The organism is Sulfitobacter sp. SK025 (genome assembly GCF_003352105.1).
Taxonomy (GTDB): domain Bacteria; phylum Pseudomonadota; class Alphaproteobacteria; order Rhodobacterales; family Rhodobacteraceae; genus Sulfitobacter; species Sulfitobacter pontiacus.
On record NZ_CP025808.1, the window covers coordinates 30,001 to 87,671 of the forward strand.

The 57,671-nt window shown below is 61.1% G+C and carries 49 protein-coding genes and 1 tRNA gene (1 of these 50 running past the window's edge); 17 read left to right on the forward strand and 33 right to left on the reverse strand.

Features of this window, described 5'->3' with window-relative positions; all coding sequences use genetic code 11:
* Positions 1–426: 426 nt before the first annotated feature.
* The 3 genes from msrQ to clpB form a co-directional block, all read right to left on the reverse strand.
* A complete protein-coding gene (gene msrQ, locus C1J04_RS00145; RefSeq protein ID WP_009825428.1) occupies positions 427–1,011 on the reverse strand; it encodes a protein-methionine-sulfoxide reductase heme-binding subunit MsrQ in 585 nt (194 codons plus the stop codon).
* Positions 1,012–1,044: 33 nt separating this feature from the next.
* Positions 1,045–1,953 carry a protein-methionine-sulfoxide reductase catalytic subunit MsrP gene (gene msrP, locus C1J04_RS00150; protein ID WP_009825429.1) on the reverse strand — a complete coding sequence of 303 codons (909 nt, stop codon included), beginning with the start codon at positions 1,951–1,953 and terminating at the stop codon, positions 1,045–1,047.
* Between the two features lie 174 nt (positions 1,954–2,127).
* Positions 2,128–4,743, reverse strand: coding sequence for an ATP-dependent chaperone ClpB (clpB, locus tag C1J04_RS00155; RefSeq protein ID WP_009825430.1), 2,616 nt, complete (start codon positions 4,741–4,743; stop codon positions 2,128–2,130).
* A gap of 416 nt (positions 4,744–5,159) precedes the next feature.
* Between clpB and C1J04_RS00160 the strand changes: the two genes are divergently transcribed.
* The 3 genes from C1J04_RS00160 (at position 5,160) to C1J04_RS00170 (ending at position 7,957) form a co-directional block, all read left to right on the forward strand.
* Entirely contained in the window at positions 5,160–5,474 is a 315-nt protein-coding gene (locus tag C1J04_RS00160) for a hypothetical protein (protein ID WP_005850153.1), read from the forward strand.
* 218 nt (positions 5,475–5,692) lie between these two features.
* A complete protein-coding gene (pyrF, locus tag C1J04_RS00165) occupies positions 5,693–6,382 on the forward strand; it encodes an orotidine-5'-phosphate decarboxylase (protein ID WP_009825431.1) in 690 nt (229 codons plus the stop codon).
* 321 nt (positions 6,383–6,703) lie between these two features.
* Positions 6,704–7,957 carry a DNA polymerase IV gene (locus C1J04_RS00170; protein WP_037953952.1) on the forward strand — a complete coding sequence of 418 codons (1,254 nt, stop codon included), beginning with the start codon at positions 6,704–6,706 and terminating at the stop codon, positions 7,955–7,957.
* Here the strand turns inward: C1J04_RS00170 and C1J04_RS00175 are convergent, their stop codons facing one another.
* Positions 7,958–8,818, reverse strand: a complete 861-nt coding sequence (locus C1J04_RS00175; protein ID WP_005850159.1) for an N-formylglutamate amidohydrolase — start codon at positions 8,816–8,818, stop codon at positions 7,958–7,960. It lies immediately after the preceding gene.
* A 150-nt stretch (positions 8,819–8,968) separates the two neighbouring features.
* On the opposite strand from C1J04_RS00175, the gene C1J04_RS00180 reads away from it, so the two are divergent.
* The 4 genes from C1J04_RS00180 to C1J04_RS00195 all read left to right on the forward strand — a co-directional run bounded on the left by C1J04_RS00180 (position 8,969) and on the right by C1J04_RS00195 (position 11,432).
* Positions 8,969–9,043: transfer RNA gene (locus C1J04_RS00180), tRNA-Val, on the forward strand.
* Between the two features lie 76 nt (positions 9,044–9,119).
* Positions 9,120–9,245, forward strand: coding sequence for a type B 50S ribosomal protein L36 (gene ykgO, locus C1J04_RS00185; protein ID WP_005850168.1), 126 nt, complete (start codon positions 9,120–9,122; stop codon positions 9,243–9,245).
* Between the two features lie 173 nt (positions 9,246–9,418).
* Positions 9,419–10,285 carry a glutathione-dependent disulfide-bond oxidoreductase gene (yghU, locus tag C1J04_RS00190; protein ID WP_009825435.1) on the forward strand — a complete coding sequence of 289 codons (867 nt, stop codon included), beginning with the start codon at positions 9,419–9,421 and terminating at the stop codon, positions 10,283–10,285.
* Between the two features lie 130 nt (positions 10,286–10,415).
* Positions 10,416–11,432, forward strand: a complete 1,017-nt coding sequence (locus C1J04_RS00195; RefSeq protein WP_009825436.1) for a Fe(3+) ABC transporter substrate-binding protein — start codon at positions 10,416–10,418, stop codon at positions 11,430–11,432.
* An 84-nt stretch (positions 11,433–11,516) separates the two neighbouring features.
* Here the strand turns inward: C1J04_RS00195 and C1J04_RS00200 are convergent, their stop codons facing one another.
* The 8 genes from C1J04_RS00200 to C1J04_RS00235 form a co-directional block, all read right to left on the reverse strand.
* Entirely contained in the window at positions 11,517–13,187 is a 1,671-nt protein-coding gene (locus C1J04_RS00200) for an ABC transporter permease (RefSeq protein WP_005850174.1), read from the reverse strand.
* A 136-nt stretch (positions 13,188–13,323) separates the two neighbouring features.
* Positions 13,324–14,550: a phenylacetate--CoA ligase family protein gene (locus tag C1J04_RS00205; RefSeq protein ID WP_009825437.1), complete on the reverse strand. Its 1,227-nt coding sequence runs from the start codon at positions 14,548–14,550 to the stop codon at positions 13,324–13,326.
* A gap of 63 nt (positions 14,551–14,613) precedes the next feature.
* A complete protein-coding gene (locus tag C1J04_RS00210; RefSeq protein ID WP_009825438.1) occupies positions 14,614–15,450 on the reverse strand; it encodes an ABC transporter ATP-binding protein in 837 nt (278 codons plus the stop codon).
* A 76-nt stretch (positions 15,451–15,526) separates the two neighbouring features.
* On the reverse strand, positions 15,527–16,807 hold the full coding sequence (locus tag C1J04_RS00215; RefSeq protein ID WP_009825439.1) for an ABC transporter substrate-binding protein: 1,281 nt from the start codon (positions 16,805–16,807) through the stop codon (positions 15,527–15,529).
* 97 nt (positions 16,808–16,904) lie between these two features.
* The gene (locus C1J04_RS00220) at positions 16,905–17,981 is read right to left on the reverse strand and encodes a branched-chain amino acid ABC transporter permease (RefSeq protein WP_009825440.1); all 1,077 of its coding nucleotides are present in this window, start codon (positions 17,979–17,981) and stop codon (positions 16,905–16,907) included.
* Positions 17,982–18,056: 75 nt separating this feature from the next.
* Positions 18,057–19,046 carry a branched-chain amino acid ABC transporter permease gene (locus C1J04_RS00225; RefSeq protein ID WP_005850184.1) on the reverse strand — a complete coding sequence of 330 codons (990 nt, stop codon included), beginning with the start codon at positions 19,044–19,046 and terminating at the stop codon, positions 18,057–18,059.
* A 35-nt stretch (positions 19,047–19,081) separates the two neighbouring features.
* Positions 19,082–19,891, reverse strand: a complete 810-nt coding sequence (locus tag C1J04_RS00230; RefSeq protein ID WP_174226616.1) for an ABC transporter ATP-binding protein — start codon at positions 19,889–19,891, stop codon at positions 19,082–19,084.
* An 85-nt stretch (positions 19,892–19,976) separates the two neighbouring features.
* Entirely contained in the window at positions 19,977–21,947 is a 1,971-nt protein-coding gene (locus C1J04_RS00235; RefSeq protein WP_037953955.1) for an AMP-binding protein, read from the reverse strand.
* 205 nt (positions 21,948–22,152) lie between these two features.
* Between C1J04_RS00235 and C1J04_RS00240 the strand changes: the two genes are divergently transcribed.
* From C1J04_RS00240 to C1J04_RS00255, 4 genes are all read left to right on the forward strand, one after another.
* Positions 22,153–24,063 (forward strand): PAS-domain containing protein, encoded by a 1,911-nt coding sequence (locus C1J04_RS00240; protein WP_009825442.1) that lies wholly within the window; start codon positions 22,153–22,155, stop codon positions 24,061–24,063.
* The gene (locus C1J04_RS00245) at positions 24,060–24,761 is read left to right on the forward strand and encodes a response regulator transcription factor (RefSeq protein ID WP_114865223.1); all 702 of its coding nucleotides are present in this window, start codon (positions 24,060–24,062) and stop codon (positions 24,759–24,761) included. Before C1J04_RS00240 ends, C1J04_RS00245 begins: the two co-directional genes overlap by 4 nt.
* A complete protein-coding gene (locus C1J04_RS00250; RefSeq protein ID WP_114865224.1) occupies positions 24,752–25,222 on the forward strand; it encodes a GNAT family N-acetyltransferase in 471 nt (156 codons plus the stop codon). Before C1J04_RS00245 ends, C1J04_RS00250 begins: the two co-directional genes overlap by 10 nt.
* A 106-nt stretch (positions 25,223–25,328) precedes the next feature.
* Complete coding sequence (locus C1J04_RS00255; RefSeq protein ID WP_009825445.1) at positions 25,329–25,556, forward strand: WGR domain-containing protein; 228 nt, start codon at positions 25,329–25,331, stop codon at positions 25,554–25,556.
* On the opposite strand, the gene C1J04_RS00260 is transcribed toward C1J04_RS00255, so the two are convergent.
* On the reverse strand, positions 25,545–26,750 hold the full coding sequence (locus tag C1J04_RS00260; RefSeq protein ID WP_009825446.1) for a Zn-dependent hydrolase: 1,206 nt from the start codon (positions 26,748–26,750) through the stop codon (positions 25,545–25,547). The two genes, C1J04_RS00255 and C1J04_RS00260, sit on opposite strands and share 12 nt — an antisense overlap.
* 2 nt (positions 26,751–26,752) lie before the next feature.
* Positions 26,753–29,521: a formate dehydrogenase subunit alpha gene (fdhF, locus tag C1J04_RS00265; RefSeq protein WP_009825447.1), complete on the reverse strand. Its 2,769-nt coding sequence runs from the start codon at positions 29,519–29,521 to the stop codon at positions 26,753–26,755.
* Positions 29,522–29,731: 210 nt separating this feature from the next.
* Between fdhF and C1J04_RS00270 the strand changes: the two genes are divergently transcribed.
* The 3 genes from C1J04_RS00270 to C1J04_RS00280 are packed head-to-tail and all read left to right on the forward strand — an operon-like array spanning position 29,732 to position 32,068.
* Complete coding sequence (locus C1J04_RS00270; RefSeq protein ID WP_005850200.1) at positions 29,732–30,385, forward strand: histidine phosphatase family protein; 654 nt, start codon at positions 29,732–29,734, stop codon at positions 30,383–30,385.
* 10 nt (positions 30,386–30,395) lie between these two features.
* On the forward strand, positions 30,396–31,016 hold the full coding sequence (locus C1J04_RS00275; protein ID WP_009825448.1) for a glutathione S-transferase family protein: 621 nt from the start codon (positions 30,396–30,398) through the stop codon (positions 31,014–31,016).
* Positions 31,013–32,068 carry a saccharopine dehydrogenase gene (locus C1J04_RS00280; RefSeq protein WP_009825449.1) on the forward strand — a complete coding sequence of 352 codons (1,056 nt, stop codon included), beginning with the start codon at positions 31,013–31,015 and terminating at the stop codon, positions 32,066–32,068. The genes C1J04_RS00275 and C1J04_RS00280 overlap by 4 nt, the downstream gene beginning before the upstream one ends.
* Positions 32,069–32,104: 36 nt before the next feature.
* On the opposite strand, the gene C1J04_RS00285 is transcribed toward C1J04_RS00280, so the two are convergent.
* From C1J04_RS00285 to puuE, 12 genes are all read right to left on the reverse strand, one after another.
* Positions 32,105–32,836: an SDR family NAD(P)-dependent oxidoreductase gene (locus C1J04_RS00285; protein WP_009825450.1), complete on the reverse strand. Its 732-nt coding sequence runs from the start codon at positions 32,834–32,836 to the stop codon at positions 32,105–32,107.
* Positions 32,833–33,396: a DUF3833 family protein gene (locus C1J04_RS00290; RefSeq protein WP_005850210.1), complete on the reverse strand. Its 564-nt coding sequence runs from the start codon at positions 33,394–33,396 to the stop codon at positions 32,833–32,835. The genes C1J04_RS00285 and C1J04_RS00290 overlap by 4 nt, the downstream gene beginning before the upstream one ends.
* A complete protein-coding gene (locus tag C1J04_RS00295) occupies positions 33,393–34,634 on the reverse strand; it encodes an MFS transporter (protein ID WP_009825451.1) in 1,242 nt (413 codons plus the stop codon). The genes C1J04_RS00290 and C1J04_RS00295 overlap by 4 nt, the downstream gene beginning before the upstream one ends.
* Positions 34,631–35,392, reverse strand: coding sequence for a DUF1365 domain-containing protein (locus tag C1J04_RS00300; RefSeq protein ID WP_009825452.1), 762 nt, complete (start codon positions 35,390–35,392; stop codon positions 34,631–34,633). Before C1J04_RS00300 ends, C1J04_RS00295 begins: the two co-directional genes overlap by 4 nt.
* The gene (locus C1J04_RS00305) at positions 35,389–36,708 is read right to left on the reverse strand and encodes an NAD(P)/FAD-dependent oxidoreductase (RefSeq protein ID WP_009825453.1); all 1,320 of its coding nucleotides are present in this window, start codon (positions 36,706–36,708) and stop codon (positions 35,389–35,391) included. Before C1J04_RS00305 ends, C1J04_RS00300 begins: the two co-directional genes overlap by 4 nt.
* Positions 36,709–36,851: 143 nt before the next feature.
* Positions 36,852–38,093 carry a DNA recombination protein RmuC gene (locus C1J04_RS00310; RefSeq protein ID WP_009825454.1) on the reverse strand — a complete coding sequence of 414 codons (1,242 nt, stop codon included), beginning with the start codon at positions 38,091–38,093 and terminating at the stop codon, positions 36,852–36,854.
* Positions 38,090–39,997, reverse strand: a complete 1,908-nt coding sequence (gene mutL, locus C1J04_RS00315) for a DNA mismatch repair endonuclease MutL (protein WP_009825455.1) — start codon at positions 39,995–39,997, stop codon at positions 38,090–38,092. The genes C1J04_RS00310 and mutL overlap by 4 nt, the downstream gene beginning before the upstream one ends.
* Before the next feature lie 73 nt (positions 39,998–40,070).
* Entirely contained in the window at positions 40,071–41,294 is a 1,224-nt protein-coding gene (locus C1J04_RS00320; RefSeq protein WP_005850221.1) for a urate hydroxylase PuuD, read from the reverse strand.
* An 11-nt stretch (positions 41,295–41,305) separates the two neighbouring features.
* A complete protein-coding gene (locus C1J04_RS00325) occupies positions 41,306–42,748 on the reverse strand; it encodes a uracil-xanthine permease family protein (RefSeq protein ID WP_005850223.1) in 1,443 nt (480 codons plus the stop codon).
* A gap of 59 nt (positions 42,749–42,807) precedes the next feature.
* Complete coding sequence (locus C1J04_RS00330) at positions 42,808–43,299, reverse strand: ureidoglycolate lyase (protein ID WP_009825456.1); 492 nt, start codon at positions 43,297–43,299, stop codon at positions 42,808–42,810.
* A complete protein-coding gene (locus C1J04_RS00335; protein ID WP_009825457.1) occupies positions 43,296–44,111 on the reverse strand; it encodes a bifunctional allantoicase/(S)-ureidoglycine aminohydrolase in 816 nt (271 codons plus the stop codon). The genes C1J04_RS00330 and C1J04_RS00335 overlap by 4 nt, the downstream gene beginning before the upstream one ends.
* Complete coding sequence (gene puuE / locus C1J04_RS00340; protein WP_009825458.1) at positions 44,108–45,520, reverse strand: allantoinase PuuE; 1,413 nt, start codon at positions 45,518–45,520, stop codon at positions 44,108–44,110. Before puuE ends, C1J04_RS00335 begins: the two co-directional genes overlap by 4 nt.
* 603 nt (positions 45,521–46,123) lie before the next feature.
* Here puuE and uraH point away from each other — a divergent pair.
* The 3 genes from uraH to C1J04_RS00355 all read left to right on the forward strand — a co-directional run bounded on the left by uraH (position 46,124) and on the right by C1J04_RS00355 (position 49,967).
* The gene (gene uraH / locus C1J04_RS00345; RefSeq protein WP_005850231.1) at positions 46,124–46,483 is read left to right on the forward strand and encodes a hydroxyisourate hydrolase; all 360 of its coding nucleotides are present in this window, start codon (positions 46,124–46,126) and stop codon (positions 46,481–46,483) included.
* Between the two features lie 93 nt (positions 46,484–46,576).
* The gene (gene deoC, locus C1J04_RS00350) at positions 46,577–47,578 is read left to right on the forward strand and encodes a deoxyribose-phosphate aldolase (RefSeq protein WP_005850232.1); all 1,002 of its coding nucleotides are present in this window, start codon (positions 46,577–46,579) and stop codon (positions 47,576–47,578) included.
* A 49-nt stretch (positions 47,579–47,627) separates the two neighbouring features.
* Positions 47,628–49,967 (forward strand): aldehyde dehydrogenase family protein, encoded by a 2,340-nt coding sequence (locus C1J04_RS00355; protein ID WP_009825459.1) that lies wholly within the window; start codon positions 47,628–47,630, stop codon positions 49,965–49,967.
* 79 nt (positions 49,968–50,046) lie between these two features.
* On the opposite strand, the gene C1J04_RS00360 is transcribed toward C1J04_RS00355, so the two are convergent.
* The 7 genes from C1J04_RS00360 to C1J04_RS00390 all read right to left on the reverse strand — a co-directional run.
* The gene (locus C1J04_RS00360) at positions 50,047–51,369 is read right to left on the reverse strand and encodes a M16 family metallopeptidase (RefSeq protein ID WP_009825460.1); all 1,323 of its coding nucleotides are present in this window, start codon (positions 51,367–51,369) and stop codon (positions 50,047–50,049) included.
* Positions 51,366–52,709, reverse strand: a complete 1,344-nt coding sequence (locus C1J04_RS00365) for a M16 family metallopeptidase (protein WP_037953957.1) — start codon at positions 52,707–52,709, stop codon at positions 51,366–51,368. Before C1J04_RS00365 ends, C1J04_RS00360 begins: the two co-directional genes overlap by 4 nt.
* A gap of 92 nt (positions 52,710–52,801) precedes the next feature.
* On the reverse strand, positions 52,802–53,305 hold the full coding sequence (locus C1J04_RS00370; RefSeq protein WP_009825462.1) for a DUF3035 domain-containing protein: 504 nt from the start codon (positions 53,303–53,305) through the stop codon (positions 52,802–52,804).
* A 62-nt stretch (positions 53,306–53,367) separates the two neighbouring features.
* Complete coding sequence (gene lspA, locus C1J04_RS00375) at positions 53,368–53,877, reverse strand: signal peptidase II (protein WP_009825463.1); 510 nt, start codon at positions 53,875–53,877, stop codon at positions 53,368–53,370.
* A gap of 18 nt (positions 53,878–53,895) precedes the next feature.
* Positions 53,896–55,482, reverse strand: coding sequence for a bifunctional phosphoribosylaminoimidazolecarboxamide formyltransferase/IMP cyclohydrolase (gene purH / locus C1J04_RS00380; protein ID WP_009825464.1), 1,587 nt, complete (start codon positions 55,480–55,482; stop codon positions 53,896–53,898).
* A gap of 17 nt (positions 55,483–55,499) precedes the next feature.
* A complete protein-coding gene (locus C1J04_RS00385; protein WP_009825465.1) occupies positions 55,500–57,248 on the reverse strand; it encodes a heparinase II/III family protein in 1,749 nt (582 codons plus the stop codon).
* A 123-nt stretch (positions 57,249–57,371) separates the two neighbouring features.
* On the reverse strand, positions 57,372–57,671 hold the end of the coding sequence (locus C1J04_RS00390; protein ID WP_005850248.1) for an RsmB/NOP family class I SAM-dependent RNA methyltransferase. 972 nt of this gene lie beyond the right edge of the window; only the last 300 of its 1,272 coding nucleotides appear in the window; its start codon lies beyond the right edge, outside the window; its stop codon occupies positions 57,372–57,374.

Below are 57,671 nucleotides of genomic sequence, written 5' to 3' on the forward strand. Positions count from 1 at the left end.
AAAAGAAACCAAGATGCGCCGTAAACTTTCAGCGCGCCCCGCCTCAATTACCTCAGAATTTTCCCGCTACGTAAGACCCGAACCGTAACCCGTCGTCCCCGTCTAGCGCCCCGTGTCAGCGTGTCTGCGTCTCCGGTAAGGGGCGTTCTAAGGTTTGTTCCAAATACCCGCAACCCCTTTTTTCGGATTATGACAGTTTTTCGCTACTTTCCGAATTTTCCTATAAAAACAACGGTTTGATTTTTGAAAATTCCGCGGGGCCCGTGTTTTGCGCAGCTTTATTTCGCACGCTAACACGTCATTGCCCCGCATCACTTACGCCCGCGCGGGTTATCCACAGACTCGCAGCGCCAATGTGGATTGTTTCCTCTCCCCCGGTCCGAATCCGGCACAATCCCCGGCCCGCGCCACCGCCCGGATTCGGAATCAGCGCCGTTTGGGGAGTCGGAGCACCAGCAAAGCCAGAATCGCCGCCATATAGAGGAGAGGTTCGATCTGGAAACCTTTGACCAGCCAGATGAAGTGCACCCCAGCCAGAATTGCAGCCAGATAGGTTAACCGGTGCAGCTTGCGCCACGTGGCCCCCAGCTTGCGGATCGAGAAGTTGTTCGATGTGGCCGCCAAGGGGACAAGGCAGGCAAAACCCGCCATGCCGATCGTGATATACGGGCGCTTCAGAATGTCGGCCCAGATCTGCGACAGGATCCCGACGTCCAGCACCAGCCATACCAACAGATGCAGCGAGACATATATAAAGGCGAGCAATCCCAGGGCACGGCGAAACTTGATGAGGTTCAGCCGAAGGTAGCGCCGCGCGGGCGTGACCGCCAACCCGGCGATCAACAGCTGCAAGGCCAGCAACCCCAGCTCTTTCTCCAACGCCTTGATCGGCTCCGCCCCCAGCCCGCCGGTCTGCGCCTGAAACAGCAACCACGGGATTGGCAGAAGCCCCACTATATATACGACCCATGTGGGAACACGTCGCGCGATGGTATTCAGGCGGTCGATCATACCGCCCTGCTCACTTCTATAGAGGACACGGGTTTAGATATCCTTGCTCAGGTCCATACCGGCATAGAGCTCTGCGACCTCGGCCTCGTACCCGTTGAACATCAGCGTGGGAATCCGCTTGGAGAAAAGACCGCCACCGATGACCCTTTCGCTGGCCTGCGACCAACGGGGGTGATCGACCTCGGGGTTCACATTACTATAGAAGCCGTACTCCCCTGCATTCGCCTTGTTCCAACTGGTCGGGGGCTGAGTATCCGTGAGGGTGATCCGCACCACGGATTTGATCGACTTGTAGCCATATTTCCAAGGCACGACCAACCGCAGCGGTGCGCCGTTCTGTTTCGGGATGTCCTTGCCATAGATGCCGGTGGCCATAATCGTCAGCGGGTGCATCGCTTCGTCCAGACGCAACCCTTCGACGTAGGGCCAGTCGAGCACGTTATAGGCGACGCCGGGCATTTCATCAGGACGCAGCGCAGTCTCGAAGGAGACGTATTTCGCGCCGGACTGCACACCGGCCATATTCAGCAGGTCCGCCAGTTCGAACCCGTTCCACGGGACCACCATTGACCACGCCTCGACACAGCGAAAACGATAGATACGCTCTTCGATCGTCATCTGTTGCATGATGTCGTCGAACCCATAGGCACCGGGCTTGTCGACCAGCCCGTCAATCTGCACCGTCCAGGGTTCAATCGTCAGACGGTCCGCGTATCTGGCGGGGTCGTCTTTGCCGGTGCCGAATTCATAGTAGTTATTGTAGCTGGTGATATCTTCATAACTGTTCGGCTCTAGCCCCTCGGGCGCGGCAGAGCTGCGCCCCGCGATACCGGCCAACCCGATCCCCGCCAAAGCGCCCCCCATGATCTGACGTCGGTTCATAAATGCAGCATGCGGGGTGACGTCTTTATCCGTGAGTGTGTTGATCCAGCGATAGGCCATAACAGGCGCTCCTTACCAATATACATGGGTAGCCTACTGCGAGTTGTCGCGCCCACCAAATGCAATCCGCTACATTTCAGGAGACACACCGGAATGTCAGGGCAACACATGCGAACAGGGCCGAGGTTTCCCCCGGCCCTGCCCGATCACATCACCACACTATATACTATGTACCTAGTGGACGGTCGCTTCGTCCGGTTTGGCGCGGTTGCTGGCGGCCACGCGGTCGCCAATGATCAGCCCTTCGGCACCAGCGTGCACGGGGATAAGATCCCCATCCAGCACGTCACCTGCCAAGATCATCTCGGCCAGCGGGTCCTGTAATGCGCGCTGGATCACCCGCTTCAGCGGACGCGCCCCGAACACCGGATCATAGCCTTCGTCGGCGAGCCACTTGCGCGCGCCTTCGTCCAGCTCCAACCCGATCTTGCGACCGGCGAGACGCTTCAGCAGACGGTTCACCTGAATGTCGACGATCCCCGCCATGTCGGCACGTGCCAAGCGGTCAAAGATCACCGTTTCATCCAGTCGGTTCAGGAACTCGGGGCGGAAGTGAGCCCGCACCGCATCCATCACATCCCGTTTCGCCTGCGCCATGTCTCCCCCTTCGGGCAACTGGCTCAGCGCTTGCGCCCCGAGGTTGCTGGTCAGCACGATCAGCGTCTGCTTGAAGTCGACCTTACGGCCCTGACCATCCGTCAGCACACCATCATCCAAGACCTGCAGCAACACGTTGAACACGTCGGGGTGCGCCTTCTCGACCTCGTCGAACAGCACGACCTGATAGGGTCTGCGCCGCACGGCTTCGGTCAATACGCCACCTTCGTCATAGCCAACATACCCGGGAGGCGCGCCGATCAGACGGGCCACGGCATGTTTCTCCATGAACTCAGACATGTCGATCCGCACCATCGCGTTCTCGTCGTCGAACAGGAATTCGGCGACGGCCTTGGTCAGCTCGGTTTTACCGACACCAGTCGGCCCGAGGAACAGGAAGCTGCCCAAGGGGCGGGCCTCGTCGTTCAGGCCGGCACGCGCACGGCGCACCGCGTTCGACACAGCTTTGACGGCGAGGTTCTGACCAATGACACGGTTGTGCAACTGGTCTTCCATGCGCAGCAACTTGTCCCGCTCGCCTTCCAGCATACGACCCGCGGGGATACCCGTCCAACGTTCGACGACGCTGGCGATCTGGTCCGGGCGCACGGCCTCTTCGACCATGACGTCGGCTTCGTTCTCTTCGGCCTCGCCCAGTTTGCGTTCAAGCTGCGGGATCACGCCATAGGAAAGCTCCCCCGCTTTGGCGAGGTTGCCTTCGCGCTTGGCGATCTCAAGTTCGGCGCGGGCACGGTCCAGCTGCTCTTTCAGCTCGCGCGCGCCCTCAAGGCGATCACGTTCGCCCTGCCACTGCGCAGTCATGGCATCGGCCTTTTCCTGCAGATCCCCCAGCTCTTTCTCCAACTTGTCCAAGCGGTCCTTGCTGGCAGCGTCATCCTCTTTCTTCAACGCCTCGGCTTCGATCTGAAGCTGCATGATCTGACGGTCCAGCGCATCCAGCTCTTCCGGTTTGCTGTCGACTTCCATCCGCAGACGGCTCGCGGCCTCGTCCACAAGGTCGATTGCCTTGTCGGGCAGGAAACGATCCGTGATATAGCGATGCGACAGGGTCGCCGCCGCCACAAGGGCAGAGTCGCTGATCCGCACACCATGGTGCAGCTCGTACTTCTCCTTAATGCCTCGCAGGATCGACACCGTATCCTCGACAGTAGGTTCGCTGACCATCACAGGCTGGAACCGACGGGCAAGTGCTGCGTCTTTTTCGACATACTTACGGTATTCGTCCAAGGTCGTCGCACCAACGCAGTGCAATTCACCCCGCGCCAAAGCCGGTTTAATGAGGTTGGCCGCGTCCATCGCGCCGTCCGCCTTACCGGCGCCCACCAGCGTGTGCATCTCGTCAATGAACAGGATTACCTCGCCCGCGGCTTCGGTGACCTCGGTCAGGACAGCTTTCAACCGTTCTTCAAACTCGCCACGATACTTTGCGCCAGCAATCAGCGCGCCCATGTCCAGCGCCAGCAAACGTTTGTTGCGCAGGGATTCGGGCACATCGCCATCCACGATCCGCAGGGCGAGCCCCTCGGCAATCGCGGTTTTACCCACGCCGGGCTCACCGATCAGCACCGGGTTGTTCTTGGTGCGGCGGCTCAACACCTGCATGGCGCGACGAATTTCCTCGTCCCGACCGATGATCGGGTCGATTTTGCCTTCGCGGGCACGTTCCGTCAGATCAAGGCTGTACTTCTTGAGCGCCTCATACCCGTCTTCCGCACTGGCCGTATCAGCCGTGCGCCCTTTCCGGATATCATTAATGGCGGCGTTCAACCCCTGTGCGGTGACCTTACCCGCATCCAACGCGGTTTTCGCACCGGATTTCACCATCGCAAGGGCCATCAGCACGCGTTCGACCGGCACAAAGCTGTCGCCCGCCTTCTTGGCCAGCGTCTCTGCTTCGGCCAGCACCTTTGCGGTGGCATTATCAAGGTATACCTGCGCGGCGTCGCCCGACACCTTGGGCAGCTTGCCCAAAGACAGCGTTAGGGTTTCAGTCACACGTGCAGGATCGCCACCGGCAGCAGCAATCAGATTGCTCGCCAGCCCTTGGTCGTCATCCAGCAGTGCTTTCAATAAATGCTCCGGCGTCAGCCGTTGGTGGCTTTCACGCGTCGCGATTGTTTGCGCAGCCTGAATAAAGCCGCGCGACCGTTCTGTGAACTTGCTCAAGTCCATGAGCTTCTCCTTTTCTTAAAGCGACCACAAAGAAGATGCCCGCTTTGCAGCACATCATGGCGTGATCCTCGGGATAGAATTTGGGGACAGAAGGAAGGGATTCAAGAGGGTCGCCTCACAAAAGCGTCAACAAAAAACATACACCTTTTAAGATTATTTATCAGACTGGTGGAATTTCGCCACATTGCGAACACATTGGAATCCCACAAGAAAAATGCAGTTTCGCAATTTGCCGCTCATGGCAAGAAATAATTACAAAAATGTTAATTGACTGATTTTAGGCGAAAATTTATATTTATCCACATGACGGATGCGCCCCAGTGGAACCATTTAGTCACACATACGTTGTACTGGCAGATGAACGAAAACAAATCGAGCCGACTTTAACCAGTACAACAAATTCTTGAGGTACGAACATGCAGACGCGCCAGATTCAGATGAACGACGTTATCTACAACGCGGCAGAGCAATGCTTTGAAGCTTTGGTCACCGTCCACGATGGCGATCGGTCCCGCAAATATGCCTGCGCCATCAACGCGCCGATGACGATGTCCTTTGATCAAGCTGCCAAAGGCCTGACCAAACAAGCCGAGCGTCGCCATACGAGCCGCGGCGGCATGTATTCCGAGATCCGCGCCCAGAAGCCCGCACAACGCAGTGGCCGTCCTCGGTTCGATCCAAAAGCCTGGTTGCGCCATGTCGCCAACCTTCCCGGCCTTCGCGCCGCCTGATTTACAGTTTCGGCGGAACTGCCTGCGCGCCCGTCCCGGCGCGTGTCCCGCCCAATCCAGAGACAACTGCCTGCCTGCACGTCTCTGACACTCGCCCGGACAGCGATTGCGCTGCCCGGGCCTTTTTCTTTGCGTGCCCCCTGTTTTCATAGACATGTCAGGTCGAACACCGTAAGCCTCCGGCGTTTGCCAAATCTCATCACTTCGGAGCCCGCCCCATGTCAGATGACCGCCTGATCGTTGCCCTTGATGTCCCCCACGCTGTTGCCGGCCTTGAACTGACCCAAAAGCTGGGCGACGCGGTGAGCTTTTATAAGATTGGTCTGGGCATGTTGACGGGCGGCGGCCTGGCACTTGCGAACGAGCTGATCCAGGAACACGGCAAACGCATTTTTCTGGACATGAAACTGTTCGATATCAGCGCGACAGTCGAAGCAGCGGTGCGCGGGCTTGCGCAGTTCGACCTCGATTTTCTGACCGTGCACGGTGACCCCCATGTTGTCCGCGCCGCGATGGAAGGCGCCGCAGGATCCCGCACCAAGATTTTGGCGGTGACCATCCTGACATCCCTGGACCGCAACGATCTGGACGCGGCGATGATCCAGACGGGGGACATCCCCGATCTGGTCCAGACCCGCGCCGGACGCGCGCTGGAGGCTGGTGCTGACGGCGTCATCGCTTCCCCGCAAGAGGCGCGCCTAATCCGCGCCCTACCCGAGGCCAACGGCAAGCTGATCGTCACCCCCGGCGTGCGACCAAGCGGGGCGGCTCTTGGCGACCAGAAACGCGTGGCAACACCGGGTCAGGCGATCTTGGACGGGGCGGATCACATCGTCGTTGGCCGCCCGATCTGGCAGGCCGAAGACCCCGCCGCCGCCGCCCGCGCGGTGCTGGCAGAGCTGCCCTGAACGCAGCCGAAATGCGCGAAACCCAACAAATAGCGCATTTTCGCCTATGTGATAAATCGGTAACAAACGTGAACTGGCTGCCAGCAACTGGAAGTTCCGTGTATGTTTTATGACATTCATATGGCAACCTTACTTTGGTGATACTCCCCGACGGGCTGGTTCTTCCTGAAGCCCGTCACCTCCCCCCGCTTCAGGCGGGGGTCTTTCTTTGCCCCCTTTCGATTTTCACCCTTCAACCCGACGCCGCACGTATGTGCATGGCGAAGCCGCGCGTGATCGGGTAGACTTGCGTTAACCAGCCCTTAACCCTACCTGACCGCCATGCCCGCCCTCTGCCGAGACTGCCTGTCCGAAATCGCGCCCGCGCGCCGGTGCTCTGCCTGCGGCAGCCCGCGTATCTCGTCACACCCCGAATTATTCGACCTTTCCATCGCCCATATGGATTGCGATGCCTTCTACGCATCCGTGGAGAAACGCGACAATCCGGCGCTGAATGGCAAGCCCGTGATCATCGGGGGCGGACGTCGCGGGGTCGTGTCGACCGCCTGCTATATCGCGCGGATCAAAGGGGTCCGGTCTGCCATGCCGATGTTCCAGGCGCTGAAACTCTGCCCCGAAGCGATCATCATCAAGCCGCGCATGGATGCATATGTCGAAGCCTCCCGCGCGATCCGCGCCATGATGGAAGAGCTCACCCCCGCCCTGCAGCCGCTGTCGCTGGACGAGGCGTTTCTGGACATGACCGGCACAACCAAACTTCACGGGGCACCCCCTGCCGTGATGCTTGCACGACTGGTGCGTCGCATGAAGGTCGAACTGGGGCTGACCGGATCAATCGGGCTATCACACAACAAGTTTCTGGCCAAAGTCGCCTCTGACCTTGATAAGCCGCACGGCTTTTCAGTGATCGGAAAAGAGGAAACACAGAGGTTTCTGAACGACAAACCGGTGAGCATGATCTGGGGCGTGGGCGCGGCAACGCTTGGATCCCTGAACAAGGCCGGCATCCAGACCTTCGCGGACCTGCTGCGATGGGAAAGGACCGACCTGATCGGGCGTTTCGGCAGTATGGGCGACCGCCTCTGGCATCTGGCACGCGGCCAAGACAACCGCCGTGTTTCCGCGCATGAACCGATGAAATCCATCAGCAACGAAACCACCTTCAACGAAGACACCTCCGACCCTGACCTGCTGGACGGCCATCTGTGGCGCATGGCGCAAAAGGTGGCGGACCGCGCCAAGGCCAAAGACCTTGCCGGCCGCGTTGTTGTGCTCAAGCTCAAACGGGCCGATTTCTCGCTGATCACGCGGCGGGTGTCGCTGCATGACCCGACGCAACTGGCCGACCGCATCTACCGCACAGCGCGCGGGCTGTTTGACCAGCTTGGTGAACCGGGGCCTTTCCGGCTGCTCGGGTGTGGCATTTCGGATCTTAGCGCCGCTGATGGGGCCGACATGGCGGGCGACCTGCTGGACCCGGATGCCGCCCGCCGGGGTCAGGCAGAGCGGGCAACAGATGCCATCCGCAACCGGTTCGGGGACAAGGCAATCGTCAAGGGGCGCGCGCTGCGCTAATCACTCCGCCGCGAGGGCGAGGCTTTCTGGCCGGATCCGCGCAATCTCTGCCACAACGCCGCGAAGCGCTTTTTGCACATCCTCGAAATCGCCGTTGGGGCGCACCAGAGATTCGTTCATATACAGCGACCGGTCCAATTCGACCTGCACCGCATGCTGCCCCCGTGCCGGACGACCGTAAGCCTGCGTGATATAGGCCCCCGCAAACGGCGTGTTCCGTGTGACCGTGAACCCTGCCTTGACGAAAGCGGCCTCTATCTGATCCACAACATCGCTGCTGGCTGCCGCGCCGAACCGGTCACCCAAGACCACTTCAGGCCGTTTCAGCCCCATACGCGCGACGCCGTCCATCGCCTCATGCGGCATCGAATGGCAATCCACCAAAATCGCCTGCCCGTGATCCGCACGCGCGTCGTTCAGCAGGCTTTGCAACATATCGTGGTACGGCACCCAATAGGTGGCGATTCGCGCACGGGCTTCATCAAGCGTTAATTTGCCCTGATAAATCGACCGCCCGTTCGCCACGACACGCGGAATAACCCCCAATCCGGAGGCAACCCGCGGGTTATGCGCCTGCCGCCGAACCCCTTCGATCAGAGCCGGGTCAAGCTCGTCTCGGGACCGGTTCAGATCAAGGAACGCACGGGGGGCTCCCGCCATCAGAAACGGAGCCCCGAAATGGGGGGCAGAATTAAACAAAAGGTCAACAAACGCGTCCTCTGACGAGCGTATGCTATGCCCGTCCAACACCGTGGACCGCAGGAAGGAAAAGCTGTAATTCCGCCCCGAATGAGGGGATGCAAACACCGCGCAGGAACGGGCTTGATCGGGGCGAACGACTTCGTAGGCGATGTGTGGCATTGTTGCACCTTTCAAGAATGATCATAGCGCATGTTTTTACAAAGCCAAAACCCCTTGATCATGCCTCCGACTCTATTTATAGACCCCGCTACCGGCGCGAATATCTCGCGCCCCGATTTGGTTTGGGGTGCAAGTTTCGTGCTACATAGGGGGTGATTAGCTCAGCGGTAGAGCACTTCGTTGACATCGAAGGGGTCACTGGTTCGATCCCAGTATCGCCCACCACCTAATTCATGGTTCAGCATTCGCTGAACTGCCCGCAACCCGGCGCTGGCCCGCGCCACGACACAGGAGAACGACCATGAAGGTTCGCAATTCGCTCCGCTCGCTCAAGAACCGGCACCGTGACTGCCGCGTTGTGCGTCGCAAAGGCCGCGTTTACGTAATCAACAAAACGCAGCGCCGTTTCAAAGCCCGTCAGGGTTAAGCTTCGCGCGCATCTGATGAAAGGCCGCTCCTTCGGGGGCGGCTTTTTTCGTTTGGGCCGCCGTCAATCGCGCCTCCCCCCCTACCCCAGCCAATCTGTGCTGACCTCTTGCGATCCCCCCAATACCGCTTAGGTTCTCTTCAGACTTCATCAGACGAACTGAAAGGGATCTCATGACCGATCTGCCCGACTACACCCCGCCCGCCGTATGGGAGTGGGAACCCGGCAATGGCGGTAAATTCGCCAATATCAACCGCCCCATCGCGGGCCCCACCGCAGACAAAGAGCTGCCGGTCGGCAAACATCCCTATCAGCTTTACTCCCTCGCGACGCCCAATGGCGTCAAAGTCACCGTGCTTCTGGAAGAACTACTGGCCGCCGGGCACAAGGGTGCCGAGTATGACGCGTGGCTGATCAACATCGGCGAAGGGGATCAATTCGGATCCGGCTTTGTCGACATCAACCCGAACTCCAAAATTCCCGCGATGATGGACCGGTCCGGCGACGCGCCACAGCGCCTGTTTGAATCCGGATCGATCATGCTGCATCTGGCCGAGAAATTCGGCGCATTCATCCCCAAAGACCCAAGCCAGCGCACCGAATGTATGTCGTGGCTGTTCTGGCAAATGGGCAGCGCGCCCTATCTTGGCGGCGGCTTTGGCCATTTCTACGCCTATGCGCCGGTCAAAATTAAGTACTGCATCGACCGTTTCGCGATGGAGACCAAGCGCCAGCTTGACGTGCTTGATCGTCACCTTGCCGATAACGAATATATGGCGGGCGAATATTCGATCGCGGATATGGCGATCTGGGCATGGTACGGGCAGCTGGTTCTGGGCCGTCTCTATGACGCAGCAGAGTTCCTGAATGTCGATTCCTACGAAAACCTGATGAAATGGGCCAAGAAGATCGACGCGCGCCCTGCCGTTACACGTGGTCGCATGGTCAACCGACCCTTCGGTGAACCCGAAATGCAGCTCCACGAACGGCACGATGCCAGCGATTTTGATACAAAGACTCAGGACAAAATCGGCGACTGATCCCGCGCGTCTTGCCGCCCCCACGCGGCAAGACGCTTGTCCTATTAATTCACTCAAGTATTCCTTGATATCAGCCCTCAAATCTGTTTCTTACTCTTTTTATAAGTTTTACACAGATGGAGGTCACCTGATGACTCTGACGAAATCCGCTTTCACGGCCGCCTTGATGGCCACAGTTGCGATGCCAGCAATGGCCGAAGGGCAGCTGAACCTCTACTCCTCGCGTCACTACGACACAGACGAACGTCTGTATTCCGACTTTACCGAGCAGACCGGCATCACCATCAACCGCATCGAAGGCAAAGCAGACGAGCTGCTGGCGCGTATGGAAGCCGAGGGTGCGAACTCCCCCGCGGACGTTCTGATCACCGTCGACACCAGCCGCCTGAGCCGCGCCAAGGAAATGGGCCTGCTGCAATCCGTTGATAGCGACATCCTCGAAGAGCGTATCCCCAGCAACCTGCAAGACGCTGACAACGACTGGTTCGGCTTTTCGCAGCGCGCGCGGATCATCTTTTACAGCAAGGACGCTGTAGACAACCCACCGCAGAACTATCTGGATCTTGCCGATCCTGCCTATGAAGGTCAGGTCTGCATCCGTTCCTCCACCAACTCCTACAACCAGACCCTGCTGGCGGCGTTGGTCACGCACTACGGCGAAGAAAAAGCCACCGAATGGGCACAGGGCGTTGTGAACAACATGGCACGTGCACCACAGGGCGGTGACACCGACCAGCTGCGCGGTCTGGTATCGGGCGAATGCGAAATCTCCGTCTCGAACTCCTACTACTTTGCCCGTGCCATCCGCACCGAAGTAGACGGGCTGAGCGCCGATCTGGATAAAATCGGTCTGGTGTTCCCCGACCAGGAAGGCAACGGCGCGCATATGAACCTGTCGGGTGCCGGTGTTGCAGCCAATGCGCCAAACCGTGACAACGCGGTCAAGTTCCTCGAATACCTGTCCTCCGACAGCGCGCAGTCCTACTTCTCTGCGGGCAATGACGAATTCCCCGCCGTCGAAGGTGTAGAGCTTGCGGACTCGGTCGAGAAGCTGGGCGAGTTCAAAGCAGACGAGGTGAACCTGTCCGAAGTGGCCAAGAACATCCCCACAGCACAGAAAATCTTTAACGCGGTTGGCTGGGAATAATCCCAGCTCGCCACGGCAGAGACACGACATTGAACCGCGTCGGCCCCTGGCCGGTGCGGTTTTTTCATGCGCAAAGGGAAATGTTTATTTCTGCCGACCGACCTGACGGCAAATCAGGATCACGGGCAGCAACCCCATTGCCACGATCACAAGGCTCGGCACCGCCGCCCCGTCCAGCCGCTCGTCGCTTGCCAGCCGGTAGGCCTGTACTGCCAGCGTGTCGTAATTGAATGGCCGCATGATCAGCGTTGCGGGCAGCTCTTTCATCACATCGACGAAAACGATCAGCAGCGCGGTCAGCAGGCTTGGCGACAGGATCGGTAGATGCACACGGCGCAGCGTGCCCACAGGGGTTTCCCCCAATGACCGTGCGGCAGAGTCCATATTGGCATGCACCATCGCCTGCCCGCCCTCATACGCCCCCAGAGCCGCCGCAAGGAAGCGTACCATATAGGCGGCGACGAGCAGCCAGATCGACCCGGTAACCAGCAGCCCGGTCGATATGTCGAAGGTGCTGCGCATCCAGGCATCAAGCTGGTTATCAAAAGTCGCAAAGGGCACCATCAGCCCCACGGCAATCACCCCGCCCGGCACCGCATAGCCCAACCGCGCGATATAGCCCGCACCGAACGACAGCTTGCCCGGACGCAACCGCTGGAAGAACCCCACGCAGACCGCAGCGGCAACGGTCAGCACCGCCGCCACCCCCGCCAGCGTGGCAGAGTTGCGGATGAAGCCCAGATAGCGTGGGCTCAGCAGGTCTTGCTCTGACCCGATGCCCATCCAGATCAGCACGATCACCGGCAGGATCGCCCCAAAGATAACGGGAATACCGCAGGCCAGCATCGCGGCGGCGGCCTGCCATCCTTTAAGCTGCGCGGGCGGCATCGCCACGGCACGACGCGCCGGATCGTGGTATTGCGCCTTGCCGCGCTGGATACGCTCCAGCATCGCGAGCAGCAGTGCAAAACTGAGCAAGCACAGTGCAAGCTGGGCCGCACCAGCGCGGTCGAACAGGGAAAACCAGCTGGTGTAGATCCCTGTCGCAAAGGTCTGCACACTGAAATAGGCGACAGTGCCGAAATCGGCGATTGTCTCCATGACGGTCAACAGAACACCTGCGGCAATCGCCGGTCGGGCCAGCGGCAGGCTCACCTTGAAGAAGGCCGCCCAGGCACTGCTACCCAAGGCGCGTGCTGCCAGAAACGTCGTGGCGGATTGCTGCAAGAACGCGGCGCGCGCCAAGAGGTAGACGTAGGGATAAAGCACCAGCACCAGCATCAAGGCCGCGCCCCCAAGGGACCGGATTTCCGGGAACCAGTAGTCGCGCGGCCCCCAGCCCGTGACGTCGCGCAGTACCGTTTGCACGATGCCGGGGTGGTCAAGGATATGCGTGTAGGCATAGGCCAGCACATAGGCGGGAAAAGCCAGCGGCAGCACCAGCGCGATTTCGAGCATGCGGGCACCGGGGAAGCGGGTCATGGTCACCAGCCACGCAGTCCCCACGCCCAAGGCAAAGGTGCCCGTGGCCACCATTGCGACCAGCAGAAGGGTGGTGCCCGCGTACCCCAGCAGCACCGTATCGATCAGGTGGCGCACGGTATCGGTGCCCCCGACCAGCGCGGCCAGCAAAACGGCCACCATCGGCAAGGCACAGGTCGCCGCAATCGCGACCGCAACCCCCGCCAGCAAACGCACGCCATCCCGCGATCTTTTCACGGCGGCGGGGCTTGTATTGATATCCTGTGTCGTCATGCGATCGGTTTCGACTAATTCAGTCGGAAATACCAGCGGGATGACTGAAAATTGTAGCGCGAGGCGCAGGAGCAAAGGCGTGATCCTGCCTTTGCACCAGAATCTCCGGTGTCAGGATGCGTGCCTTCAGCACGGGTCAGTCATAGCTACGCTGGTCTTCGATCACCAGTCCGTCGTTGGGTAGGCTGCCCGGCGCGGCCAGCACGACCTTGCCCTTCAGCTTGAGAAGCGCGGCGACAGAGGCACCGTAGCTGTCCGCGTCATCACCCGTCGTCTCAAGATGCACGGTCATGACGTCCTGTTCATGCGCACGGCTTGCCACGACGCGGGCCTTCGTGACCTCGGGGTGATGGGCAACAAGCGCCGCGACCTGTTCGGGGCGTACGAACATGCCCTTGATTTTGGTGGTCTGATCCGCACGGCCCATCCAGCCCTTGATGCGCATATTGGTCCGCCCGCAAGGAGACGCCCCCGGCAGCACAGCGCTCAGGTCGCCTGTGGCGAAACGGATCAGCGGATAGTCGGGGTTCAAGGTGGTCACGACAACCTCGCCCACCTCGCCCGGAGCGACGGGGGTGCCGGTGCCGGGGGTCACGATCTCGACGATTACATTCTCGTCCACGATCATGCCTTCGGCGGCGGGGCTTTCGTAGGCGATGTTGCCCAGATCCGCCGTTGCATAGCTTTGCAAACAGGTGATCCCCCGCTCTGCATAATAGTCGCGCAAGGACGGGAACAGCGCGCCCCCGCCCACGGCCGCCTTGGTGATGCCAAGGGTCACCCCCATCTCATCCGCTTTTTCGAGAATGATCTTGAGGTAATCCGGCGTGCCGGCATAGGCGGTCGTGCCGATATCGCGCGCGGCGATGACCTGCAGTTCGGTCTGCCCGGTGCCCGCCGGCAGCACCGCAGCCCCCACAGCCCGCGCCCCGGATTCAAAGATCATGCCCGCAGGTGTCAGGTGATAGCCAAAACAGTTCTGGACGATGTCGCCCTCACCAATCCCCACCGCATGCAGGAACCGCCCCATACGCCACCAGTCCGGCGCGTCGGAGGAGGGTTCATAGATCGGGCCGGGAGACTGGAAGATATGGGTGAACGCATGGGCGGGTTTGGTGGTGAAACCGCCAAAGGGGGCCGACTGCGCCTGCTGTTTCCCGATCTCGGATTTGCGCAGGACCGGCAGCGCGGCCAGCGCCTCGACATTGGTGATCGTGTCTGGCGCGACCCCGTCCAACGATCCGGCATAGCCCGGCAGCGCCTGCGCCCGTGCGATCTGCGCGGGCAAGGTCCGGGCAAGATCGGCCGCCCGTGTCTCGGGGCTGCGGGTCTCTAGGCTGTCAAAATAGGACGTCTGTGCCATGTCGCTTACTCGCAATTCATCTGGGTGGTCAGGAAATGGAAAACTTGTGGGCCGTGCGCTGGATCAGCTGAGCCAGCGTTTGCGGCGCCGATAACTGCGGACATCGCGGAAGGATTTGCGCCCCTCGTCCGACATGCCAAGGTAGAATTCCTTGACGTCCTGGTTCTCGCGAAGGTCGGCTGCAGGGCCGTCCATCACGACGCGACCGGATTCCAGAATATAGCCGTAATGCGCAAAGCGCAGGGCGACGTTGGTGTTCTGTTCGGCCAGCAAGAAGGTCACGCCTTCGTTTTCATTCACCGATTTGACGATCTCGAAAATCTGTTCGACCAACTGCGGCGCAAGTCCCATCGATGGCTCGTCCAGCAGGATCGTTTCAGGGCGCGACATCAGGGCGCGACCAATGGCGCACATCTGCTGTTCCCCGCCCGAGGTATAGCCCGCTTGCGATTTGCGCCGTTCGCGCAGCCGTGGGAAATAGTCGTACACCATTTCCAGATCCCGCGCGATCGCCGCCTTGCCGTCGCTGCGGGTATAGGCACCGGTCAGCAGGTTCTCTTCGATGGTGAGGTGTTCAAAGCAATGCCGCCCCTCCATCACCTGCACGACACCGCGTTTCACCATCTCTGCGGGGTCGAGCTTGTGCACCGGATCATTGCGGTATTTGATCGACCCTTTGGTGACCTCGCCCCGTTCGGAATGCAGCAGGTTGGAAATCGCCTTAAGCGTCGTGGTCTTGCCCGCGCCATTGCCGCCCAACAGGGCCGTGATACCACCCTTGGGCACCTTCAGGCTCACGCCCTTCAGCACCAGAATGACCGAGTTATAGATCACCTCGATATTATTGACCTCAAGAAGGGTCTCGACCTGCGCGTCGAGCGTTGGGGTGGCATCCAGCATGGGTGTCTCTTTCACTAGGTGGCGTGGGGGTCGGGCGCGGCAACAATGCCGCCGCGCCCCTGTTCAAGGGCTGCGCTTAGCAGCTGGGTTCGATACCGGATTCCGCGGCAAAGGCTTGCGCATCTTCGGTTATCAGCGGGGCCAGCACGTCTTGGTCCGACTGGATGTAGTCGGTGATCAGGCTCCAGCTGTCGGCAGCAGCATCCCACTGCGCCACAGCACCATAGCCGTTACCGCCGTGGTTTTCACAAGACACCGTGAACTCTGGCCCAAAGTTCGGCAGACCCAGATCCGCCATCTTGGCTTCGGTGATTTCCAGTGCTTCCATGCCGTCGCGCATCTGCGCCGGTGTCAGCGCCTTGGTGTCATGGATACCCTGCGCCGTTTTGGCAGCTTCGGCAGCCAGCATCGCGGCGTAAAGACCACGGTTATACAAAGCGGTCCCGATCTGGTCGCCCGCGCCTGCGGCCTTGCCAGTATCAACAACATACTTCTGGATGTCGTCGAACACAGGGAAGTCATCGCCCACGTTGTGGAACGTCAGCGCCTTGTAGCCATTGGCTTTGTCACCCGCTGGACGCACGTCGTTCTCGGAACCGGACCACCAGATGCCGATGAACTGATCCATCGGATAGCGGATGTTCGCGGCTTCCTGCACGGCGACCTGGTTCATCACACCCCAACCGTACATGATCACATTGTCCGGCTTTTCACGACGGATCTGCAACCACTGGGATTTCTGTTCCTGACCGGGGTGGTCAACGGGCAGCAAGGACAGTTCGAACCCGTGCTTTTTGCCCAGCTCTTCCAGGGTGCGGATCGGCTCTTTGCCGTAGGCAGAGTTGTGATAGACCAGCGCGATCTTCTTACCTTCAAGGCTGCCACCGTTCAGATCCAGCAGGTGCTTGATCGCGACCGAAGCGCCGTCCCAGTAGTTGGTGGGGTAGTTGAAGATATTCTTGAACACCGACCCGTCTTTGGCCGATGTCCGGCCATACCCCATGGAGTGGACAGGGATGCCATCTGCCGTCGCTTTGGGGATCAGCTGATAGGTGATGCCGGTGGACAGCGGTTGATAGACCAGCGCGCCTTCGCCCTTGGTGCTTTCATAGCATTCCACACCCTTTTCGGTGTTATAGCCGGTTTCACATTCGATCATCCGGATCGGTTCGCCACCGATACCGCCATCACGTTCGTTCAGCAGCGTGAAGTAATCCGCATAGCCGTCGGCAAAGGGAATCCCGTTTGCCGCATAAGGGCCCGTGCGATAGCTGAGCGACGGGAATACAAGCTCTGCCATTGCGGGGCCCGCAGCCAGAGCAGCGCCAAGCGCCAACGTAGTCATCTTCAGTTTCATCGGTGTTTCCTCCCTTGGATGTATCCGATCTTGCCGGGTTGTCCCGGTCGTCTCTTCTTCGGCCTTGGGTCTCCTCCCCCCGGCCATGCGTCCTTCCCTAGTGCGGGAAGGGCCACAATCTCAGTTTTTCCTTGGCGACGCGCCACAACTGGGCCAACCCATGCGGTTCCGCGATCAGGAAGATGATGATCAACCCGCCCACGATCACAAGCTGCAGATGCGCCACGATATCCGTCGGCCAACCGAACCAGTCCACGCCCACGATTTTCAACGCAACCGGCAAGAGCACAAGGAACGCGGCCCCGGCAAAGCTGCCAAAGATCGATCCCAGCCCGCCGATGATGATCATAAAGAGCACAAGGAACGATTTCTGGATGCCAAAGGCCTCGCCCACTTCGACCGCACCCAGATAGACCGCAAAGAACAGCGCCCCCGAGATGCCGATGAAGAAAGAGCTGACCGCAAAGGCCGTCAGTTTCGCCCGCAGCGGGTTTACCCCGATGATCTCAGCCGCGATGTCCATATCACGGATCGCCATCCATTTGCGCCCCACCGACCCACGGGTCAGGTTGCGTGCCACATAGGCGCTGAAGATCACGAACATCAGGCAGAACAGATAGGTCGCCCAGGCCTGCGTATTCGGTCCGGTGATCTCGATCCCGAAGAATGTCCGCTCCGGCGCGCTGATCTGGCCCGAGGCAGAGTAGTTGTAGAACCACGGCACACGGTTGAAGAGCCAGACCAGAAAGAACTGCGCCGCCAGCGTTGCCACGGCCAGATAGAACCCTTTGATCCGCAGCGATGGCAGGCCGAATAACACGCCGACACCGGCGGTCACCAACCCCGACAGCAACACATGCACCAGCATGCTCACGTCAGGAAAGGCGGTCATGAATTTGTAGCAGGCATAGGCCCCCACGGCCATAAAGCCACCGGTCCCCAAGCTCACCTGCCCGCAATAGCCCACCAGAATGTTCAGCCCGATCGCCGCGATGGCATAGATCAGGAACGGCAGGAACAGCGAGTTCACCCAATAGTCATTGATCACAAACGGGATCACGGCAACGGCGATGAACAACACCAGATAATAGCGATACCGGTCGAACTTGATCGGAAACGTCTGGTTGTCTTCTTCGTATGAGGCGCTGAAATCCCCGGCTTCACGATAGAACATCAGATGCTCCCCCCGTTCCAAATGGTTTTAAATCCTGGGTTCCGGGGCAAAGCCCCGGTCAGGGAGTTGCCAAAACTACACACGTTCAATGATCTTCTCCCCGAACAAGCCCTGCGGACGGAACACCAGAAAGATCAGCGCCAGCATGTAGGCGAACCAGTTCTCTGTCGCACCGCCAAGGAAAGGCGCACCGATCAGGAATTCGAACAGCTTCTCCCCCACACCGATGATCAAGCCACCCACGATGGCACCGGGGATGGAGGTGAACCCCCCCAGCATCAGCACCGGCAACGCCTTCAGCGCGATCAGCGAGAGCGAGAATTGAACCCCCGACTTCGTGCCCCACATGATGCCCGCGACAAGGGCGACAAAGCCCGCCAGCGACCATACGAGGATCCAGATAAAGTTCAGTGACACGCCGACAGACAAAGCCGCTTGGTGGTCGTCCGCCACAGCCCGCATGGCGCGGCCCTGTTTGGTGTATTGCGCGAACATCACTAAGCCGATCACCAGCAACGCGGCGATGATGCTGGCCACGATATCCAGATTATCGATAAAGAACCCGTATCCAAAGGCGTTAAAGGTGGTGTCGTCGATCCAGGTGTTCAGCCCCTGCGGCAGCCCCACATCCATAGACTTGATGTCGGACCCCCACATCAGGTCGCCCACCCCTTCCAGGAAATAGGCCAGACCGATGGTCGCCATGAAGAGGATGATCGGCTCTTGCCCGACCAGATGGCGGAAGACCAACCGCTGCACCGCATAGGCCAGCCCGATCATCACCACCATCGTCAGCAAAATCGCGAGGAACGCCGGCACGTGCCAGCCGAAATGGTGAATATCCGTGCCCAGGATCGCGTTGATCAGGTGGCTAAACGGCACCTGCCCATCGATGATCCCCGCCAGAGTCAGGGCCGCAAACAGCGCCATAACCCCTTGGGCATAGTTAAAAATACCCGAGGCTTTGTAGATCAGAACAAACCCCAGGGCGACCAGTGCATACAGCACCCCCGCCATCAGCCCGTTCAGGAACACCTCGATTGTAAAGGCCAGTTGCTCAGGCATATCAGACCCTCCCCATCGCAAAACCATTGGCAAAATCAGTCATGGGCAACCCCCAGATATGCGTCGATCACGTCTTGGTTGTTGCGCACCTCGCTCGGGGTGCCGTCGCCGATCTTCTTGCCGTAATCCATCACAACCACACGGTCGCTCAGGTCCATCACAACGCCCATATCGTGTTCGATCAGGGCAATCGTCGTGCCGAATTCATCGTTCACATCCAGAATAAAGCGGCTCATGTCCTCTTTTTCCTCGACGTTCATGCCCGCCATCGGTTCATCCAGCAGCAGGATCGACGGCTCGGCGGCCAGCGCGCGGGCCAGTTCGACCCGTTTCTTCAAGCCGTAGGACAGACGCGACACGGGCGTCTTGCGGATCGCCTGAATCTCAAGGAAATCGATGATCTTTTCGGCGACTTCGCGGTTCGCGGTCTCTTCGCGCTCCGCTTTGCCCTTCCAGATCGACTGCCAGAACATGCCGGTCTTCATATTGGTCAAACGCCCCGTCATGACGTTGTCCAGCACCGACATCCCTTCGAACAGGGCGATGTTCTGGAACGTGCGTGCGATCCCCTGCTGCGCCACCTCAAAGGGTTTCATCGCCGGACGGCGGCTGCCCTTGTACCAGACCTCGCCTTCCTGCGGCACATAGAACCCGCTGATCACGTTCAGCATGGATGATTTGCCCGCGCCATTCGGCCCGATGATCGCGCGGATCTCGCCCTGACGGATGTCGAAAGAAATATCCTTGATCGCCTCCACCCCACCGAACCGCAGGGTGATGTTTTTCATTTCCATCACAACGGGGCCAATCTGGCGCCCATCTGCTGTGACATAGCCGTCGGTCATATCTTTCACGCCGCAGCCCCCTTCCAAATGGTCTTAAAATCCACTGCGCAACCGCAGCGCCCGCATGCTCCGCCTGATGTCATGCTCATTGCGCGGCCATCTTGCGGGTGTCTGCGAACACCTTGGCATCGCGCACCTCCAGCGTGGCCGAGATCGACCCCTTGCGCCCGTCTTCATAGGTCACTTCGGTAACCGTGCTGACAGAGGGCGACCCGTCGTAGAGCGCGGTAATGATATCGTCGAACTTCTCGCCGATGACCTTGCGACGGACTTTGCGCGTGCGCGTCAACTCTCCGTCGTCGGCATCAAGTTCCTTGTGCAGCACAACAAAGCGATGCACCTGACAGCCCGACAGCATTTCGTCTTCTGCGATAGAGGCGTTGACCTCTTCCACATGGCTCTGGATCGTGTCCATCACCTGCGGATGCCGCGCCAGTTCCTGATAGGACGCATAGCCGATGTTGTTGCGCTCCGCCCAGTTTCCGACCGCGGTCAGGTCGATATTGATAAAGGCGGTGCATTCGTCGCGTCCGTTCCCGAATACCACCGCTTCAAGGATGTTGGGGAAGAACTTGAGCTTGTTTTCCACGTATTTCGGCGCGAACAGGCTGCCATCGGCCATTTTGCCAACGTCTTTGGCGCGGTCGATAATGCGCAGGTGGCCCGAGCTTTCCTCGATAAAGCCCGCGTCCCCTGTCGCGACCCAGCCTTCGGCATCCTTGGTATCAGCGGTGCTTTCGGGATTCTTGTAATATTCAACGAAGACACCCGGCGAGCGGTAGAAGACTTCGCCGTTCTCGGCGATCTTCAGTTCCACGCCGGGGCAGGTCACGCCGACCGTGTCACTGCGCACTTCGCCATCGGGCTGCGCGGTGATGAAGACGGTGGCTTCGGTCTGGCCATAAAGCTGTTTCAGGTTGATCCCGAGCGAGCGGTAGAAATCGAAAATCTCGGGCCCGATCGCCTCGCCCGCGGTATAGCCGACGCGCACGCGGCTGAGGCCGAGCGTGTTTTTCAGCGGGCCATAGATCATCAGCTCGCCCAAGGCGTATTTCGCACGGTCCATTGCGCCGACGGATTTACCGTCCAGAATGGCGGGGCCCACCTTGCGCGCATGGGCCATGAATTTGTCGAACAGCCACTTTTTGAAACGGCTCGCGTCCTCCATTCGGATCATCACCGATGTCAGCTGGGTTTCGAACACGCGCGGTGGGGCGAAATAATAGGTCGGGCCGATTTCGCGCAGATCCACATGCATCGTGTCCGCGCTTTCAGGGCAGTTCGTGCAGAAGCCTGTCCAAAGCGCCTGCCCGACGGAAAAGATGAAATCCCCCACCCAGGCCATCGGCAGATAGGCCAGAATATCGTCCGTCTGACGCAGCTTGTCGAAAGCGGAAGAGGATTTGGCCGTCTCGATAATATTGCGGTTGCTCAGCACCACACCTTTGGGCTTGCCCGTGGTGCCAGAGGTGTAAAGCATGACGCCCGTGCTGTCGTAATCCAGCTTGGCCTGACGCGCCTCAAGCTCTTTGATGTGCTTGTCGCGTGCCTTGCGGCCCATGTCCTGGACGGCGCTGTACTGGTCCAGCGCGGCGTGGTCGTATTTGCGCATTCCGCGTGGATCAAGATAGATCATACGCTCGAACTGGGTCAGCTGATCCTGAACGTCCAGCACCTTGTCGACCTGTTCCTGATCACCGGCGACCACAAAACGCGCGCCACAATGATCCAGCACATAGGCCATCTCTTCGGCGTTAGCGTCCTGGTAAAGCGGCACAGGCACGGCACCGACCATCTCTGCGGCCATCATGGCCCAATAGAGATAGGGACGGTTGCGGCCGATGATGGCGATAAAATCACCCTCGTTCGCGCCAAGCTCCAGCAGGCCAAACGCAAGCGCCTCGACCTCGTCGCGGGTCTGTGCCCACGTCCAGCTTTGCCAGATGCCATATTCCTTTTCGCGATACGCAGGCGCGTTCGCAAATTGCTTTGCATTACGATGCAGCAGCGCCGGAACCGATTGCGGTCCGTCGGCGCTCACGAGCGTGTGAGCCAAATGTCTTCCTCCCAAACCCTGCTCTTTTTCGGCAGGTCGATCGCTGTGCGATTCTGATGTCACACCATGATGTTGACCTGATGCTCTGCGTCAACTTTTACCTAATGATTTCTCAATTCTAACGAATTGTAACAGGCGTGATTTCCCAAGGTTGCGCTTGGCGGCGCTGTGGGGATGGTGCAGTCTGCCGCGGGGGGGGGGCTGCATGCAGATCGACGATCACCAGACAAAACTCATGACCGCTGCGGGGCTGAACCTGATCGCGCAAGCGCTGACGATCTATGACGCGGATTTGCGGCTGGTGCTGTGTAATGCACCGTTCCAGCAGATGTTCGACCTCCCCAAAGCGCTGGTCACCCCCGGTGCGAGCTTTCAGGAAACGATCACCCTGCTGGCACAGTTGGGTGAATACGGTGACGTGGACGACGTGGCGCATTTCGTGGCCGAAAGGGTGGAACAGGCTCGCGCGTTTGAACCCCATTATATGGAACGTACCCGCGCCAATGGCCGCACCATCTCGGTCGAAGGCTCCCCCCTGCCCCAAGGCGGCTGGGTCACCGTCTACACCGACATCACCCGCACCAAGCAGCAAGAGGTACTGCTGCGCGCCCGGTCTGATGCGCTGTCGGGGCAGGTGCTGGCCCACGCCGAAGAACTGTCAGCCACCAACCGCGAACTTGCCGCGATGAACACCGCGCTGGAAGAGGCGAAACGCCAGCTCACCCTGTCCGAAGCCCGCACGCGGCTGACCACAGAAATGATGCCGGCCCATATCGCCCATGTGGATGCAAACGCCTGTTACACCTATTCAAATCGGCGGTTGGCCTCTGTCATGCCGGGGCGGCGCGCGGATTTGATCGGCCGCCATATCGCAGAGGTTCTGGGTCAGCAGGCCTACGATTCTATTGCCCCCTCGCTCACCCAAGCCTTTGCCGGAAAGCCGTCGGTGATCGAATTCACGGACGAGATGAGCGCCCGGCGCATCCGCGGAGCCTTCACCCCCGATACAAACGGCGGGGTCTATATCCTGTCGATGGATGTGACCGAGGAAACCCAGAACCGTGTCGCCCTGCAGCAGACCCGACGACGCGAAATCGCGGCGCAGGTGATCTCGGGGCTGGCGCATGATTTTTCCAACCTGCTGACGATCATCCTTGGCCTGCAGTCCCGGCTGGGGCGGCTGGACGGCCAACCGGCAGAGGCCGCCCCCCTCATCGAAGGCACCCTTGCCGCGGCGCGCCGGGGCGGCACGTTGCTTAGCTCTATTGCCGATATGACAGGCGCGCGCACGCTGCGTCCGACTGCGACCCATATCCCGCGGCTGCTTGAAGATCTGACCCTGATCGCGCGCCCCACCCTGCCCAAGGGCATGACGCTAAGCATCGACAACCAGATGGATGACACCCCCGTACTGCTGGACAGCGGTCTGGTGCAGGACGGGTTGCTGAACCTGATCCTGAACGCCCGCGATGCCTGCGGGGCTGCGGGGGCGATCTCGCTTGAAGTACGACAGGTCCATGACACATGGATCGAATGGGTCTTGCGCGATACCGGCCCCGGATTTTCGCCCTCGGCGCTGGAACACGGGTTTGATCCGTTTTTTACGACCAAAGGGGCCGAAGGATCGGGGCTGGGGCTGCCGATGGTCTATGACATGGTGAAATCGGCGGGGGGCGATCTGCGCCTTGGCAATACGGCCCATGGCGCGCAGGTGACCATGCGGCTGCCCTACCGCCCCGCCGTGGCTGCCACCACCGGACTGGTCCTGCTGGTCGAAGACGCCGATGACCTGCGCGCGCTGGTGCGAGACATGTTGATGGGGCTGGGCCATTCCGTGATCGAAGCTGCCAGCGCGGATGAGGCCACCGCCCTGCTGGCCGATCTGCCCGACATCGCGCTGATCCTGTCCGACATCCAGCTTATGGGCGAGGCGACGGGGCTGGACCTTGCCAAACGCCTACCCGCCGATGCGCCGCCGCTGGTATTGATGACCTCGCTCCCGCCCGATGATGCCCAGTTTCTCGAGGCGCAAACCCTTGCCCCCGTATTGCGCAAACCCTTCGAGATTGCGGATCTGACCGCGCTGATTGCCCCGAAAGAGAGTGCCGCCCAATGACCCGCCCCCTCGTCACCATTCTGGACGATGAACCCGAAATCCGCACGCTTCTCGCCGACGCTTTAGAGGAAGCGGGCTTTGACACGCTGTCGTTCAGCCGCGCCCGCGCGTTCGAGGCCGCCTTGGCGACCCACACCCCCGATGTCTGTCTGGTGGACCTGTCCCTGCCGGATTCAGACGGGCTGACGCTGGTGCATCGTCTGGCGCTGGAACAAGGGGCCATCGTGATCATCATCTCGGGCCGCGCACAGGTGCAGGACCGCGTCACGGGGCTGGAACTTGGCGCGGATGACTACATCATCAAGCCCTTTGATCCGGCAGAGGTCGTCGCCCGTATCCGCGCCCGTCTGCGCAGCGCCAAACCCACGCCGCAAGCCGGCACCGTCGCCGCGTTCAGCGGGTGGAAGGCGCATTTCGACCGCTACGTGCTTGAGGATGAAAGCGGCGTCGAAACCCCCTTCTCCCACGCGGAGGGGGAGGTGCTGCGCCTGTTTCTGGATGCGCCCAAACGTCTGCTCAGCCGCGCGCAGATGCAGTCGAGCCTTGGCGGCGTCGCCTCTGAAAGCTTTGACAGGGCGATGGACGTGCGGATTTCGCGGCTGCGGACCAAACTGCGCGAAGACCCCAAAAACCCGCAGTTGATCAAGACGATCTATGGCGCGGGCTACATCTTTCTAGGCGACGTCACATGGAGCTGACCCCCCGTCGCATCAGCGGTGGCAGCCCCCATCTGGGCGACGTGCTCCATCTGATGCGCGACTGCTTTACCTATATGGAGGGGCGCATTGACCCGCCAAGCTCGCTTGGTCAAACCACTTTGCCATCGCTGCAAGCCACGGCGGATAGGGATGAAATCTGGGTGATCGGCGCGCCACCCGTGGCGTGTGTGGTGCTGAGCGTGAAACCCGCGGTTCTTTATCTGGGCAAGCTCTGCGTCGCCCCCAGCCACCAGCGACTGGGGCTGGCACACCATCTGATCACCCACGCCGAGAGCCGCGCCCGTGCCCTGCACCTTGGCCAGCTGGAACTGCAAACGCGGGTGGAGCTGTTGGACAACCACGCCACCTTTCGCGCGCTCGGCTTTCACGAATATGCCCGCACAGCGCACGCGGGGTTTGACCGCCCCACCAGCATCACCCTGCGCAAAACCGTCGCCTGAGCGACGCGGTGCCACCTGCCGCCACAGATGGCACCGCTGTCTTTTCTAACGCGGGCGTTGCCGTTTTTCATTGCGCGCCTGCCCCTTGGCCCGCTAGATTCTACCCATGATCGAATGCTTGCTGTACAGGACCAACCCCGCCCAAAGACGGCTGTTCTATCGCGTCGAAATCGCGATCAACCTGTTCAGCGAAGTGTCTGTCCTGCGCGAATGGGGCGTCGCAGGTGGCCAGCCCAAAGCGGTGATCCAGTGTTTCGGCAACCTGCGCGAGGCGTCAAAAATGGCGGACCGCTATCGCACACGGGCCGAGCGTCGCGGCTATCTACGTCACTGACCCCAGCCGCGTCACAGCGCGGGCAAGCACCTGAACGCCGGCCACCAGATCGGCCTCGGCCGTGTCTTCCTCGAAAGTATGGGACAGCCCCCCGATCGACGGCACAAACAGCATCGCCACCGGCATCTTGCGCGACACATTGGTCGCGTCATGCAGCGCGCCCGACGGCATCTTGCGCCAGTTGCCCGGCGCGACCTCTTCCGCGCCGGCTTCCAGCGCGGTGCGCAGGGTCGGGTCCATCGCGACAGGTTCCAGCCCCAGCATTGTGCCAAAGCTGACCGCCAGCCCCTGCTGCGCCGCGATCTCGGTGGCGGTGTCGCGGATGATCTGTTCCATCCGGCCCAGACGGTCCGCATCCGCGTCGCGCCACTGCATCGAAAACACCGCACGCCCCGGCACGATAGAGGATGCATTTGGGTGCAGCGTGACATGGCCGATGGTCCAGACAGTCTGCGGTGTGACGACATTGCGCAGCCGGTCGTTCAACGCGGCATTGAAGGCAGAGACCGCCTGAAACGCATCCCGCCGCAGGTGCATCGGTGTGGTGCCCGCGTGGTTCTGCTGCCCGTCAAAGGTGATCTTCATATCGCGGATGCCGACGATATCGGTGACCACGCCAATCTGTTCGCCGCTTGTATCCAGCGTCGGCCCCTGTTCGATATGCAACTCGACAAAGCCGGTGAACAGATCGGGCGACACCTCGCCCGTGACCAGATGCGCCACGGCCTGACGCGCGTCGCCAAGGGTCACGCCCGCATGATCGGTCAGCGCATCGGCGGCGGCCTGATCCAGATGCCCGCCCCAAACGGCACTGCCCGTGGTGACGCCAAACCGCCCCTCTTCATCCTGGAACGACACGACAGAGATCGCGGGGCCGCCCGCCTCGGCTGCGGCGCGGGCGACCTCGAGCGCGGCAATCACGCCAAGCGCGCCGTCGAGCCATCCGCCTTCGGGCTGGCTATCGGAATGTGACCCCATCAACAGCGACGGCCCATCTGCCAAGCCGAATAGATTGCCCATCTGGTCCATTTCAACCCGCAGACCGGCATCACGCATCTGCTCGGCCAGCCAGTCCCGCGCGGCGACATCGGCGTCGCTATAGGCCGGGCGGACGACCCCTTTGCCCACCCCCGCTGCGCCGAACGAGCGCAATTTGTGAAGGTCGGCGAGAAAGCGGTCGGGGTTGATCTGCATGGTTACTCCGCGGGTTGGGGGGCTGTTGCGGCCTCTACTTTCACGGCCGAGAATTTAAACTCGGGGATTTTACCATAAGGGTCAACCGCTGGATTTGTCAGGATATTTGCCGCCGCTTCGACATAGGCAAAGGGCAGGAACACCATATCGGGCGACACGGCGCGGTCTTCGCGCGCCATCAGTTCGATCGACCCGCGCTTGGTCGTGAGCCGGATATAGGCCCCCGGCTCTACCCCCAACTTGCGTAAGGTAGACGGGTGGAGCGAACAGTTCGCCTCGGGCTCCAGCCCATCAAGCACATAGGACCGCCGCGTCATCGACCCCGTGTGCCAATGTTCAAGCTGCCGGCCCGTGGTCAGGATCATCGGATAGTCTTCATCCGGCGCGTCATCGGGTGCGATGATGCTGGCGGGGGTAAACCGTGCGCGTCCGTCCTGTCGCGGAAAGCCATCGGCAAAGACAATCGCCTGCCCCGGATCGGTGGGGCTGGTGGATGGGTAGGTCACCGCCCCTTCGGTCTCTAACCGGTCCCAAGTGATGTTATTGAGCGACGACATATTCAGCTTCATCTCGGCGAAGACCTCGCTCGGGTCGGTATAGGTCCAGCCCAGCCCCAGACGTTTGGCCAGTTCCACCTCGATCCACCAATCCTCTTTCGCATCACCGGGCGGCGGCACCGCGGGGCGGCCCATCTGCACCTGTCGGTTGGTATTGGTCACCGTGCCGGATTTCTCGGCAAAGGCGCTGGCGGGCAGGATCACATCGGCAAAATTCGCGGTCTCGGTCAGGAAGATATCCTGCACCACCAGATGATCGAGCTTGGCCAGCGCATCGCGGGCGTGCTCCACATCGGGGTCAGACATCGCCGGGTTTTCACCCAGCACATAGAGGCTGCGAATATCCCCGTCATGCACCGCGTCCATAATCTCGGTCACGGTGAGGCCCTTCTTGTCGCTGAAATCGCTGCTTTGCCACACTTCGGTAAAGGCAGAGCGGACGCCATCATCGGACACCGGCTGGTAATCGGGTAGGAACATCGGGATCAGCCCCGCGTCAGACGCGCCCTGCACGTTGTTCTGCCCCCGCAACGGATGCAGCCCCGCGCCGGGCCGCCCGATCTGCCCCGTCATCAGCGCAAGCGAGATCAGGCAGCGCGAATTATCGGTGCCGTGGATGTGCTGCGAAATGCCCATCCCCCAGAAAATCATCGCCGCATTCGCCCCCGCAAAGGTCCGCGCCACATCGCGCAGCACCTCCGCGTCGATGCCGCAGATCTTGGACATCTTTTCAGGGGTGAAGGTTTTCAGATGGGCTTTCTCGATCTCCCAGTTTTCGGTGTAGGCTTCGATATACTGCTGGTCGTAGAGCTTTTCCTCGACGATCACATGCATGATCGCGTTCAGCATCGACACATCGGTGCCGGGGCGGAATTGCAGCATATGCGACGCGTGCCGCTTCAGCGCTTGGCCGCGCGGGTCCATCACGATCAGCTTGCCGCCGCGCTTGGCGAACTGCTTGAAGAAGCTCGCCGCGACGGGGTGGTTTTCGGTCGGGTTCGCGCCGATCACAATCGCAACATCGGCGTTTTCGATCTGGTTGAAGGTCGCGGTGACGGCACCCGAACCGACATTCTCCATCAGCGCCGCCACCGACGAGGCATGACACAGCCGCGTGCAGTGATCGACGTTGTTGTGGCCAAATCCCTGCCGGATGATCTTTTGGAAAAGATAGGCTTCCTCGTTCGTGCATTTAGCCGACCCAAAGCCCGCAACACCGGTGCCGCCGATCTTTTTCATGCCCTGCGCAGCAAACTCCAGCGCTTCGTTCCAGGTGGCTTCGCGGAAGTGGGTTTGCCAATTTCCGGGATCGACATTCAACCCCTTGGCAGGGGCGTCGTCGCGGCGGATCAGCGGTTTGGTCAGACGATGGGGATGGTGGATATAGTCAAAACCAAAGCGCCCCTTGACGCAAAGCCGCCCTTCGTTCGCGGGACCGTTGATGCCCTCGACGTATTTGATCTTGCCGTCTTTCACCTTCAGCGACACCTGACAGCCCACACCGCAGAACGGGCAAATGCTGTCGACCTCGCTATCAAAATCGGCGCTGTCGCCCACCTGCGCATCATCGACCACCGTGGCGGGCATCAGCGCCCCCGTGGGGCAGGCCTGCACACATTCACCGCACGCCACACAAGAGGACGCGCCCATCGGGTCGGCCATGTCGAACACCGGATAGCTGTCATGCCCGCGACCGGCCATCCCGATCACATCATTGACCTGCACCTCGCGGCAGGCGCGCACACACAGATTGCACTGGATACAGGCATCAAGGTTCACACGCATCGCCACATGGCTGTCGTCGAGCAACGGGATGCGCCCCTCTTCCAGCTTGGGGAAGCGGCTTTCCGAGATACCTTCCATTGCGGCCATGTCCCACAGGTGGCTGGATTTATCGTGGGCGACTTCGGGGGCGGGCTGATCGGTGACCAGCAATTCCATCACCATCTTGCGGGCATTTTCGGCGCGCGCGTTGTTGGTGGTGACGACCATACCGTCGCTCGGTTCGCGCAGGCAGGAGGCGGCCAGCACGCGTTCGCCTTCGATCTCGACCATACAGGCACGGCAGTTGCCATCGGGGCGATACCCCGGCTCCGGCGTGAAACACAGATGCGGGATTTTCAGACCGCGCCCATTGGCGATCTCCCAGATGGTCAGCCCGGTGTCGGCCTCAACCTCTTCGCCGTCGAGCGTGAATTTTACCTTATCCGCCATGGGGAACCCTCCTGTACCGCCCCGCAGTATAGGCAGGGCACGCATGCGACGGCAGTCATATTCCCGACACCCTGCCCCGTTTTTGCGCCACCGGCGTTTCCGATACGCGACACGGGGGGCCGCTTGCAAAAAATCGACATGCGAGCGGCAGGCAGGCTTTCCACCCGCGCATGGCTTGCCTATCAATGGCGCAACAGAAAAAGGCGCGCTATGTCCCACATTACCCTCATCCGTCACGGTCAGGCAAATTCCCAGGCCAAGGACGAAATCAGCTATGACAAGCTAAGCCCGCTTGGCCACGAACAGGCCGCGTGGCTGGGCGACCACCTGCGCCAGTCCGAAACTCACCACACGCGGCTCTATACCGGCACGCTGCGCCGCCATATCGAGACGGCAGAGGGGATGAACACCGGGCTTGAACCGATACGCGACGCGCGGCTGAACGAGCTTGAGTATTTCACCCTCGCCACCATGATGGAGCAGCAGCACGGCATCCCTTTCCCCACGGAACAGGGCGGGTTCACCAACCACCTGCCGCTGGTGTTCGAGACGTGGAAAAGCGACAGGCTCGAAAACCCGCCCGAGAGCTACGCCAATTTCGAAGGGCGCATCAAATCTGTGCTATCAGAGATCTCGGACGGGGACGGGCCGGCGCTGGTCGTGACCTCTGGGGGGCTAATCTCGATGGTGATGGCGCAGGCGATGGGGCTGGGCATTCCGGCCATGTCGCGCATCGCGCTGGCGATCATGCACACGTCGATGCACCGGCTGTTCCCCATTGGCGGCCACTGGTCGCCGGTGCTGTTCAACGCGGTGCCCCATCTGGATACCCCCGCACGCCGTGTCGCGCAGACCCATATCTGAAAGGCAAACGATGCTTACGCTATATTTTACGCCCGGAACCATCTCTGTCGCGGTGGCGATTGCCATCGAAGAAGCCGCCCTGCCCTATCAGCCGGTGCGCGTCGATTTCGCCACGGCAGAGCAGACGAAACCCGACTATCTGGCGATCAACCCCAAGGGGCGCGTGCCTGCGCTGCGGCTTGAGGATGATACGATACTGACCGAAACCGGTGCGCTGCTGGACTATGTCGCTGCCATTGCGCCCAAAGCCGGGCTGGTCCCCACGGACCCGACCGCCGCCGCACAGATGCGCAGCGCGATGTACTACCTCGCCTCGACCATGCATGTCGCCCATGCCCACAAGATGCGCGGATCGCGTTGGGCCAAACAACAATCCAGCTTCGAGGATATGACGGCTCAGGTGCCCGAAACCATGGCCGCCTGTGCCGATTTTGTCGAAAGCGATATCCTGCGTGGGCCCTATGTGTTGGGCGAGGATTTCAGCCTTGCCGATCCCTATCTGTTCGTCGTGTGCAACTGGCTTGATGGCGACGGCGTGGATACGGCGGCCTACCCCAAGATCACGACATTCATGCAACAGATGACCGCCCGCGCCAGCGTGGCAGCGGTGAAAGACAAGGGGATGCTATGACCGCGCCACATCTATGGGTTCGCGCCGAACAGCGCGACAATGAAACCCGCGTCGGTATCACACCCGAAGGGGTTACCGCGTTGATGGAACAGGGGTTTCGCGTCACCGTCGAAGCCTCGGACAGCCGCGTGATCGCGACCGATGCCTATGCGGCCACGGGCTGCACCATCGCGCCACAGAACAGCTGGCCCGACGCGCCTGCCGATGCGATCATCTTTGGCCTGAAGGAACTGCCAGAGGACGGCACACCGCTGGTGCACCGGCACATCATGTTCGGTCACGCCTACAAAGGCCAATCGGCGGGGCGTATCCTGCTACAACGTTTCAAGGCGGGCGGCGGCACCTTGCTGGACCTTGAGTATCTGACCGACGAGACCGGCCGGCGCGTCGCCGCCTTTGGCTATTGGGCGGGGTTCGCGGGGGCGGCGGTGGCCGTCAAATGCTGGGCCGTGCAGACCCGTGGGCAAGCTGTCGCCCCCATCACCCCCTACCCCAACGCCGATGCGCTGACCCGCGACCTCGCGGCAGAGATCGACGGGCTTGGCACGCCCGACGCGCTGGTCATCGGCGCACTTGGTCGAGTGGGCAGCGGTGCCGCCGATCTTTGCGGCCGTCTGGGGATCAAAGTCACCGGATGGGATATGAAGGAGACTTCCCACGGCGGCCCCTTCCCCGAGATTTTGCAGCATGTGCTGTTTTTCAACTGCATTCTGGCGGGACCGCAGACACCGGTTTTCGTGCCCAAAAGCGCGCTGGACAGGGATCGCGCGCTGCGGGTGATCGGCGATATCGCCTGCGATCCCGACAGCGACTTCAACCCCGTGCCGGTCTATGACCGCGCGACCACATGGGAAGAGCCCGCGTTACGCGTGCATGACACCCCACCTTTGGATGTCACCGCGATTGACAACCTGCCGTCAATGCTGCCGCTGGAAAGCTCTGAAGACTACGCCGCGCAGCTGCTGCCGACGCTCTCGGCACTGGCGGAAGATACCTCGCCCGTCTGGGCGCGGGCTCGTGCGCTGTTCGAAGAACACAGCGCCGCCGTGTGACGCGATCAGATCGGGCGGATCACGCGCCCGATCCGGTCACCCGAATAGACGGTAGTAGATGCCGTCGGGCAGGAACTGCGCCAGCCGGAAGAAAAGCGAGAACCCGAAGGGGAAGCTTTTCTTAAAGCTGCTGCCGCTCATATGCTCGACCACTTGCTGCGCGGCGGCCTCGGGCTCCATCAAAAAGGGCATCTTGAAGTCGTTCTTGTCGGTCAGCTGCGTGCGGATGAAACCAGGATTGATCACCTGAACTTTCACGCCGGTCTTGCGCAGGTCGGCGTGCATACATTCCGCCAAGGACAAGGTGCCCGCCTTGGACGCCGTATAGCCGATAGACTTTGGCAGCCCGCGATAGGCCGTGAGGCTAGAGGTGATCACGATGTGGCCCGCGTCGCGCTTGACCATATCAGGCACCACTTCGCCCATCACGCGCACCAGCCCGGTAAGGTTCACATCGATCATCGCGGTCGCATGCTCCGGCTCCCACTCCTTGGCACCAAAGGGCCAATAGGCCCCCGCCAGATAGACAACGCCATCCACCGGCCCGACGGCTTTGACCGCGGCGCGAATGCTGTCGATATCCTGCACGTCGATGGTCTGGTAGCTTGCCGAAACGGGCAGTTCATCGACCAGCGCCGCCAGCTTGTCTTCAGACCGGGCAGAGACGATGACCTCGGCCCCCAGTCGGCCCAGCTTATGTGCCAGTGCTTCGCCCAGTCCGGCGCTCGCCCCGATCAGCCAATAGCGTTTTCCTGTCCACTCGGTCATGCTGCGTCCTTTCTGCGGATGGTGGCGACCAATTCGGCCACCTTCACCCCAAATTTTCGGAACTGACTGCGGTTGATGATCGTGCCATCGCCGGTCAGATACATCCAGTCCACGGTATTCAGCAGGTGCCCGCCGACGTCATCGGGCAGCCTGATGGTGTATTTCGACTGCACCGTCGCACCGACGTTGCGGCCCTTGGCCGTGCCTTTGACGTCCGGGGCGGTGGCGGTGAAATGCCCCGTCTCGCCCAATGTGATCGTCCATGTGCGGTCTTGGGTCGTGTTGTCGTCATAGACGAAATGTTCGTCGATACGTGCGGTGTCGCCGTCCCATGTTACGTTGAAATCTGCCACGAAACTGCTGGTGACCCGGCCCGCGGGGCCAAAGATGACGCCTTCGCAGACCATCGCCCCGTCCAGATGTTTCCTCATGTCAAATACGGTGTAGTCATCCGCATAATCCGACGGCTTTTGCGCAGGGAAATCGGTGATCCGCCGCCGCGCCAGCCAGATTGCGGCCACCACTGCGGCCCCCAGAGCAAACTGCAACATGTCCATCATTCTTCATCATCCTTTTGCATCGGCGTGGCGGCCAGAAAGCCAATGGCCAACAACTTGAGCCCGCAAGGCACGCCCGCATAGAGCCATATGAGCGTCGAGATTGCCACCGGTCCATTGCCCGTCGTACCGCTGTCAAAGCCGGACGCCTGCAGGGTGGGAAGTAGCGTAATCGCCGCGAAGGCAAGGGCGAATTTCGACACCAGCGACCACAGCCCGAACCCCTCGGCGGCCTGAGGGGCGACCACCGCCATCCGCGCGGAGAACATCGCGGGCAGCAGTGTCAGGTCGGCCCCCAGCACCGCGCCAGAGGCGATGCAGACCAGCACGAACCACGCCACATCCCCCGCCCCCAGCAGCAAAGTCCCTGCAAACACAAGGATCGCCAAGCCCATTGCGGACAGCAGGACGGGTTTGGGGCTGAAACGCTCTGCCAGCTTGCCCCATAGCGGGGCGGCCACAGCAGCCGAAAGAAAGAAGAGCAACAGCAGCGCCCCCGCCCACCCCGGAGCACGCAGCACGCTTTCGACGTAGAACAGAAATAACGTAGATGTGACCGCGACAGGGGCCGCATTGAACAGCGCGATCAGCAGCAACCGACGGGCAATCGGATCGCGCAACACCACGGCGATCCCCGTCGGACCCGCGATATCCGCGCCGCGCCATTCGCCCCGCATGGCAAAAACGCTGCCCAGTCCAAGCGCGGCAAAACCGATGGCAAACCCTGTAAACGGGGCCCCCATCACCAGCCCCAGCATCACAGGCAGTACCGAGGCCGCGCAGACGCCTAGCAACGCCCCCGTCTCGCGCCAGCGCGCCAGCACCAGATGCCCGCGCCCGGGCAGTTGCGCGGCTTTGGCGACCCCTTGCGCATAAAAGCAGATCGTCAGAAAGCTGAACGCCGAAAACACCCCCGTCAGTGTCAGCGCGAACCACATCAGCGGCGGCAGCAAGGGCGGCACTGCAAACAGGGCAAACATCGATACAGCCATCAGGGCGACACCGACGGCGACCGCCGTGCCACGCCTGTGACGCAAGGCTTGCGATAGCCGGCCCAGCAACGGGTCCTGCACCACATCCAACAGGCGCAGCGCAAAAAGCACCGTGCCCAAAGCCCCCAGCGACACCCCGTATTCATCAACAAAGAACTTGGGCGCGTGAATATAAATCGGCAGCCCCGCCGCCGCCAGAAGCGACGCAAACAGCGCGTAGGCAGGCAGTTGATGTGCCGAACGGGTCACGTGCCCGACACGTCTTTCACCGGCGGTTCAGGACGCGGGCGATAGCCGCCGCCTTTCCACCACAACTTTAGTGCTTGCCAGTGGATCAAGGCCAACACCCGCCGCGCCCCGAAGGGACGCCGCAGCAGCGACCACAGGATTGCCCGGTTCGTGAGAGGGCCACGACGGCCCGTCAGGGTGGCGATCAAACCTCCTTCCGACTGGGTATAATCGATCCAGACACCAATACGGTCGGCGCGGATATCAAAGCGAAAACTGTATCCCCCTTCGACCGGCTGAAATGGCGATACGTGGAAAATCTTGGTCGCGTGCAGATGATCTGTGGCCGTGATCGGGCGCAGGTCATCGTGGTGGCATAGATAGCTGTGCCGGTCACCGAAGGTATTCGATACCTCTGATATCACGGCGATCAGCGCCTCGTCCGCGCGGTGGCACAGCCAAAAGCTGACAGGGTTGAACACATGCCCCAACACGCGCGGTTGCGCCATCAGCTCTATCCGCGCGACGCCCGTGACTTCGTGCTGTGCCAGAACATCGCGCACCCACGCGGCCCCGCGACCCGCGCCTTTGGCTCCGCCGTGGTCTTCGTCCCACAGCGATGTCACGGCCCCGCGGTTGCGCCCGAACAACGCTGGTGTTTGCAGCGATGCCTCTGCATCCAGAACCACGTAATCGACCGAATAGCGAAAGCTGTTTTCGACCGCCCCCTTGCGCCCATGATAGGTCACACCACGGATATGATCGACGCTGGCGCTCATTCTGCGGCCAGTGCCACCTTCGCCTTGGCCCGCAGCCCCTGCACCACCTCAACAGCGCTAGAGAGCCCGTCCTCGTGGAAGCCATGCTTCATCCAAGCGCCGCAGAACCAAGTATTCTGCGTGCCGTTGAAGGCGCGCACCTGCTCTTGTGCGGCCAGCGCGCCCAGATCATAGACCGGATGGCGCAGGGTGACCTGATCATAGATCAGCTCTTCGCGGATCGGGCGCTTGGTATTGAGCGTCACAAAATGCGGGTCGTCCATCGGGATCGGTTGCAGCGAGTTCATCCAGTAGGTCAGGTCGATCCGGTCGGACTTCTGCCCCTTATCCTCGGCATAGATCCACGAGGCCCAGGTCTTGCGCAGCTTGGGCATAACAGAGGCATCGGCATGTAGCACCACGTCGTTAGGCTGGTATTTCACCGCGCCCAAGGCCGCACGCTCTGCCGCGCTTGGGTCGGCCAGAAGGGCAAGCGTGTCATCCGAATGGCTCGCAAAGACGACCTCGTCAAACGCTTCCCATTCCGCGCCATGGGTTTTCACCTCTGCGCCCAAGGGCGTGCGGCGGACGGATTGCACCGGCGTGCCAAGGCGAATGTCGACGCCCTTGGCTGTCAGCGATGCCCCCAGACGGTTCACATATTCCTGCGACCCGCCCTTAACCGTATACCACTGGTGCTGGCCTGTGTGGCTCAGCAAGGCGTGGTTCTCGAAGAAGTCGATCATGGAATAGGCGGGGAAATCCATGATCTTGTCCACCGGCGTCGACCAGATCGCGCCCGACAGCGGCGTCAGGTAGTATTTGCGAAAATATTCACCCGCGCCCAGCTTGTCCAAGAACCCCGCGATGGTCAGCGTACGGTCTTGCGCCAGCTTGGTCGCCGTGCTGTTGAACCGCACGATATCGGTCAACATACGCAGGAATTTCGGATTCAGCGCATTGCGTCGCTGCGCGAAGATCGAATCCAGCGTCATCAGCCCGTATTCCAACCGCCCCCCATCGATGGAGGCCCCGAAGCTCATGTTGGATTTGACCACCGGCACGTCGAGCTCTTTGAACAGCGCGGCGAGGTTGGGATAATTGGCGTAGTTGAACACGATAAAGCCCGTATCTACAGGCTGGTCGCCGTTCTTGCCCGCCATCTTCGTGCGCGCGTGCCCCCCCAGACGGGGGCAGCTTTCGAACAAGGTCACCTGATGGTCGTCGCCCAGCATATGCGCCGCCCCCATGCCGGAAATACCCGCGCCGATGACGGCAATCTTTCGGTGGCCTGCCAAAGAGGTATTCTGTGGCGGGTCGATGGCTTCAAATGGCATAAGGCGAGAATTTCCAGTCTGTCAGATTTGTATCGGCAGTTTCGGGGATACACGGGCTGGACGGTACAGGAGTTGCAGTTAATCAGACACTAACTACGACTTTTTGTGACACCCTTGTCGTGGCTCCTCGCTTAGATAGCCCGTCAGGGCCGTTTGTCAGGGCGCGAAAGCGGTACAACGCGTTTATCCTGCTCTGACAGTTCTTCGAAATCGAAATTATCCAGTTTTGCCGCGCGTTTACCCGCGCGTTCAGCAGCCGTGCCCAAACCTTCAAGATCAGCGCGGGCCTGCCCGAAATGGGTGTTCAGCTTGCCAACACGTTCGACCACGATCTCGACATCGCGGTGCAGCATCTTGAGCGTTTTGCGGATAGCCCCTGCCTGTTCCCGCATCCGCGCATCCTTGAGGATCGCGCGCATCGTATTCAGCGTTGCCATGCAGGTGGTCGGGGATACGATCCAGACCCGCGCATCAAAGCCTTCGCGGACGAGTTCAGGGAAGTTCGCATGCAGCTCGGCATAGACGGCTTCCGAGGGCAGGAACATCAGCGCGCCATCCGCGGTCTCGCCCTCGATGATATATTTCGTGGTGATCGCCTGGATGTGTGATTTGACCGCAACCCGCATGGCGCGGGCGGCATCCTTGACCTCGTAGTCCGTCTTGGCACGGCGCAGGGCTTCGTAGGCTTCAAGTGGGAATTTACTGTCGATCACGATCGGGCCGGGCGGGTTCGGCAGGTGGATCAGACAATCCGCGCGCCTACCGTTGGAAAGCGTCGCCTGCATCGTATAGCTGTCACTTGGCAGCGCCTTAGAGACGATATCGTGCAACTGGATTTCACCGAATGCGCCACGAGTCTGTTTGTTGCTCAGGATATCCTGCAGCGACAACACGTCGCCCGACAGTTTGGTGATATTGTCCTGCGCCTTGTCGATCGCGGCCAGCCGTTCCTGTAGCTGGGTCAGGCTGGTCGTTGTCTGCTTGCTGGAACCGTGAAGTGTCGCGCTCATGCGTTCCTGCATCTCTGCCAAGGACCGGGCAGAGCGGGCCGCATTCTCGGCCAGCCGGTCCTGCATTTGTTGCTGCACATGGGCCATGCGGGCCTCGATGCTTTGCACCATCTGGGCCTGTGCATTGGCTTGGGTATCCGACACGGTTTGCAAGCCGCCGCGCAGCTGTTCCTGCCCCATGCCAAGCTGTTGCACATGGCCGCCCAGTATCTGCATCTGTCGCGCCAGCGGGGCCGCGACCCGCGCCGACCGCCCCGCCGCACGCACCGCCATCACCAGCAGGATCAGCACGAGCAAGACCACGCCCCCGCCGCCAATCAGCAGCAGCATGGCAGGGTCTGTCAGCGCGTAGGTTTCACCTCCAAGCTGGATCATGTGCGCCCGAACAGACGTTCGATATCGCTCAACTTCAGCTCGACATAGGTGGGGCGGCCGTGGTTGCACTGGCCGGAATGGGGCGTCGCCTCCATCTCGCGCAGCAGCGCGTTCATTTCCTCGCCCCGCATCCAGCGGCCCGAGCGGATGGAACCGTGACATGCCACACGGCTGAGGATCGCCTCGATCCGGGCCTGTAACGTGTTGCTTTCGTTCTGATCCGCGAGCTCATCAAGGATATCCAGCACCATCGCCTTGGCGTCCACCGTGCCAAGGATCGCGGGCGTTTCGCGCACGGCAATGGCACTGCCGCCAAAGGGTTCGATCCCCAGTCCAAACCGCGCGAGGTCATCCGCGACCTCAAGCAGCCGCGCGCAGTCCGACGCTGACAGATCCACGATCTCGGGGATCAGCAAGGCCTGCGCCGCGACACCGTTTTCGGCCATCTGGCGTTTCAGCTTTTCATAGACTAGTCGTTCATGCGCCGCGTGCTGGTCCACGATGACCATGCCCGTCGCCGTCTGTGCGATGATGTAATTCTCGTGCACCTGCGCCCGCGCGGTCCCAAGGGGGAAGTCCGGCGCGGGTTCGGCGGCGGGAGTGTGTGCATCGTGTGCGTCGTGGGTCTGAGTGTCGTGGGTCTGGACGTCAGCGCCGCCAGCCTCGTACTGGGGGGGCGTTTCAACACGGCCCCACATGCCGGCGGTTTCGGCAAAGCCGGGTTCGGGCGCTTGCGCCTGATAGGCAGCGCTGCGCGCACCAAGCGAGGGGCGGTCCATCTGATACACCCGCGCACCGGGCTGTTCGGGGCGCATCGCCCCCAACGTCGCATTCGCCACGGTGGTCGAGGCACGGTGCCCCGCATCCGCCAGCGCATGGCGCAGCGCCGATACGATTAACCCGCGTGCCAGTCCGGGATCGCGAAAGCGCACTTCGGATTTGGCGGGGTGGACGTTCACATCCACAAGCTTGGGATCGCAATCGACGAACAATGCGGCGGCGGGATGGCGGTCACGGCTCAGCAGGTCGAAATAGGCCCCGCGCAACGCCCCCACCAGCAGCTTGTCACGGACGGGACGCCCGTTCACAAACAGGTATTGCGTCACGGCAGAGCCGCGCGAATAGGTCGGCAGGGCCGCGTAGCCCGTCAGGTGCAGCCCTTCGCGTTCGGCATCGATGGCCAGCGCGTTTTCAGCAAACTCGCGCCCTAGCACTTGCGCCAAACGCCCGTGCAGTGCGGCGAACATATCGCCCTGTTCGGCCTCGGCGCGAAACACCTCGCGGCCCGGTCCGTCGCCGGACACATCGCGCAGGGTGAAACGCACGAAGGGTTCCGCCATCGCCAGCCGCTTGATGATGTCAGAGATCGCCTGCGCCTCGGCGCGATCGGTGCGCAGGAACTTCAACCGTGCGGGCGTGGCAAAGAAGAGATCGCGCAGGGTGACGACGGTACCACCATTCAGCGCAGCAGGGCGCACAGGGCCGGCCACGCCGCCGTTGACTGAAATCTCGGCCCCGTCCTGTCCGGCAACACGGCTGCAAATGGTCAGCCGCCCGACAGCCCCGAGCGAGGGCAGCGCCTCGCCGCGAAAACCGAAGGTGTGGATGTTCAGCAGGTCCGTCCCGTCGATCTTCGAGGTCGCGTGCCGGGACAGCGCCAGCGTCAGATCGTCCGCGGCGATGCCGCAGCCGTCGTCGGTGACGCGGATCAGCGTCTTGCCACCATCGGCATACTCCACCGTGATTTGCCGCGCGCCTGCATCAATTGCGTTCTCGACCAGCTCCTTGACCGCAGAGGCAGGGCGTTCAACGACCTCTCCGGCGGCGATACGGTTAATTGCCGAGTCGTCGAGCTGCCGGATCACCGGGCGATTTTCGCTTATATTGGGGTTTGGATGCGCCATGCGGCTAGACCTAGCATAGAGACGCGCGATTCTGAAAGCCGCGAATACGGATGGTTAACGCTCGTCGGCGAGGTTAATCCTGTGTGGCTGCATTGAACCAGGCGACGATCTCGGCGCGTTCGCTGGCCTGCATATGGCTTAAGTTGGCGGGGGGCATCGCATCTGTCACACCCGCTTGCAAATAGATCTGTTTGGCCGCGCTGGCGATCTGATGTTCTGTCTCAAGCCGGATGGATTTCGGCGGCCAAAGCAGCCCGTCCCACGCGGGTTCTGCCGCATGACACATGCTGCACCGACCGCGCACGATATCATGCACCCGGTCAAACCCTTCGGCCTGGGCAAAGCGCAGTGCGGGGCCGGTGGCCTCTTCCGGCTCGACGCTGCGGAACATCGGCGCGGTCGACAGCCACATGATCGTGACGAACAACAGCGCGGTGACCGCCCATGTCCATGTCGGATTGCCCTGACGCGCATGCAGGCTGTTGAAGTAATGGCGGATCGTGACCCCCATCAGAAACACCAATGCCGCAATCAGCCAGTTCATTTCCGACGCGAAGGCCAGCGGGTAGTGGTTGCTGAGCATCAGGAAGATGACCGGCAAGGTCAGATAGTTATTATGTGTGCTGCGCTGTTTGGCGATCTTGCCGTATTTCGCATCCGGCACCCGCCCCGCCTTGAGGTCGGCCACCACGATCCGCTGGTTCGGCATGATAATGAAGAACACGTTCGCCGACATGATCGTCGCGGTGAACGCGCCCAGATGCAGCAACGCTGCACGCCCCGAAAAGACCGAGGTATAGAAATAGGCCATCCCCACAAGGATCACATAGAGGCCGATCATCAGCCTTGTGTTGTTATCGCCGAATTTGCTTTTGCAGATCTGGTCGTAGACCAGCCAACCAAAGCCAAGCGACAACAGGGAAATCCCCACGGCCTGCCAGTTCGCCAGTTCTGCGACAGTGGGATCGACAAGATAGAATTCCGCCCCGAGGTAGTAGACCAGGATCAGCAAGGCAAAGCCGGAAAGCCACGTCGAATAGCTTTCCCATTTGAACCAGATCAGATCGTCGGGCATCTGCGCGGGGGCCACCAGATATTTTTGCACGTGATAGAACCCGCCGCCGTGGACCTGCCATTCTTCTCCGTCCGCGCCGGTTTTGAGGTTGCGGTCGCGGTGCAGGCCCAGATCCAGCGCGATAAAGTAGAACGACGACCCGATCCACGCGATGGCCGTGATGACATGCACCCAGCGAACGGCAAACTCGATCCAAGCGCCAATGGCGGCCATATCGTACATGGGGTGGCTCCTTAGTGTAGCGTCTTGGGTGTATGCGGCAGTTTACCCTTAGAACTGCCTGACAACCCGCCCGAGACTTCCTCGGTTGATTCCTCTGCCAGTTCTTCGGGCAGAAGCAGGTTCAGTACAATAGCAATCAGGGCCGCGGGTAGCAGACCGCTGGTCAGCAGGATCTTGGCCGTGTCGGGCAGGTGTTGCACCGCGCCGGGTTCCAGCTGAAGCCCCAGACCGATCGAGATCGAGATGGCAAAGATCACCATATTGCGGCGGTTCCAGTCCACGTCGGACAACATCGACATGCCAGCGGCCACGACCATGCCGAACATCACGATAACCCCGCCGCCCAAAACCTCGATCGGGATGGTGCGGATCACGCCGCCGACCTTGGGGACCAGCCCGCAGAGGATCAGGAACAGCGCACCGACGGTGACGACGTGGCGGCTCATCACGCCTGTCATGGCGATCAGGCCGACGTTCTGGCTGAAGGATGTGTTGGGCAGCCCCCCAAAAAGACCGGCGACGGCGGACCCGATCCCGTCGGCATAAGTCGCGCCCTGGATTTCGCGGTCGGTCGCTTCGCGGCCCGCACCGCCCTTTGTGATCCCGGCGACATCACCCACGGTTTCAATCGCCGAGATAAACGCCATCAGACAAAAGCCGATGATCGCCGCTGCCGAAAACTCGAACCCGTATTTCAGCGGATTGGGCAGCGCGAAGGCGGCAGAGCGTGACCACGACCCGCTGATGTCGCCAAAGCTGAGCATCCCCACGGCCAGCGCATAGATATACCCCACGATCAAGCCGATCAGCACAGCCGAGATCGACAGCATCCCGCGGGTGAAAAACTTGATCCCCAATGTGACAAAGATCACCACCAGCGCGGCCGACCAGTTCAGCAGGCTGCCATAGGCGGGCGTGCCAATCGCGGGCACACCACCGGCCGCATATTGGATCCCCACCTTGACCAGCGCCAGACCGATCATCGTGACCACCAGCCCCGTGACAAGCGGCGGCAGCGCAAATCGGATCTTGCCGATGAACAGCCCCAGAAAGGCGTGGAACATACCGCCGATCACAACGCCTCCGAACAGCGCGGCAAGCCCGTCCACACCCTTGCCCGCCACCAGAGGGATCATGATGGGGATGAACGCGAAAGACGTGCCCTGCACAATCGGCAGCCCTGCCCCGACAGGCCCCAGCGTCAGCGTTTGCAGCAGCGTCGCGACACCGGCAAACAGCATCGACATCTGGATCAGGTACAGCAGTTCGGGAAAGTCGGGCGAGTTCGACCCGAACCCAAAGCCCGCCGCGCCCGCGATGATGATGGCGGGGGTGACATTGGACACGAACATCGCCAGCACGTGCTGAACCCCCAGAGGAATAGCGCGATACAGCGGCGGCATGTAATTGGGGTCGCGCAGTTGTTCCGGCGTGCCGATGGCGTGGCGTGTCATATCAAATGTCCCTTGTTGATCACTGGCCGCTATTTGTGCGGTCCGATTATCTGCGGGGTTTACCCCTTGATCACATAAGGCGGGTCCAGCGGGTATTCGTCAAGGTTGGGGCTGGTGCCGATGCGGTCCACCACGGCGAAAAGCCCGGGCTCTGCCAAAGGGGTAAGCACGCCGTGCCATGTCCCGCGGTGAAAGTTCACGCCCTGATGCGGTGCCGTCAAGAACGCCAGCGGTGTGCCGGGGGTATCGCCCTCGTCGGGAGCCACGATCACAAGAAACGGCGCGCCTGTCAGCGGCAGGAAGGCTTGCGACCCTTCGGGGTGCCGTTCAAGCAGGTCCAACTGGTACGGCAGACGACGGGCCTGCGCGTTAAAGATGCTGATGCCCGCGCGACCGTCGGGCCCGAAATCCAGCTTTGCCAGATCATGGTGCCGCCCACACAGCCCCGCGTTGATGATCCGGTCCGGCGCGCCCGACGCGTCCAGCACTTCTCCGAAGGGGGCGAAGGCATCTGCGGTCAGGGGCTGAATGGTGATCTCGCGCGGGCTCATAGCGACAGCGGCATGTGGCGGTTCACATCCTTATACAGCAGATAGCGGAAGGGTTCTTGCCCCGTTGCGATACAGGCCTGCGGACAAAAAGCGCGCAGCCACATGAAATCACCCGCTTCAACCGGCACCCAGTCGCGGTTCAGCAAATAATCCGCCGTGCCCTGAATGACGTATAGCCCGTGTTCCATCACATGGGTCTCTGCGAAAGGGATGCGCCCGCCCGGTTGGAAGGTCACGATATTGACGTGCATGTCGTGGCGCAGATCGCCTGGGTCCGCAAAACGCTGGGTCGCCCAAGCGCCATCGGTATCGGGCATGGCAATCGGCGCGACTTCGTCGTCATGGGTCACGAATGCCTCCGGCGCGTCCAAGCCGCCCACGGGCACATAGCGCTTGCGCACCCAGTGCAAGCCGCAAGGCGTATCGCCGGTGTTCCAAAGCGTCCATTTGGCCGCAGGGGGAATATAGGCGTAAGACCCTGCCACAAGATCATACCCCTGCCCGTCCAGCGTCAACCGCGCGCGGCCTGTGGCCACGAACAAGACCGCTTGCGCCTGCGCGTCCGGCTCGGGTGTGTCGCTGCCCCCCTTGGGGGCAAGCTCTACCGCGTATTGTGCGAAGGTTTCGGCAAATCCGCTCAGCGGCCGCGCCAGTACCCACGCGCGTGTGTTTACCCATCCGGGCAGCAAGCTGGTCACGATGTCCCGCTGCACCGAGGCAGGGATCACCGCGTAGGCGTCGGTGAACACAGCCGTGCTTTCAGGAGAGACAGTCTGGTCCGGCAGACCGCCGGGGGGGAAGGCATAGGTCATAGCATATCCTCTAAACGCAGCCGTGCGATCCGTTCGACCTGTGCACATGCGGTGGTAAATTCATCTTCGGTTGCGTTGGCGATGCGGGTCTCGAACTGGCGCAGGATGCCGTCCTTGTCGTGATCCTTCACCGCGATGATAAAGGGAAACCCGTGTTTCGCGACGTATTGGCTGTTCAACGTCTCGAAGCGGGCGCGCTCGGCATCGGTCAAGGCGTCCAGCCCGGCGCTGGCTTGTTCTTGCGTGCTTTCAGCCGTCAGCCGTTTGGCCGCCGCCAGCTTGCCCGCCAGATCGGGGTGCGCGGTCAGCACGCCCAAGCGTTCCGCCCGCGTCGCCGACCGGAACATCCGCGCCAAAGCATTATGTATCCCCGCGACAGAGTTATGCGCGGGCCCAAGTTCAAGGTCATACGCGCGTTCGGCGATCCATGCTGAATGTTCGAACACCCCACCGAATTTCGCGACAAAGCTGGCGCGGTCCATCTGGTCCAGACGCAGGCGCGGCTGAGGCGGATGGGTGACTCGCCAATGGTCAGCGATGTCGATGCGGCGCGGCGTCCAGACGCCTTCGAACCCTTTGATGTAGTCGATAAAGCGTTTCAGCGCCTGTATCCGTCCGGGTCGCCCGATCAGACGGCAATGCAGCCCGACCGACATCATCTTGGCCTGCCCGGCGCTGCCTTCGGCATAAAGCGCATCGAAGGTATCGCGCAGATAGGCATAGAACTGATCGCCCGAATTAAAGCCCTGCGGCGTGGCAAAGCGCATATCGTTGCAATCAAGAGTATAGGGGATAATCAGCTGATCGCGCCCTGCCACCTGCATCCAATAGGGCAGATCATCGTCGTATGTATCCGAGATATAGTCGAAGGCCCCCGTCTCTGCCGCCAGCGCGACCGTGTTGACAGAGCTGCGCCCCGTGTACCAGCCACGCGGCGCTGTGCCGACGACCTCGCGGTGCAGGCGGATCGCCTCGTCCATATCGGCGCTTTCAACCTCGGCGGTGTGGTCCTTGTAATCGATCCATTTCAGCCCGTGGCTTGCGATTTCCCAATCGGCCTGGGTCATCGCCTCTACCTGTTGCGGGGACCGCGCCAAGGCGGTGGCGACGCCATAGACGGTAACAGGGATTTCGGCACCCGTGAACAGGCGGTGCAACCGCCAAAAGCCCGCCCGCGCGCCGTAGTCATAGATGGATTCCATGTTCCAGTGGCGTTGCCCCGGCCAAGGGGCGGCCCCGACGATCTCGGACAAGAAGGCCTCTGACGCGGCATCCCCGTGAAGCAGACAGTTCTCGCCGCCTTCTTCATAGTTCAGCACGAATTGCACCGCGATCCGCGCGCCGCCCGGCCATTGTGCATCAGGCGGTGTGGGGCCGTAGCCGTGAAAATCACGAGGGTAGCGTGTCATGGGATCGTCCTTTGGTCAGCGCCTGCGCGCGCGGGGAAACCGCGCGCTGCGGGCCGTTGTTTTAGTCAACCAACGGTTTTCTGGCACTGATTTTTCGCAATGTACAGCCAGCCAACCCTTCCCGAAAGGTCGGCCGGCTGCCAGATCGGCTCGAGTGGCCCTGCTCTCTTATAGCGAAAGTTCTAAGGCGCTGGCCGGCCTGAAACTCAAACACATACGGGGGGCATATCGGGCGGGAAAGTGAGTGGAAGGGGCCGCTCTTGCTGCGCTATGCAACACGAGTCCTGTCGGCCCCTGCCCAATGATCGTCGCACCACGTGCGACTTGCCCGATCATAAGAATTCTGTCCCCCAGAATACATACTCGGATTGTATGGGTCGCTGGCAGGCAACACCTCCGATTGAATGTTGTGTACCATATAGGCGCAGGATGATTCGCGGCTCAAGCAAAAACGATTCGGTAGGCGAATTATTTTTCGCCATCGCCCGAATCACCGCCTCTTTCAGCGCGGACGCGCCCAGAAAGCCGCCCATCAATCCGCCATTGACCTAGCCCGACACCCGCCTATCGTAAGGGTCCAACGGATCAGGAAAGACCCCACCCATGGCAAACGGCTATTTGACGACGCATGTTCTGGACACCGCCCGCGGCCGCCCCGCAGGCGGGCTGGAAATCACGCTTTACCGGATCGAGGGGGCCAACCGCATGAAACTGGTGCAGATGACCACCAATGCTGACGGTCGCACCGACACGCCGATCTTGCCCAAGGGTCAGTTTGCGGCTGGCACCTACGAGCTGGTGTTCGAAGCCGGGGCCTATCTTGATGCCATCGGAGCGGAGCCCGAAGCACCGCGGTTCCTGGACCAGATCCCCCTTCGCTTTGGCATTTCGGATGCGGATGCGCATTATCACGTGCCGCTTTTGCTGTCGCCGTTCGGCTATTCAACCTATCGCGGCAGCTGAACGCCGCTGGCGGATGTGACGTGAGGGCGCGATGCTTGCATTGCGCCGTTGCCCCGTGGCACATTGCCTGTCTGATCAGACAGGAAAGCGCCCATGTCCACGCATGTATATGACCCGACCGAACTGGCCCAAAGCCACCTGCCACAGGTGACGGAACCCCGCAATCCGGGGATGCCGCTGGATATGGATTGGGTGCGCGCCGTGCAGGTGAACTCCTCTGCGGTGGAGCGCCGCGCCGCGGGTTTGCCCGCGCGCCGTTCCGTGAAGAAAGAGTATCAGGCCGCGTGGCTGCTGCGCGCCGTCAGCTGCATCGATCTGACCACGCTGTCAGGGGATGATACCGCCCGCCGTGTCGAGCGGCTTTGTGCGAAGGCACGTCAACCGATTGCGCCCGCGCTGCTGGACGCGCTTGGCATGTCGCAGATCACCGTGGGCGCGGTCTGTGTCTACCACGAGATGATCGCCCCCGCCAAAGCAGCACTGCAGGGCACAGGCATCCCGATTGCCGCCGTCTCGACAGGATTTCCCGCCGGTCTCTCCCCGTTCGAGCTGCGTCTGCGCGAGATCGAGATGAGCGTCGCCGCCGGAGCCGCCGAGATCGATATCGTTATTTCGCGCCGCCATGTGCTGTCAGGCGACTGGCAGGCGCTGTATGATGAAATGCGTGCCTTCCGCGCCGCTTGTGGCGATGCGCATGTCAAGGCGATCCTCGCGACCGGAGAGTTGGGCAGCCTGCGCAACGTCGCGCGTGCCTCGCTGATCTGCATGATGGCGGGTGCTGACTTCATCAAGACCTCCACCGGTAAGGAAAGCGTTAATGCGACCCTGCCCGTGACCCTCGTGATGATCCGCGCGATCCGCGACTATTTCGACCGCACCGGCTTTCGCGTTGGCTACAAGCCCGCGGGCGGGATATCGAAGGCGAAGGACGCGCTGGTCTATCTGGCCATGATGAAAGAGGAATTGGGCGACCGCTGGTTGCAGCCCGACCTCTTCCGTTTCGGGGCCTCGTCGCTGTTGGGCGACATCGAACGTCAGCTCGACCACCATGTGTCGGGCAGCTATTCCGCAAGCCATCGTCACGCCATCAGCTGAGCCGCGTGAAACCAATGTCGGATTTGAGTATTTTGAAAAGGGTGAACCCATGAGCGTGTCCGAAATCTATGAAACCATGGACTATGGGACGGCACCGGAAAATGCCGCTGACGCACTGGCGTGGCTGGTCGATCAAGGCAGCCGTTTCGGGCATTTCATCGACGGCGCGTTCACCGAGGCGCGGGATGATTTCGAAAGCCGCAACCCCGCCAATGGCAATGTGCTGGCAACGTTGACGCAGGCCAGCCAGGCAGAGGTCGACACCGCGGTTGCCGCGGCGCGCAAGGCACAGCCCAAATGGGCCAAGCTGGGCGGTCACGGGCGGGCGCGTTTCCTTTATGCCCTGGCGCGGTTGCTGCAGAAACACAGCCGGTTGTTCGCCGTGCTGGAAACGCTGGACAACGGCAAACCCATCCGCGAGGCGCGCGATGTGGATGTGCCCTTGGCGCAGCGGCATTTCTATTATCACGCGGGCATGGCCCAGTTGATGGAATCCGAGCTACCCGACGCAGAAGCGCTTGGCGTATGCGGTCAGATCATCCCGTGGAACTTCCCGCTGCTGATGCTGGCGTGGAAGGTGGCCCCTGCTTTGGCGATGGGGAATACGGTGGTATTGAAACCGGCGGAGTATACGTCGCTGACCGCGTTGCTGTTTGCCGATATCTGTGTGCAGGCAGGCCTGCCCAAGGGTGTCGTGAATATTGTTACCGGTGACGGTGCCGTGGGCGAGATGATCGTGCAGGCTGAGGTCGACAAGATCGCCTTTACCGGGTCGACCCCTGTCGGGCGGCGCATCCGCGAGGCGACCGCCGGAAGCGGCAAGGCGCTGACGCTCGAGCTGGGGGGCAAGTCGCCCTATATCGTTTTCGACGATGCCGATCTGGATTCAGCCGTCGAGGGGTTGGTCGACGCGATCTGGTTCAATCAGGGGCAGGTCTGCTGTGCAGGCTCTCGCCTGCTGGTGCATGAGCCTGTGGCGGATCGGTTCTATGCCAAGCTGCGGGCGCGGATGGCGAAGCTGCGGGTCGGTGACCCGCTGGACAAATCCGTGGATGTAGGCGCGCTGGTGGACCCCGTTCAGGTGCAGCGCGTGACCGAAATGGTCGCCGCCAACACCAGTGGCGAGGTGTTTACCGCGGGCGATATCCCCGCGACCGGATGCTATTATCCGCCCACATTGATCACCGGCATGAACCCTGCTGACCCGTTGATGCAGGACGAGATCTTTGGCCCCGTGCTGGTATCCACCACTTTCCGCACCCCTGCCGAGGCGGTCGAGCTGGCCAATAACACCCGCTACGGGCTGGCGGCGACGGTCTGGTCCGAGAACATCAACCTCGCGCTGGATATCGCGCCCAAGCTGGTATCGGGCATCGTCTGGGTGAATGGCACCAATATGATGGATGCGGCGGCGGGCTTTGGCGGTGTGCGCGAAAGCGGCTTTGGCCGCGAAGGCGGCTGGGAAGGGCTGGCGGCCTATACCCGTCCGAAAACCACGCAAAAACCGTTGAAAGAGATCACGGCCTTTTCCGGCAGCGGCACGCCAACGGACCCGATCGACCGGACGGCCAAGCTTTATATCGGCGGCAAGCAAAGCCGCCCCGACAGCGGCTATTCCGCACCGGTCTGGGGCAAGTCCGGCGATCTGCTGGGCCATGTCTCGCTCGCGTCGCGCAAGGATGTGCGCAATGCCGTGGAAGCGGCTCATGCCGCAAAGGGGTGGAGCAAGACCACCGGTCATCTGCGCGCGCAGATCCTCTATTATATCGCTGAAAATCTGGCGGCACGCGGGGATGAATTCGCACGGCGTCTGGATGCGATGCAGGGCGCTAAAACCGGTAAATCCGAGGTCGATCTCGCGGTCAAACGTCTGTTCACCTACGCAGCCTGGGCCGACAAGTATGATGGACAGGTGCATGGCGTACCGATCCGCGGGGTGGCGCTTGCCATGAAGGAACCTGTGGGCGTCATTGGTGCGCTTTGCCCGGCGGAGGCACCGTTGCTGGGGCTGATCTCTTGCATGGCACCGGCGATTGCGATGGGGAACCGGATCATTTTGTCCGCCAGCGGCCCCTTCCCACTTGCTGCGACGGATTTCGTGCAGGTGCTTGAAACCTCTGACGTGCCGGCGGGTGTGGTGAATATCCTGACCGGCCCGCAGAAGGACATTGCCGAAACACTGGCGCGGCATATGGACGTGGATGCGGTCTGGAGCTTTGGCGATAAGGCGCAAAGCGAAACCGTGGAGCGGGCCAGCGCGCAAAACCTGAAGCGCACATGGGTCAACAACGGCATGGCCCGCGACTGGGATGGTGCAGAGGGTGAAGGCAAAGCGTTCTTGCACGCCGCGACCGAGGTCAAGAATATCTGGGTCCCTTACGGCGAATAACCTGCCGATGTCCTCAAACGAAAACGGGCGCTGAGAAGCGCCCGTTTTTTTGTGTCCGGTCTTGTGTTGAAGGCAGCGGTCAGTCGCTTTCCTGCGCCGTGGCCTCGATCCCTTCGGGTTGGCCGACAACAACAAAGGCCAGCCCGTCAGGGTCCAGCAGGTCGTCGGCAACACGTTTCACATCGTCCAGCGTCACCGCCTCGACCTTGTCGTTGCGCGTGGCGATATAGTCGATGGGCAGGTCGATCATCTGCATCCCCACAAGGATGCTCGCGATGGTCTGGTTGCCGTCAAAACGCAGCGGGTAGGAGCCTGTGATATAGGTCTTGGCATCGTCCAACTCTTGCTGGGTCACGCCCTCGGCCGCGGCTTTGGCCCATTCGTCCTTGATCACATCCATCGCCTGCCCGATCCGGTCGTTCGCCGAACTGACCGATCCTTGCCATGTTTCAGCCAGATCCATCGGCACCAGATAGGAATAGACGCCATAGGTCAGCCCGCGTTTCTCGCGCACTTCGGTCATCAGACGGCTTTCAAACGATCCACCGCCAAGCACTTGGTTCAACACGGTCGCGGCAAAGAAATCATCATCCTTCTGGGAAATGCCCTTTTGTGCAAAAATCGCGACAGATTGGGGCGTCGGGAAATCGACGACCGTGGTGCCCGACGGGATAGAGACCTCGGCCTGTGGGGGCAGCGGTGCACCGGTTTCAGGCAGGTCGCCCAACAGTTCGTCAAGCATCAGGCCCAGCTCTTCTGGCGTGATGTCCCCCACCGCACCGATGAAGATACGGTCGCGCGCCAGCACATCCTTATGTGCCGCGACAAGGTCATCGCGTGTCAGAGCGGTCACCGTTTCTTCGGTCCCGCTGAGCGGCGAGCCGTAGGGGTGATCGCCATACAGCAGCTCGTCCATCTTTTTACGCGCGATATCGTTCGGGTCTTTCGCGCTGGAGCGGATGCCCGAAAGCACCTGCCCGCGCACCCGTTCAATCGCATCCGGGTCAAACCGGGGCGTCTGCAACGCCTGCTTCAACAGCGCGATCGACGCGTCCTGATTTTCGGTGAGAAACCGCGAGGATACGGAGAGCGCGTCGTCATCCACGCTGAACCGGAAGCTGCTGGCCAGCCCTTCGGCGGCACGGGCGAAATCGCGTGCGTCCATGTCACCGGCCCCCTCTTCCAGCAGGCCCGTCATCAGGTTGATTGCGCCGCGTTTTTCGGGGGCATCCAGCGATGCACCGCCGCGAAAGCGCACATCAAGTGCGACGAAGGGGATCGAATGTTCCTCTACCAGCCACGCGGTGATGCCACCGGGGGAAGTCACCTCTTGGATGTCCACATCGGCCCGGGCGGGCAGCGCGGCCAGAACCGTCAGGACGATTGCATAAAACAGTCTCATTCCGTCACCTCTTCGCGCATCAGCCACCCTGTGACAGAGGCCTCGCGGTTAAACACATCTTTGGCGGCCTGCATGATGTCTTCGGCTGTCACGGCCTCAAGCACATCCGGCCAATTCTGCACGTCCTGCACGGTCAACCCGATGGCAAGGGCGCTGCCATAGCGGTTGGCGACGCTGTCGGCGTTATCGCGGGCATAGATCTGTTCGGCACGGACCTGTTGCTTGATCCGTTCAAGTTGCTCGGCATCCACCCCGTCTTTCATGAAACCCGCGATGGCGGCGTCCATGGCATCTTCGGCGTCCTGCAAGGACACGCCCGGTTGCGGCACGACGACAAGGTTAAAAGTCGTATCGTCCAGCGATTGACCGCTATAGAACGCCGCTGAATAGGTCGCGACCGGTGCGTCAAACTGCAGTTTTTCGGCGAAATACGATGTAGTGCCACCGCCCAGCAGTTCGGCCAGCATGGTCAGGGCCGCTGCGGTTTTCTGGTCGCCGGGATCACGTTCCTGCGCCAGATAGGATCGGCTGACGTATTCCTGTGCAACGCGGTCATCGCGAAAGATCAGGCGACGCTCGGCGGTCTGTGGCGGCTCTTGCGTCCTCGATCGGTCGGGCAGATCCGGATTGGCGGGGATCTTGCCGTAATACTGTTCTGCCAGGGTGCGAACGTTTTCAGGCTCTACATCCCCAGACACGACAAGGATCGCGTTGTTGGGGGAGTAATACAGCTTGTAGAAATCCAGCGCATCCTGCAGGTCCAGCGCGCGCATCTCGTGCATCCATCCGATGATCGGCGTGCCGTAGCGGTGGTTGAGGTATTGCGCGGCATTAAGCTGTTCACGGAACAGCGCGCTCGGGTCATTTTCGGTGCGCTGGTTGCGTTCTTCGATGATCACATCCCGTTCGGTCGCGATGTTTTCCGGTGTCAGGCGGATGTTTTTCATCCGGTCGGATTCCATCTGCATCATCAGCTCAAGCCGGTCTGCAGCAACCCGTTGGAAATAGGCGGTATAATCATAACTGGTGAACGCGTTATCGCGCCCGCCATTCTTGGCAACTGTGGCTGAAAACTCGCCCGACTCCATCTTGTCGGTGGCTTTAAAAAGCAGGTGTTCCAGAAAATGCGCCACGCCCGACGACCCTTTGGGTTCGTCCGCCGAGCCAGCGCGGTACCACACCATCTGCTGCACAGCGGGGGCGCGGTGGTCTTCGACGACCACGACCTCCATCCCGTTGTCCAAGGTGAAATGCGTGACGTCTTCGTTGTCACGCGCAAGCGCGGCTGTGGTGGGCAGCGCAAGCGCCAATAGGGCCCCGAGGGCCGGTAATCTGATCATGGTCGGTCCTTTGAGCAGGGTCCTGAGACCTCTTACTTACGCCACCCCACGGGGTGATCAAGGGACCTAACAGAATTGTAATTCGGCCAGCGTCACTCTGCCGGAGGGGCGGAGGGCGTGCGTGCACCGGCCCGGCGCCAGCGCGCGGCCTCGCGGGGGGCATCCAGGATCTGGCGTTTGTAGGCTTGGTCGTAGCGATCTGTCGGCACGATCTTGATCTGCGTGAACCGCGCCTTGCGCTTGCGGAACGCAGCATCGGTTTCGGCAAGTTCCTGACGGATGTTCGCCGACACGCCCATGCGGCTGGCCTGTTGCACCAGCGCGGCATCCGAGGCGGGGATGCCTGTCGTGTTGCTTTGCGGCGTGCCGCCAAAGGCCAGAACCCCTTCGGCAATCGCGTTGCGGTCCGTCAGGTTCGCCTGCCCCGGCGTTGGCACGGGCAGCGCGTTATAGCTATCAGGCTGCTGCAAGGGTTTGGAGGGCTGGACCATGAATTCGTCAGGCCCTTTCGCAGTGCTGCGAATGTCCCGCAGGCCAGTGTTGCCGCAGGCCCCAAGGGCAAGCGGTAGCAAGACAAGAGCGGCGACAAAGCGCATGACGGATCTCCTTAAGGACTTGTTAAGGTCTTTGTACCAATATCGCAGTCACGCGGTAATTGTCACTGGCCTTTTTTCTGGGCCTTTTTCGGTGTGGCTTTCGCCGGTTTTTTGGTGTCGCCGGTAAAGTAAATCAGCCCCAAAGCGCCCGCAAAAATGAAGACATCGGCGATGTTAAACACGAAAGGATTATTGATCCCGCAGCAAGACATATTCAAGAAATCAAGCACATAGCCGTAGATCAGGCGATCAACCACATTGGCCAGCGCCCCCCCGATCAGCAGACCTGCGCTGATATTGGCCCAAAGGCTCATGGTTTGGCGGCTTGCCCAGATCAGCACGCCCACACAGATTGCGCAGGCCAGCCCGATGAGGATCCAACGACTTGCGTCGGACCCATCACCGAAAAGGCCAAAGTTGATCCCGCGGTTCTCGCCGTAGCGAAAGTTGATCAGCGGCGGCAATACGTCGATGGACCGGATACGGCTAAGCTCCATCATGTGCACGACAAGATACTTGCTGAGCTGATCCGCAAGAAACGCCGCAAAACCGGCCCAAAAAATAGTACGCATAACGACCGCTTTCCGTGGTTAGTGGCGGAAGTGGCGCATGCCGGTAAAGACCATGGCAAGCCCGGCCTCATCCGCTGCTGCGATCACTTCGTCATCCCGCATCGACCCGCCGGGCTGGATAAGCGCCGTCGCCCCTGCTTCTGCGGCAGTGATCAACCCGTCAGCAAAGGGGAAGAACGCATCGGAAGCGACGACAGAGCCCTGCGTCAGCGGCGCGGGCAAGCCCATGGCTTCGGCCATATCCTGCGCTTTGCGTGCGGCGATACGCGTGCTGTCGACGCGGCTCATCTGGCCGGCACCGACGCCCACGGTCGCGCCATCCTTGACGTAGATGATCGCGTTGGATTTTACGTGTTTCGCGACGGTCCAGGCGAACATCAGGTCCGACAGCTCTTGATCGGACGGCTGGCGCTTTGTCACGACCTTCAGGTCATCCATGGTGATGCGGCCAACGTCTTTGTCCTGCACCAGATAGCCCCCCGACACCTGACGGAACGACAACGCCGCCTGTGCCGGATCGGCCAGACCGTTGGTGGTCAGCAAGCGCAGGTTCTTCTTCTTGCCAAAAATCTCCATCGCTTCGGGTGTAGCGTTCGGCGCGATCACGACCTCGGTAAAGATCGCGCTGATCGCCTCGGCTGTTTCGGCGTCAAGCGTCTGGTTCAGCGCGATAATCCCGCCAAAGGCGCTGGTGCGGTCGCAGTCGAACGCGCGGGTATAGGCATCCACCATCGACGTGCCTTGCGCCACGCCGCAGGGGTTGGCGTGCTTGATGATCGCACAGGCAGGCCCATTGGCCGGATCGAATTCGCTGACCAGTTCAAAGGCCGCATCCGTGTCGTTGATATTGTTATACGACAGTTCTTTACCCTGATGTTGGGTCGCCGTAGCAACACCGGGACGTGCCGAGCCATCGGTGTAGAAGGCCGCTTGCTGGTGGGGGTTCTCGCCGTAGCGCAAGGTCTGCGCCAGCGTGCCGCCCACGGTACGACGACGCGGGGTGTCCCCGACCTGCGCGGCCATCCATGTGCTGACAGCCGTGTCATAGGCCGCCGTGCGGGCATAGGCCGTCTGCGCCAAACGCTGGCGCAGCGCATAGGTGGTCTGCCCGTTATTCTCGGACAGTTCGTTGATCACTGTCGTGTAGTCTTCCACATCGACGATCACATTCACAAAACCGTGGTTCTTCGCGGCAGAGCGGATCATCGCAGGGCCACCGATATCGATATTCTCGATCACCTCGGCATATTCCGCCCCCTTGGCGACGGTTTCTTCAAAGGGATACAGGTTCACCACAACCAGATCGATCGCGCCAATGTCATGTTTGTCCATCGCCGCGACGTGTTCGTCGTTGTCACGCAGCGCCAGCAACCCACCGTGCACGACGGGGTGCAGCGTCTTGACCCGCCCGTCCATCATCTCGGGGAAGCCGGTGACCTCGGACACATCTTTCACCGTCAGACCTGCGTCGCGCAGCGCCTTGGCGGTACCGCCGGTGCTCAGCAATTCGACCCCATGCGCCGCGAGCGCCTGCCCCAGCTCGACCAGACCGGTCTTGTCAGATACGGAAAGAAGCGCGCGGGAGACGGGGTGAAGATCAGGCATCGGGGAGGTTCCTTTGGTCAGTCTTGGTCATCATATGGATCGTCGAGCGATAAATCTCGCACGCCAATCGCAGTTTCCTGCGCTTTGGACAAGGACCACCTGACCCTGCTGGCATAGTCGACGACCCGCCCGCTGAGCAGAATTTGCACCGACGCGCGGGGTTTCAGCCGGTTGCGCTCAAGGTAAACGCTTGGTTCCAAAGACAGTTTATGCGTCCCATCATGACGGAACACCCAGATTTCGCCGCTTTTCTGGGCCATGGAAATTGCCGCCCCGCCCAGATCGACGGTGGCATCCACATCCGGGTGCAGGTGGAAACGAATCTCGAACGGGATACCGGCAAGCTTCACCGCATCCATTTCCCGATCAAAGACACGCTTTTCAGCGGGCTCTATCGCGAGCAGCATGTCCTCCCCCGCGAGGCCGCGACCGTCGTGGGTCAGTTCCAGGCTGCGGGCATGGGTCAGGCCAAAGCCCGCGACATAGCCATTATGCGCGCCCTGAAACTGGGTGCCATCCCCGACGGAGCCGATTTCGACGGGCACGTAGGTCGGGCACTCGATCAAAGCCTCGGCGCCCGTGTGCCGCTCGGGCTCCGCCAGACGCGCGCTGGAATAGCCGCCAAGCGACAGGCCGGAATGCGACGGTGTCGCACGCCCCGCCCGCCGCCAATCAGCGCCAAATGAGTCGCCCGGCCCGCAGTTCACGACCAAAGGGCGCCGCCCGCTGGTAAGCTCGAACGCGAGCGTAGAGGCATGGGCATTGAACGATGCGGCCCCGCCGGGGGGCGGGCTGGCGTCGACGATCACACTGGTGCGCCCTGCGGACAGGCGCGCATACCCCATCGACAGCCCGTCCGGCTGGCGCGTCTTGATCTTCGCCGTGGCCAGCGCGTGATCCAGCCAGCCTTCGGCCCCGCGCCCGCCGCCATGAAACCGCGCCAGCCCGCCGTCGGAATGCCGCAGGGTGCGCAGGGTGGGCGCGATGCGTTCGATCGCCTCCATATGCGCAGCTGGCGTGCCGCGTCCCGCATCGCTTAGCGCGGCGGCGGCCCATGTCAGAAGGGTAAATGCATGCAACAGTTCTTCGGGGTTGCGGGTGGGCAGGCCGCCCTGCGCGTCGATCTGCGCCTCGCATTCGCGGGCCAGTGCCTTGATCGCCGGATCGGCGCGCGCCTCTTGCCCCTCAAGCGAAAGACCGGCGTAGATCAACCCGGTCAGCGCCTCGAACCGCGGCAATCCCGGGGCTGCGGCATGCCAGCGGCGCGACAGGAAATCTGTTTGTTCGACCAGCGAGCGATAGAAGACATCGCTTTCGTCTTGCGAGGTGCCACGCAGTACAAACAGCGCGTGGTTGATCCAGCGGATCAGCCGCCGGCCGGTCAGATCAGGGGTCCAGCCGATGCCTCGGCCCTTGCCGTAATGGTCGATCCAGCCCCAAAGCCAACGCTGCGCCGTGCCGCGGGCCCGCACGTCGCCAACCGCAGCAAGATCATCCATCCAGGCGAAACCGTGCAGATCACGCGCGAAATCCTGATCCGGCGTGGCGACTTCCCACAGACTTGACGCGTCCGGCGCTTCGATCAGACTGCCGGAAAACAGGAGGTTGCCCGCGATCAGCTGCCGCCCCCGCGCAAAAGACCCGATGGTGCGCGGTTCGGGAGAGGAAACGAATCCCCTCGCTTGGGTACGCGTTTTGGTCGCGGCACGGGCGTGCCACCGGTTTAGAAAACGCGTTTTTCGCGCATTGAAGCTGGTACTTGTCATGCGGCTGCCCTTGTACGCTCTGCTGGCGTTTTGCGGATGTTAGCCGCTGTTGCCACCTGAGTCACCGCATTTTGACACGGGTTTTTGCGGGCGACGCAAATCCGCCCGCGTCAGGCTGGGCCTTTAGGCGTCCTTGCGCAGGCAGGCGATGTAAAACCCGTCCATGCCCCCCAGTTCAGGCCAGTAATCGGGGCGCAAACGCAGGCCGCCCTCCTGGGTTGTCCACGCGGGATCAACACCGGGCACAGCCAAAGCGTCGCGGTCGACCCGCATATCCGCATGACGTTCCAACGCCTCGTCGACCTGCACTTCGCCTTCATCGGGCAGCAGGGAGCAGGTGCAGAAAATCAAGCGCCCCCCGGGGTTAAGAAGGGACCACGCATGGTCGATCATTTCCGACTGCAGCTCGATCAGATCACCGAA

Excerpts from the sequence above, each read along its gene's own strand:
- C1J04_RS00320 (WP_005850221.1), bottom strand. The coding sequence starts at position 41,294 with ATGTACGATATGGCCGCCATTGGCGCTTGGATCGAGTTTGCCGTTCGC.
- C1J04_RS00215 (WP_009825439.1), bottom strand. The coding sequence starts at position 16,807 with ATGAAACTGAAGATGACTACGTTGGCGCTTGGCGCTGCTCTGGCTGCG.
- C1J04_RS00310 (WP_009825454.1), bottom strand. The coding sequence starts at position 38,093 with ATGATCCAGCTTGGAGGTGAAACCTACGCGCTGACAGACCCTGCCATG.
- C1J04_RS00170 (WP_037953952.1), top strand. The coding sequence starts at position 6,704 with ATGCCCGCCCTCTGCCGAGACTGCCTGTCCGAAATCGCGCCCGCGCGC.
- C1J04_RS00330 (WP_009825456.1), bottom strand. The coding sequence starts at position 43,299 with ATGAGCCCGCGCGAGATCACCATTCAGCCCCTGACCGCAGATGCCTTC.
- C1J04_RS00335 (WP_009825457.1), bottom strand. The coding sequence starts at position 44,111 with ATGACCTATGCCTTCCCCCCCGGCGGTCTGCCGGACCAGACTGTCTCT.
- msrQ (WP_009825428.1), bottom strand. The coding sequence starts at position 1,011 with ATGATCGACCGCCTGAATACCATCGCGCGACGTGTTCCCACATGGGTC.
- C1J04_RS00290 (WP_005850210.1), bottom strand. The coding sequence starts at position 33,396 with ATGATGGACATGTTGCAGTTTGCTCTGGGGGCCGCAGTGGTGGCCGCA.
- pyrF (WP_009825431.1), top strand. The coding sequence starts at position 5,693 with ATGTCAGATGACCGCCTGATCGTTGCCCTTGATGTCCCCCACGCTGTT.
- C1J04_RS00195 (WP_009825436.1), top strand. The coding sequence starts at position 10,416 with ATGACTCTGACGAAATCCGCTTTCACGGCCGCCTTGATGGCCACAGTT.
- C1J04_RS00255 (WP_009825445.1), top strand. The coding sequence starts at position 25,329 with ATGATCGAATGCTTGCTGTACAGGACCAACCCCGCCCAAAGACGGCTG.
- C1J04_RS00300 (WP_009825452.1), bottom strand. The coding sequence starts at position 35,392 with ATGAGCGCCAGCGTCGATCATATCCGTGGTGTGACCTATCATGGGCGC.
- C1J04_RS00280 (WP_009825449.1), top strand. The coding sequence starts at position 31,013 with ATGACCGCGCCACATCTATGGGTTCGCGCCGAACAGCGCGACAATGAA.
- clpB (WP_009825430.1), bottom strand. The coding sequence starts at position 4,743 with ATGGACTTGAGCAAGTTCACAGAACGGTCGCGCGGCTTTATTCAGGCT.
- yghU (WP_009825435.1), top strand. The coding sequence starts at position 9,419 with ATGACCGATCTGCCCGACTACACCCCGCCCGCCGTATGGGAGTGGGAA.
- purH (WP_009825464.1), bottom strand. The coding sequence starts at position 55,482 with ATGCCTGATCTTCACCCCGTCTCCCGCGCGCTTCTTTCCGTATCTGAC.
- C1J04_RS00250 (WP_114865224.1), top strand. The coding sequence starts at position 24,752 with ATGGAGCTGACCCCCCGTCGCATCAGCGGTGGCAGCCCCCATCTGGGC.
- C1J04_RS00245 (WP_114865223.1), top strand. The coding sequence starts at position 24,060 with ATGACCCGCCCCCTCGTCACCATTCTGGACGATGAACCCGAAATCCGC.
- C1J04_RS00225 (WP_005850184.1), bottom strand. The coding sequence starts at position 19,046 with ATGCCTGAGCAACTGGCCTTTACAATCGAGGTGTTCCTGAACGGGCTG.
- C1J04_RS00275 (WP_009825448.1), top strand. The coding sequence starts at position 30,396 with ATGCTTACGCTATATTTTACGCCCGGAACCATCTCTGTCGCGGTGGCG.
- C1J04_RS00175 (WP_005850159.1), bottom strand. The coding sequence starts at position 8,818 with ATGCCACACATCGCCTACGAAGTCGTTCGCCCCGATCAAGCCCGTTCC.
- lspA (WP_009825463.1), bottom strand. The coding sequence starts at position 53,877 with ATGCGTACTATTTTTTGGGCCGGTTTTGCGGCGTTTCTTGCGGATCAG.
- C1J04_RS00305 (WP_009825453.1), bottom strand. The coding sequence starts at position 36,708 with ATGCCATTTGAAGCCATCGACCCGCCACAGAATACCTCTTTGGCAGGC.
- C1J04_RS00325 (WP_005850223.1), bottom strand. The coding sequence starts at position 42,748 with ATGACACGCCACGCCATCGGCACGCCGGAACAACTGCGCGACCCCAAT.
- msrP (WP_009825429.1), bottom strand. The coding sequence starts at position 1,953 with ATGGCCTATCGCTGGATCAACACACTCACGGATAAAGACGTCACCCCG.
- ykgO (WP_005850168.1), top strand. The coding sequence starts at position 9,120 with ATGAAGGTTCGCAATTCGCTCCGCTCGCTCAAGAACCGGCACCGTGAC.
- C1J04_RS00285 (WP_009825450.1), bottom strand. The coding sequence starts at position 32,836 with ATGACCGAGTGGACAGGAAAACGCTATTGGCTGATCGGGGCGAGCGCC.
- C1J04_RS00210 (WP_009825438.1), bottom strand. The coding sequence starts at position 15,450 with ATGCTGGATGCCACCCCAACGCTCGACGCGCAGGTCGAGACCCTTCTT.
- C1J04_RS00270 (WP_005850200.1), top strand. The coding sequence starts at position 29,732 with ATGTCCCACATTACCCTCATCCGTCACGGTCAGGCAAATTCCCAGGCC.
- C1J04_RS00220 (WP_009825440.1), bottom strand. The coding sequence starts at position 17,981 with ATGTTCTATCGTGAAGCCGGGGATTTCAGCGCCTCATACGAAGAAGAC.
- C1J04_RS00160 (WP_005850153.1), top strand. The coding sequence starts at position 5,160 with ATGCAGACGCGCCAGATTCAGATGAACGACGTTATCTACAACGCGGCA.
- C1J04_RS00240 (WP_009825442.1), top strand. The coding sequence starts at position 22,153 with ATGCAGATCGACGATCACCAGACAAAACTCATGACCGCTGCGGGGCTG.
- C1J04_RS00355 (WP_009825459.1), top strand. The coding sequence starts at position 47,628 with ATGAGCGTGTCCGAAATCTATGAAACCATGGACTATGGGACGGCACCG.
- deoC (WP_005850232.1), top strand. The coding sequence starts at position 46,577 with ATGTCCACGCATGTATATGACCCGACCGAACTGGCCCAAAGCCACCTG.
- C1J04_RS00385 (WP_009825465.1), bottom strand. The coding sequence starts at position 57,248 with ATGACAAGTACCAGCTTCAATGCGCGAAAAACGCGTTTTCTAAACCGG.
- puuE (WP_009825458.1), bottom strand. The coding sequence starts at position 45,520 with ATGACACGCTACCCTCGTGATTTTCACGGCTACGGCCCCACACCGCCT.
- C1J04_RS00200 (WP_005850174.1), bottom strand. The coding sequence starts at position 13,187 with ATGACGACACAGGATATCAATACAAGCCCCGCCGCCGTGAAAAGATCG.
- C1J04_RS00365 (WP_037953957.1), bottom strand. The coding sequence starts at position 52,709 with ATGATCAGATTACCGGCCCTCGGGGCCCTATTGGCGCTTGCGCTGCCC.
- uraH (WP_005850231.1), top strand. The coding sequence starts at position 46,124 with ATGGCAAACGGCTATTTGACGACGCATGTTCTGGACACCGCCCGCGGC.
- mutL (WP_009825455.1), bottom strand. The coding sequence starts at position 39,997 with ATGGCGCATCCAAACCCCAATATAAGCGAAAATCGCCCGGTGATCCGG.
- C1J04_RS00370 (WP_009825462.1), bottom strand. The coding sequence starts at position 53,305 with ATGCGCTTTGTCGCCGCTCTTGTCTTGCTACCGCTTGCCCTTGGGGCC.
- fdhF (WP_009825447.1), bottom strand. The coding sequence starts at position 29,521 with ATGGCGGATAAGGTAAAATTCACGCTCGACGGCGAAGAGGTTGAGGCC.
- C1J04_RS00230 (WP_174226616.1), bottom strand. The coding sequence starts at position 19,891 with ATGACCGACGGCTATGTCACAGCAGATGGGCGCCAGATTGGCCCCGTT.
- C1J04_RS00205 (WP_009825437.1), bottom strand. The coding sequence starts at position 14,550 with ATGGCACAGACGTCCTATTTTGACAGCCTAGAGACCCGCAGCCCCGAG.
- C1J04_RS00360 (WP_009825460.1), bottom strand. The coding sequence starts at position 51,369 with ATGAGACTGTTTTATGCAATCGTCCTGACGGTTCTGGCCGCGCTGCCC.
- C1J04_RS00260 (WP_009825446.1), bottom strand. The coding sequence starts at position 26,750 with ATGCAGATCAACCCCGACCGCTTTCTCGCCGACCTTCACAAATTGCGC.